Origin of the sequence: Pectobacterium brasiliense (genome assembly GCF_016950255.1) — a bacterium.
Taxonomy (GTDB): Bacteria; Pseudomonadota; Gammaproteobacteria; order Enterobacterales; family Enterobacteriaceae; genus Pectobacterium; species Pectobacterium brasiliense.
Window position 1 is genome coordinate 1325532 of record NZ_JACGFN010000001.1, and the last position, 57671, is coordinate 1383202.

Genomic DNA, 57671 nt, shown 5'->3' on the forward strand with positions numbered 1-57671 from the left:
CGGTTGCCGGTACGTTTACCAAATTCGACCTGGCTGGCGGGCCCTACAACATCGTGCAGTCCATCCGTGGCAAAGAAGGTCTGCTCAACGGATCTGTGAACTATGCCGTTGAAATTTATGATGCGACGACCAACAAACTGCTCAATGCCTATGTCGCGAAGCAGTATCCGAACGCCATGAACGTCAGCGCCAGCGTGGGCGCACTGAGTGCTGCGGAAGTCGGTATCGATAAAGCCGCTGAAGAACTGGCGGACATGCTGAAGTAAGCGAAAAACGAATAGACAACGGTGCGGAACAGCATGATGACAATCTATCCCCACTTAATTATCTGTCCGCACTGCGACAGCGTGCATCATTACCGGGCGTTAAATCCCGGTGAGGCGGCACGCTGTACGCGCTGTCAGGCCACTCTTTATCGTTCAGGCTGGATGAATATCGGGCATCGGCTGGCGCTGATACAAACGGCGGCCATCCTGTTTTTTATCGCGAATAGCTATCCGGTACTGAGCGTTAGTTTTCATGCGCTACAGAATACGGCCACGCTGTGGCAAGCGGCGCTCGCATTGGCTAACGGGGCGACCTTGCCGCTGGCGATAGGCTGTTTTTTTCTCCTGATTACTGCCCCATTTCTGCAAATCATGCTGACTGGCTGGATACTGATGTTCGCCAACCAAGGCCGCTGTGCGCCCGGTTTTATTCCCGTGATGAAGATACTGCTGTGGCTTCGTCCCTGGAGCATGCTGGAGATTGCGATGCTGGGCTTTCTGATCGCCGCCATCAAGCTCTCCGGCTTTATGCAGGTCATGCCGGGAACGGGTTGCTGGGCGCTGGCCGCACTGATGTTGCTACTCGTCGTCGTCAACAGTCTGGAGCTTCGCACGCTGTGGTCGCTGGTGCCCACGGACAGCAACCGCAGCGTGGTCAGCCATGAAAGATAATCCGTCCGCCCAGCCGTTGTCGTTGGTTGCCTGTCCGTTATGCGGCCTCGTCTGCCAGCATGATGCCGATACGCACGACGCGGCGCGCTGCCCACGCTGCCAGTCGCGTCTGACGTCTTCCCACAAAGACAGCACCACGTTCTCTTGCGCGTTACTGGTCGCCGCCCTGATTTTTTATATTCCCGCTAACGTGTTACCCGTGATGTATACCCGCCTGTTCGGACTGGAGAGCGAAAGCACCATCCTAAGCGGCGTGATGGATTTCTGGCACAGCGGCGATTACGGCATCGCCCTGCTGATCTTTACCGCCAGCATTGTCATCCCCTGTATGAAATTTCTGATTCTCGGCCTGCTACTCGTCATGTCTCGCCAAAAAAGCAGTAAAGCGATGGCCGAACGCGCGGCACTGTATCGGCTAACGGAATGGGTGGGTTACTGGTCCATGCTGGATGTCGTCGTCATTGCCGCCGTCTCTGCGCTCGTCAGATTTCCGCCGCTGAGCGAAGCGGAACCTCGCAGCGGCATTCTTTTTTTTGGGCTGGTGGTGATACTGACCATGCTATCTGCCATGAGCTATGACCCGCGTCTTATCTGGAAAGGTGACAAGACATGATCCACGAACAACCCGACGAGCCGGTGATTATCCGCCAACGCTGGCGAATCTCATTAATCTGGCTGGTACCGGCGCTCGCCATGCTAACGGGGCTCGCCATGCTGATTCACACCTGGTCGGACACCGGGCCGGAAATCGTGATTTCCTTTCAGAGCGCAAGCGGTCTTGAGGCGGGCCGCACCGTCGTCAAATATAAAGACGTCGTGGTAGGCAGTGTAAAAGACATCTCGCTGAGTCAGGACAGTCAGCAGGTTCTCGTCACGGTGCAGCTCAATAAAAATGCGGAAAGTCTGGCGCATGTCGACAGCCGTTTTTGGGTGGTTCGTCCACGCGTCGCCATCAACGGCGTGACGGGCATCGATACCTTGCTTTCCGGCGCTTATATCGGGGCCGATAAAGGCGAATCGACTCAGGGAGAAACTCAATTTATCGGTTTAGAGTCGCCACCCGCGGTGATTAACGGCATGCCGGGCAGCCGTTTTATCATTCAGGCGGACGATCTCGGATCGCTGGATAGCGGTTCGCCGGTTTACTACCGCCGCATCCCCGTCGGCCGCATCGCGTCTTACCAGTTGAATCGCGATGGTCGCAGCGTCCAGCTTCAGGTTTTCATTGATGCACCCTACGACCGTTTTGTTACGCCAAATACCCGCTTCTGGAATGCCAGCGGAGTAGACCTCTCGGTAGACGCCAACGGTTTTCGTCTCAGAACACAAACCCTCGCGACAGTCATGGCCGGCGGCATCGCATTTTCCACGCCCGATCTGGACAACACGATTGCCCGACCAGAACCGCTGACCACCTACAAGCTGGCGAGCGATCGAGAATCGGCCCTGTCACCACCGGATGGCCCGCCTACCCGCTTCAAACTCCGCTTTGACCGTTCGTTGCACGGTCTGGAGGTCGGTGCACCCGTTGAATTTTCCAGCGTCAAAATCGGCCACGTGACCGCCATTGAGCTGGATTACAACAAAACGGGCTATCGCTTTCCAACCGTCGTCAGCATTGACGTGTTTCCTAACCGTCTCGGCAACGTGCTGGATAAGTTACCTAAACAAGCGATGTCGCTCGAACAGCAAACGGCTGAGTTTACGCGCGATCTGGTTGAACACGGCCTGCGTGCACAGGTGGCACCGAGCAATTTGCTGACCGGACAGCTCTATATCTCACTTGATTTTGTGCCCGATGCGGCGAAGACACCGTTTGATCTCAACGCCCGCCCGTTAGTGCTGCCAACCGTCGATGGGGGATTTGACCGGTTACAAACGCAGATGGCGAGTATCATCGGCAAGATCGATAACCTGCCGCTGGATGCGATCGGCCGCAACATGAACACTACGCTGGTCGAAGCCAATAAAGCGCTGCGACAGGTTAACGGACAGACATTGCCGGAGGCCAATCGGTTGATGCAAAACATGCAGCAGGCCACACGCCGCGCACAGGATGTTCTGGAAGAGGATTCGCCGCTGCAACTAGGCATCACACAGTCACTACAGGAAATTCAGCGCACCTTGCGCGCCCTGCGCAGTCTGGCCGAGCAGATTGACCGTCACCCGGAGTCGCTGCTGCAAGGGCGACCAAGTGATGCCTCATCGGCGGCATTGAACCGCGATCCCCTTTCCCGAGAAGGATCTTCAAGATGAAACGAGTGGCACTACTCTTATCGATTACCGTTATTGCGTTGCTGAGCGCCTGTTCGTCGCCTCCGGTGCGTTACCACACGCTGCTGACGCCCGCCTCGCCCGTTGCAACCCTATCCTTTATGGCAAACACAACGCACGCAGCACCCTTTTTCATCGATGTGCTGCCTGTTGGCGTCCCGGCACAACTTGATACGTCGCAGATCGTTATTCGACAAGGTGATAGCGGTGCTGTCGTGCTGGATAACGAGCGTTGGCTCAGCCCGCTGAGTGAGGAAATCCGTACCGCGCTTTCCGCCGATCTGACGCAGCGTCTCAACACGCAGGACGTTTCAGGCTTGGTGCGTTCGGCAGACACGCCGGTGGTCAGAATTCACCTGCAGGTTCGGCGATTTGATAGCTGGCCCGGCCAATCGGTGATGTTTGAGGCCGACTGGAGCCTAAGCGCCGTTGGGGAAGAAGATGAGCGCGCACGATTGCTCTGTAGAAGCCAGTTTACCGAGCAGGCGGCGAACAGTGATACCGCCATGCTGCGCGCTCAGCAGCAGGTCATCACGCGGCTAGCGGAGCAGATCGCCGCAACGGCGACCCGCTGGATGCCGGATCGCCAAGGCACCTGCCCTACGCCGCCGCGCCGGCCATAAACATGCTGACCGCATCCCCGACGATCTCGCGGATGCGGTCGAGGCTTATTGGCTGTAAATGACGGTGGAAAATACGATCATCGATTTCTGCCGTCAGCAGCGCCAAAAACTGTAACGCCCGCAAACGTGGGTTTCCCGGCTTCAGTTCCTGCCGTGCTATCGCCGCCGCCATCAGATCAGAAAGTTTATCGACGTTCTCTTTTGGACCAGAATCATAAAACAGCGAACCAATATCAGAATGCCCAGCCTCTGCCACCACCATCCGATAAATTGCCATCGCACTGCTATCGTTGGTCAACACGTACAGAATGCGTTCGCCGAAGCGTGTCAGTTGCACGTCCAACGTTTCGGCTGCTAGCGTGTCCGTCATCAGCTCCGCCGTTGCCTCGGACAGATGCATGGTCGCATGTTCACGAACGACAGCCGTAAACAGTTCTTCTTTGGTTGAAAAATAGCCATACAGCGTCGCCTTGGAACCGCCGACCCGCTTCGCCAGCTCATTCATGGTAGCGCGTTCATAGCCCATTTCCTGAAAAAGCTGCGCCGCCGTTTTGACAATGGCCTCACGACGAGCCTTAGTGCGGACTTTCATCATCACTCCTGCCAGCCGATGCTGACGAGCAAAATAGGATTCGATATAGCAATATTATCAAAACATTAGCCTCGCCGCCGCCTCTTTACACAACGCAGCATTGCAGCCTGTAACGGCGGGAGAATAGGGAGAAAGGCATGACGATGAACAGCAAAGGACGACGGGGGTTGATAAGCGAAAACGGATTATTTACTATCCAGCTCCGAATGACGGAATACCCCTAAATAATTCAAATTGCAGGAAGGCGGCAACGCAGTGAATCCTCAGGAGCTTACTCCAGTAAGTGACTGGGGTGAACGAGAAAAGCCAACGCACATGCAATTTGAAGTATGACGGGAGAGCTGTTTTTAGGGCGTGTGGCTTGATACCACACACCCTAAATTCAGTAGACAGAACAGGAACAAAATTATGGGTAATTCCCTGGGTTGGCAAATCAATTTGTAACAATTTTTTTAAAATTTACTTTCTTAAATTTTTTATAAATTGTCCTGTTCATGAAAAAATTATAAGTGATATCATGGGGTAACAGTAGTTAGACTTAGGTATAGGTCAGCACTATACTTTTAGGATGCCATCTATATCATGGGTACTTTCTCGCTTTTATTGAGGCCGTTACATGTCTGTATTTTGCTCTGACAATGAAATTATCAATAACACGATAAAAAGCTATCTCGGCCGAAAATTAAAGCAGTATGGCGACCTGAAATACGCCTATATGATCATGAACAAGAAGAACCCCTCTCAGGTTGTGATCATCTCAAATTACCCGCAGGAATGGGTTAATACCTATAAAGAAAATAACTATCAGCATATTGATCCGGTTATTTTGACGGCGATAAATAAAGTCTCGCCGTTCTCCTGGGAAGACAACATCGTTATTAACTCTAAGCTGAAGTTCTCCAAGATTTTTAATCTGTCAAAAGAGTACGATATTGTTAATGGCTACACCTTTGTCTTGCATGACAACAATAATCATCTGGCGGCGTTATCGATTATGTTTGAAGAGCACGCGCCAACGGATATGGAAAATATTGTTGAGGAAAACAAAGACAAACTGCAAATGCTGCTTATTGCCGTCCATGAGAAAATCACCACGCTTTACAAAGAGATGACGCAAAGCACTCAAAGCAAAAAACAAGGTGAAAAAGAGATTTTCTCCCAGCGCGAAAACGAAATTCTGTACTGGGCCAGTATGGGAAAAACTTACCCGGAAATTGCGCTGATTCTGGATATCAAAATCAGCACCGTGAAATTCCATATTGGTAATGTGGTAAAAAAACTGGGCGTGCTGAATGCCAAACACGCCATCAGACTGGGCGTAGAATTACAGCTCATTAAACCTGAACCGTTATAGTCATTATCAAGTCTATTTCACCTTAGTGAGATAGACTGCTGCGCGTTCCACAGCGCGCGATAACGGCCTTCAACACGCAGTAATTCGCTATGCGTTCCCTGCTGGGAAATCCCCCCATTCTCGACAACCAGAATTCGATGTGCGCCCACAATTGTCGATAGCCGATGCGCGATGACAATGACCGTCTTGTCCTGAACCAGCCTGTCAATCGCCCGCTGTACGGCGAGCTCGCTTTCGGTATCCAACGCCGCCGTCGGTTCGTCCAGAATCACAATCGGCGCGTCCTTCAATAATGCCCGCGCAATCGAAATACGCTGCCGTTCGCCGCCAGATAATCTGCCGCCAATATCGCCCAGCCGTGTTTGCCATCCCTGCGGCAGCCGCTGAATAAAATCCAGACACTGGGCAGCCTCGGCAGCCCGCTCGACCTCTGTGTCGCTGGCATCCGGGCGGGCCATTCGAATATTTGCCAACACCGAATCATCAAACAGATAGACATCCTGAAACACCACGGAAATCAGCCGATTCACTTCACGCGTTGGAATGTGCCGAATATCCACACCGCCAATACACACGCGTCCACGTTGCGGATCCGCATGACGCATGAGCAGTCGCGTTATCGTCGTTTTCCCCGAGCCCGACGGCCCGACCAACGCCGTCATCCCCTTCTCCGGCAGCACAATGTCCACGCTATCGAGCACCGCCTCAGCCTCGTTGGCATAGCGAAAACTCACCTGCTCGAAAGTAACCGCATGCGTCATTGGCACATCGACAGGTCGATGTACGGGAAGCGGTTCAATCGCCAGCAGATCGTCAATGCGATGCAGCGCCGTATTAATCAATTCCAGCACGGCCGTATAACTGACAAACGTCGCCAGCGGTTCAGAGAAGCGCACCACAATCACCATCATCGCGGCGACGATGGCAACATCCCACGCGCCCATTACAACGCCGCTGATCCCCAGAATCAGTACGCCCTGAAGACCTAACTCCACGACGCTGGCAACCACCGCGCCGGGTTTGGCACCGCTGCGGTGAGCCGACGTTTGTATCTGCTGTAGATGCTGAAAACGCTGACGCAGCAAAGATGTACGTTCAGCCTGCTGACAGCTGGTTCTCAGAACGGCGAGCCCCTGCACATATTCCACAATGTCGGCGCTGGTTTGCTGATTCGCCTCCGCCAGCGCCTGCATCGTGTGCGCAAATGCCGGTCGCCGCCAGCGATAAAGCAGCGCGATGGCGGGAAAGATCAGCAGTAAACTCACGCCCAATCGCCACTCCACCATCAGCATGACGAGCGCTATCACAACGGGCGTCACGATAGCCAACAGCAGTTGGTTTATTATCGCCAGCATATAGTTCAGGTTCTCATCCACGCTGCCCAGCAGCAGCGCGTTGATATCCCCCGCCCGCGCGGACTGGAGCGTGGTTAGCGGCATACTGCGCAGCTGTTCTCCCAGACGCATACGCAGCTCATGAGTCGCCACCGCAAGCTGCCCGCGATATTCAAATCCTTGACCATACCAGCGCAGCGCCAGCGTCAACAGGCTAAGAAATGTCATGAGTACCAGCCAGATCGCTATCTCGCGGGAAGCCGCCGCGTGGGTGAACGCCGACAGTAGCGGAAACAGGCACGCCAGCGCCACCCCCTGCGCAACAGCCGCTGCCAGCAGGCTTACGCAACACCGACGGAACAGCCGAGATTGTGAACCCGTCACCCGCTCCAATTGACGATACGTGTGCCACCATGCGAATAACTGCGTCGTTATGACGGTATGGTTTTTGTTCATCACGCGCGATCTCCTGACTGTCCGCTGCTCGACGATGTGCTGCTCGGTGTGTTGCCTAACGCCCAGTTCTGTGCCTGCTCATAGTGTCGCCACAGTTCGCTATAGCGGCCTTGTGCCGCCAGCAGCTCGTCATGACGACCAGACTCGCTCAGCCGTCCACGGTCGAAGACCACGATCTGGTCAGCATCACGAATCGTCGACAGACGGTGCGCCACCATGATGACCGTCTTACCCCGCATCAGGATGCCAAGCGCCGCCAGCAGCGCAGCCTCGTTTTCCGGGTCGGCAAAGGCCGTCGGTTCGTCCAGCACCAGAATCGGCCGGTTGTGCAACAGTGCCCGAGCGATAGCGATACGCTGGCGCTGTCCGCCGGACAGGAACTGGCCGCGCTCACCCGCCAACGTGTCGTAACCCTGCGGCAACGCCATGATAAAATCGTGCGCCTGTGCCGCCTTCGCGGCGGCAATCACCTCTTCCATGCTTTTTTCAGGCAAGCCGAGCCGGATGTTATTAGCGATGCTATCCGCAAACAGGAAGGATTCCTGAAAAACAAACGACACCTGCTGCATGAGCGTGGCGGTTTTCATCTGCCGGATATCAACGCCGCCAATCAAAATGCGCCCAGCCGTCACATCCCAAAAGCGGGGAATGAGCCGCGCTACGGTGGTTTTCCCTGCACCAGACGCCCCGACCAGCGCCGTAACCGAGCCTGCCGGCACCTGAAAGCTGACCTCCTCCAGCACCCAGTCGTTCGCATGCTGGTCGTAGCGGAAACTCACCTGTTCAAAGCTCACGCTGGCATCGGCAGGCAGGGCATCGCTTTCCGCTTCCGGCAGCGGCGATAGCGCCAGCACGTCCTGAATCCGGCTGATACTCAATCGGGTTTTCGCTACCATATGGTTCAGCGCCATCATCGGCATAACCGCTTCTGCCATACCATTGCCGAGCAGCAGCACCGCGATCCACAGGCTGAAATCAAGCTCGCCGGCGTGATAGAAACCGTACGCCACCCAGCACAGCACCAACAGCGTGGGAAGCGGGTTAAGCACCGCGAAAGAGAAACGCGCCGAGAACCCCGCCTGCTGATACCAGCGCGTAAGCACGTCCAGATAATTTTCCAGCGCCTGCTGGTAGCGCCCAAACGTTGACGCACCCGTATCGAAGGTGCGCACCACCGGCATTGCCTGCACAAATTCAATCACGGCGGTACTGACTTCTTCCCGCGCGTGGTTATAGCGCTGGTTCATCTCACCGGCATTGCGCATCGCCAGCATCAGCACCACGGCACCGATGACCAGCACCAGCAAAGCAGCCAGTGCCAAACGCCAGTCCAGCCAGAACAGTAACGCCCCCGTGCACAGCGGTGCCACAAAGGCGCGGGCATAGAGCGGCGTGCTGTCCGCTACAAATAGGTGGAGCGCTTTGACATCATCCTGCACGATCTTCGCCAGCGAACCGGTGCCCAGACGCTGCACCTCGCCCAGCGGGATCCGCGCCAGCTGTTCCGCCAACGCGCTGCGAATCTGATTTTCCAGCCGAAATGCGGCGTAGTGAGACTGATTAAAAGCCAGCAGACGCAGCAGATAGCTGGCGCACAGGCACAGTACAGCCCCGACCATCGTCAACAGCGGCCATGACGCGGGTTGCACGATCAGCAGTTGGATACTCCACGCCAGAAAAAGCAGAAATGCGATGCCAGCCAGAACCGACAGCCCCGACAGACACATCGCCAAACGAATTTGCCCTCTTACGGGGTGCATAATGTGCCAGGCTCGGTTCTGTGGCATAGAAGACGGCATAGCAGCGGATGAACCGCCCTCAACAGCGGAATGTGGCATAGTTGTTCTCTTTTCTCCTTCCCGCACAGTCGCTTACCTGCAAGACAAGCAAATCAACTCGACGGCGGCAATAAAGTCAGGAATAATAACTATTCTCAATTGCGTATCTACCCGATTCGAGCCGATTTCTACCCGAATCGGTACGGGTTACCGTCATCAACTGCGGTGCGATGATCGTCCAATTACCGGATCGTCCGATGTTCGCAACCCGTCTCTTCAGGAGCCTGTCCATTGAATGCCTCCCCACTGAAAGCCACCAGCGAGCCTGAAGTCACCATTTCGAATTTGATCGCTGAACTGCACGTCATGCGGCCGGATACCGGTGCGGACTGTAGCCTTCTGCGCGCTACGCTTCAGGAAGGGTTGGATATTCTGGTGTGGCGCGGACAGTTCCGACAGCCCACCACCATGCATTTGCATGACGACTGGGGACGCATCAATTTTTCCTGTTCGTTGCAAGGAGATTCGCAATTTGCACTGAAAGGCGATCGGGGACGGGAACACGTACTGAAGCAAGGATCGGGTTGTATTAGCTATACCCCAGACTGTCAGGGTACGTCATCCTACGCCGGACAATTTGAAAGCGTCACGGTGTCGCTGAGCCCTGAGCTACTGGCTAACTGGGTGCCGGATCTCACCGGTAACCTGCAACAGCAGCTGGACTCTGGTCGGCTCTGCACCCACTGCGACTGCAATGCCGAAATGCGGGCAACCGCGCAGGTGTTAAGCCACGCGCTGTCCAGCCTGACGCACCCGCAGCAGACCGGTGAAAACCGCCATTCACCGCTGTGGCTACTGGGGCAAAGCATGATTCTGGTGAGTCTCGCCGTCGCCGGACATGCCGACGCGGTTCCCCAGCAGGACACGCTCAGCCTGGCCGATCGCCAAAAGCTGTTGCGGGCCAAAGACTTACTGCTGGCGGATCTGTCACAGGCTCCTACTATCGCCATGCTCTCCAGAGAAACCGGATTAAGCGTACTCAAGCTGAAACGCGGATTCCGTCAACTCTTCAATAACAGTATCTATGGGTTATTTCAGGCCGAACGTATGCACGAAGCGCGGCGTCGGCTGTTTGTCACGGGCGCGCCCGTCATGGTGGTCGCCACCGATCTGGGTTACGCCAACGCCAGCCACTTTAGCGCCGCCTTCCAAAAGCAGTTTGGCGTCACGCCTTCTGCTTTCAAGCGCCTAAACATTTAGTCGATCGCCAACGTCCCCGTTCATCCTGATACGGGTACAAATAGACTGGATTCGGGTAGCGCCGCAACAGCGAATGATTATCATTTTCTCCATAATAAGCCGGAGAAACCCCCATGCCCGATTCCATTGCAACGCCACATCCTTTCCTTGATACAGACGCCTGGCCGGTGGTCTTCTTACACATGCCGGAACAGGTGCCCGATGATAAATCTGCGGGTTATATGGCGCAGATCGCTCAGCTGTATGCTGCGCAAGAACGCTTTGTTCTCTGTATGACGGGTGCCGACCTGCCCCATCGCTCCCCTGATTTTATGAATGCTTATCTTCAGTGGACGCGCGATAACGTCAGCCTACAACAGCAATACTGTGCGGGTGCGATTCGCATCGAAAGCGACGAAACCAAAAGACAAAAGTACGTGGAATGGGCGGAGAACTGGGCGCAGTCTGGGCAGGCGCCGTATGCCTATTTTGTCGTCGCCACCTCGCTTGAAGCACAGGCGCTGGCGATAATGCTGCTGGATCGCGACAAACCATGACGCCCAATTCGATGACACGCTACCTGCCCTATTGGTGTTTCTACCTCCATCAGGGCATGATCACCGCACTCATTATGCAAGGCGTGGCAGGCTATTTTCGCCACGCGGGGTTGGATCTTGCGCAGCTAAGCTGGCTGTCGCTGACCTTTCTGCCATGGATTGCTAAATGCCTGTGGGCACCGTGGGGCGAGCGTCACGCGCTTCCTCTACGCGGTAATCCCTATTTAGGCAGTCTGGTGCTGCTCCAGATCGCGATGGCAGCAACGCTGGTTGTGATTGGCGTCATCTCCCCCGAGCACTCTGTCCTGACTATCATCATGGCGCTGATGCTGTTGGCATTGCTCTCCGCCAGCCACGATATCTATGCCGACGGCATCACGATCTGCACCACCAGCGCCGCCAGTCGCGCGCTGGCGAATACCGCACAGGTCGGCGGCAGCTATCTGGGTATTCTGTTCGGCTCTTATGCGTTCCTGAGTATTGCGGAACAGGCAGGATGGCAAGGCGGCTTCTTCGCACTGGCGGGGCTGTCGCTGCTGATGCTCATCTTGCCACTGCGCTATATCCAGCAGTCCCCTATTCAGCACAACCAGACTTTGGATCGTCAGAGTCCGGATCGTCAGAGTCAGAAATCCGCACGCCCAACGCTCAACTGTCTGACGTTTAAAGCGCTCTGGCCAGTATTAACCTTCACGGCCATTTTCTATCTGGCGATGCGCGGCATGATGGCGCTACAGACCGTCATGCTGATCGACAGACAACTCAGCCTGAGCCAGTTGGGCATCGTCATGACCGTGTACAGCACCGCCGTCAGCGGCGTAGGGATTATGCTCGCCAACGTCCTGATTCGCCGTATGGGCGCGCTGCGCTGTCTGTTGCCCGTCATGGTCGTGCACGCTCTGCTCGCCATTGTGCTAGCCGTCGGCTACCCGCTGTATTCATTGAACACCTGGATCGCGATCTTTGGCGTGGTCAATCTGGCTGCCGCAATCGGGTTTGTCACGCTATACAACGCCCTGATGGGCTTAGTCAGACCGCATCAGCCTGCTTCCGACTATGCGCTGTTTCAATCGACCGATGCGGCTGTCGCCATGATCGTGTCGATTGCTGCGCTCCAGTTAGCGCATCACACAAATTACCAGACCACGCTGGGCGTGCTGGCCTGCTTCGCCGTCGCCAGCCTGTGGCCTGCCAAACGGCTATCTGTACGGCTTTCCCGCGCGTTTTCTGACGGTGCTGCACCAGCGATCATAAGCCGGCAGGGACAGGATTAACAAAACGGAAAAACGGGCAGGAAGCCTACTGTATTCGGGTTGAAATAGACCCGATACGGGTAGCTCAAAAAACGCAAACGATTATCATTTAACTTTCATCGTTCTCTGTCTTACGCGCTTTTCGTACCGCAATAAAGCGTGACGTGATGAAAACCGTTGCCTTTGACATCGATTTTAGTCTTTTCAGGGATTTAATAATGAAAATAACGCGTCTTTATCCGCTTGCCTTAACCGGCATATTTCTCTCTTCCTGTGCCTTTGCCGCTCAGGACGATACGCTTGTTGTCACCGCCAGCAAACAGTCGCCCTATTCCGCCTCGGCCAATAATGTCTCCTCCACCGTCGTGACGGCACCGGAGCTGAAAGATGCTGGCGTTACCAGCACTGACAAGCTGACCCGTGTGATGCCCGGCCTCAACCTCGGCAATAACGGTAGCCTGCTGTTCCCCTCCATCTCACTGCGCGGCGTGTCTTCCGCCCAGGATTTCTACAGCCCGGCGGTGACGGTCTACGTGGACGGTGTGCCACAACTCGCCACTAACACCGTACAGGCACTCTCCGATGTGGAAAGCATCGAAATGCTGCGAGGTCCGCAGGGAACGCTGTACGGTAAAAGCGCACAGGGTGGCATTATCAACATCGTGACTCAGCAGCCGGACAGCACGCCGCGTGGCTATGTAGAAGGCGGTGTCGCCAGCCGCGACGGCTATCACGGTAAAATCAACCTCAGCGGCCCCATTCAGGATGGCCTCCTGTATGGCAGCGTTACGCTGCTGCGTCAGGTCGATTCAGGCGCGATGACCAACCCCGCCACGGGCAGCGACAATCTCGGCGGTACAAAATCCAGCGTCGGGAATCTTCGACTGCGGTTGGCCCCTGAGGGTCAGCCGTGGGAAACCAGTCTGGCACTAACGGAAGACTGCACGCGCGCCACGCAGGATACCTATCTGCCGTTTGGCGATGCCAAAAACCGGACGCTGGAGATCGCTGCGGGCGCACCCGACCCGACATTGCGCCGCTGCACGCACAGCCAGTCGCTAAGCGGAAAATACACCACCGATAACTGGATCTTCAGCCTGATCGGTGCATGGCAGCAGCAGAATTACGACCGCACCTTCCCGAACGGTACGCTGATTGCCGATATGCCGGAGCGCTGGAATCAGGACGTGCAGGAACTGCGAGCCGCCACGCACGGCGCAGGCCGCGCGGTGGATATGGTATTCGGCCTTTACCGGCAGAACACGCGTCAGAAACTCGATCTGACCTACATCCAGGCAGGTTCTCCGTTTATGAAAAGCAATGCCAACACATCGTCGGAGACCTTAGCCGCCTACAGCGATCTGACCTGGCATCTGACCGACCGCATCGATCTGGGCGGCGGGCTGCGCGTATCGCACGATAGAGCCGAAACCCGTTATCGCCAGCAGTTCTCCGGCATGAACGTGGGTGACCGCAATAGCGTCGATGACGATCAGGTACTGGGACAACTCTCCGCCAGCTATCTGCTGAACAATGACTGGCGTGTCTATACCCGCGTCGCGCAGGGCTACAAGCCAACGGGCTTTAACTATTCGCCTGCCGCTGGCACGCAGGCCATTCCGTATAGTGCAGAGAAATCGATTAACTATGAAATCGGCTCGCGCTATCAGAGTGGCGATGTGCAGCTTCAGGGCGCGGTGTTCCACACCCACACGCGTGATATGCAGCTATATTCCGGCCCGGTCGGTATGCAAACGCTCAGCAACGCAGGTAGCGCCGACGCCAGCGGCGTAGAAATGATGCTGAAGTGGCAGTTCGTTCCCAACTGGTCATGGGATATCAACGGCACCTATGTCCGCTCTGAATTCGCTGGCGACAGTGAGAGCTATCAGGATAAACGTGTACCTTTCGTCCCGCGCTACGGGGCTGGCACTAGCCTGAACGGACTGATCGACACCTCGTTCGGCGCGTTAATGCCGCGTCTGGCCTTCAACGTGGTAGGGCCGCACTACTTCGACGGCGATAACGCGTTGCGTCAGGGGACTTATACCACCACCGACCTGCGCCTCAGTTGGCAGGCCACCGCTCGGGTGAATATCGCCGGCTATGTGGATAACGTCTTCGACCGTCGCTACCGCACCTTTGGCTTTATGAGCGGTACATCGGGCTACGCACAGGTCAACGAAGGCCGAACCGTTGGCGTGGACGTACGGGTTGACTTGTTCTGATTCCTGTCGTTTTATCGCGGCCTTTTAATCACATTACTATGTAGGTTAAAAGGCCGCGTCATGTGCCATTCCACCACCATTCTCTCTTACAATCCGTTACCGATTAGCCTTTCTCCTTTCACCAAAGTCATATTAATGACATCGCCGCTGCCCCATACTGGCTTATCACTGATTTATCATGCCTTGTTTTTCCCCGCTACTTAGCGCTTTCTGCGCCTGCTGGAGACCCGTCATGAAACGTAACACGATCTTGATCTTCACTGTTTCTGCCATCATTTTACTCACGGCCGCGGCAATAGGCTGGAAAGTTAGCCGAGGGAACAGCAATGCACTGTGGGAGATCGTCAGCGAACAATGCGTGCCCAATCAGCAGCGCAATGGTAATCCGGCTCCTTGTCTGGAAGTTAATCTGGCAGAGGGCTACGTGCTCTTCGATGACAGAAACGGTCCCTATCACGACTTGTTGCTCCCAACGGATAAAATTAGCGGCATCGAAAGCCCTGAACTCTTGCAGCAAAACGTACCTAATTTCTTTATGCAGGCGTGGGATCGACGCGGCCATCTTTCACGTGAAGCGGGCAAACCGATCAAAGATGACTACCTCTCGCTGGCGATTAATTCACGCTATGGACGCACGCAAAACCAACTGCATATCCACATTGCCTGCCTGCGCCCGGAAATTTATCAAACGTTGAATCAGCAATTCCCGACGCTCTCTGCCGACTGGAAAACGCTGCCGGTCAAAATCAACGGGCATACCTATCTGGCAAAAACGCTCACGGCGAACGAACTGACCCAAAGCGATCCGTTCAAAACACTCGATCGCTACGCCCAACAGCGGGATGAATCTATCGGCAAATACGGACTCGCAATGGTCTCCACGCCAGCAGGCGAAAAGGTACTGCTCGCCAGCAGCCTTGACGTGTTCAATATGAGTCTCGGGTCCGTGGAAGAAATTCAGGATTTTTCCTGTGCGCTGGCAAAATAGCCGCTGACCGCGCCAGACGGCGGCCTGCGTGCGCTGAAGCTCTATAGCAATCAATTTGCTATAACTTATGACTTTTTGTTCATTGCGTTGCCGGCCGACCTCCGCCTAAAAAGTGGGGAAAATCGATATGTTAGGTAGCTGCAACATGCATCTGGATTTACGGCAATTACGCAATTTTCTTGCACTGGCCGAACATGGTAGTTTTGTACAAGCCGCAGAGGCCGTCTGCCTGTCGCAATCGGCATTCAGCCGCAGCATTCAGGCGCTGGAACAAACAATGGGGCATCCGCTTATCGACCGCCAGAGCCGCCGTTTTGCACTGACGTGGCAGGGTAATACGCTGCTGCCGTTTGCGCGGCGTATGCAGGAGCTGTCGTGGGAATTGATGACCGACATGCGGCAAATCAGCGAGGCACAAGAAGGCGAACTCACATTTGGCTGCGGCCCCGCACCGTCGACCACGCTGATCCCCAAAGCGGTCGCGCATTTCCATGCCCTTCGTCCGCGCGCCAGAGTCACCTACAGTGTGGATAACTGGCAGTCCCTGCGTGAGCGGCTGCTGGCCGATGAGTGGCCTTTTATCGTTGCCGACACCTGGCAGGCCGAAATGGAAACCAACCTCCACGTACAGCCATTAAGCCAGCAGCGCTGCTTCTTTATCTGCCACTCTTCACACCCGCTGGCGCAGCAGGCAAACGTGACGCCGGACGATCTCCTGCGCTTTCCGCTCGCTTCCCCCTTTATGCCCGTTGGTATGCGCAAGGTGCTGGCGGCGTTAACGCGCCAGCCCGATTATCGACCACAGATTCAGTGTGACCATATCTATTCCGTCTTCAGCATCCTGCGGCATACGCAGGCCATCAGCTTCGCCAGCGAGGATGGCTTTGCGCTGGGGCGATTAAGCCATCAGTTGGTAGAAATTCCGCTGACGGGCACGCCGCCGGAATGGGGAAATATGCAAACCCGCTTCGGTATCGTCACCTGTTTGCAAAGAACGCTGCCACCGCTGGCTGAGTTGATGATCGAAAGCATACTGGCGCAGGACAGGCTGCGCTCACCGGCTCCGGCACTGCCGACCCTGTGAGCGCATTCGTGATTATTTCGTGGGATTACCGCTAGCGTCATATACCGCCCAGTTCGATTCCAGCCCTTTGGCTTTCAGCGCCCTATCAACAAACTGGCCGGCAAACCAGTCGCTGGCCGAGAATGTGTTGCGAATCAGCCCGGCTGCTTTCGCCCGCTCGATACTGTCCTGCAAGCTGCTGAGCAGGAACGGATCGAGACGCGGCGAGCTTTGGAAAGGGAGATCTTCCGCTTTCAGCTCTTCCTGAAAAATCGCCTGCGGAATCTGACTCTGTTCGGCCATTAGCGCGGTGTATTCCGGCAGGTGCTGCGCATCGCCGATCCACTGCGCATTGTCCACCAGCACATTCACCAGTTGCTGCGTCGTGCCCGGATAACGGTCGATAAAGTCCTGCGTCGCCAGCACGGCAGCCTGTGTGGTGTTCGGCCAGCCCAGCGCCCGGCTGGTGGTCACAATATTAATGCCCTGTTTACGCAACGCCAGCAGAGAGACGCCGCCCCACACCGCATCCACGCGTCTGGCCGCCAGCGCCGCTTTGCCTGCCGTCCAGTCAAGATTGATCACCCGTACGTCCCGCTCGTTCAGCCCGACGCTTTTAATCGCGCGCTCAAACGACAGCTGATCGGCCGTTCCCTTGTAGACTGCAATCCGCTTACCGCGTAAATCTTCAATGCGTTGAATACCCGATTCCGGCGTCGCCGCCAGATAAGAATTAGAGCCGCGCGATCCCACCAGCACCCGCGTCGGCAATCCCCCCGCCCGACCAATAATGGCCGCCAGATCGCCCAAATACACCACATCCAACTGCTTGTTTGCCAGCGCCTCATTCACCGCCGGGCCCGCGCCTTTAAAGAACGACCACTGAATCTTGATGCCCTGCGGCTCAAATTCTTTCTCCAGTTGTTTTTGAATATGTGCCAACCCCAGCGGCCCGCGGATAAAAGGCTTGCTGCCTGCGCTCTGATCCGGCAAACCAATGCGAATCTCCGTCGGCTTTTGTGCATCCTGCGGTGCGTCGTCGTTTGCCTGAACGGTGGAAACGAGTGCCGCACCCATCAGCAAGGCAGTACTTAACACCTTCATCCCCCTGCGCCAGCGGGAAGATGCCGTTATCGGCGAGGCAGTGAACAACAGGGTGGTTTGTTGCATACGGTTTTCCTTAATAATCCATTTCATCTGCCATGAAACTAGCGAACCGTCGACATCAGGCTTAAATAACATTTACAGGTTTGCTCAGCGGAAAAAAGCATAAATCAGGGGTGACGGGCTCGAGCCACGCATATGCATTTCTTGCACGGCGACCATCGCTTTATTGCATTGGCGTTCAACGTCGAAACCTGTTTTTTATTCCCTATTCATCCAGCTGCGATGGTTTTCGGGAATAAAATGAATAAGCCGATACTGCTGAAAAAAAACGCGATCGTCTGGCCTGCACTGCCGATAGCACGAGCCTATTCTCTTGTCATGCCAATACTTGTGGTGCCACTCATCGTGCCGCTGGCGCTGCTGGCCCTGTGGTATATCAGCACCCACTACGGTTGGATGCCCGCTCAGATTCTCCCGGCTCCCGATGTCGTCGCTAACACCGCCGTCGAACTCTGGCACAACGATCTCCTGCCGCAGCTCTTTATCAGCCTGCAACGGTTGGCGAGCGGCCTGCTGGCAGGCGTTCTGGCGGGAACGCTGCTTGGTGCGCTGATGGGCGCCTCGCGCCGCGCCGAACATCTGCTGCACCCGACGGTATACGCGCTGGCACAAATTCCAACGCTGGGCTGGATCCCGCTGTTTATGGTGCTGTTCGGGATTGATGACGGTTTAAAACTCGCGGTCATCATCAAGGCCGTGATTATCCCTGTGACGCTGCATACGCAAACGGGCGTGCGTAACGTGCCGCATGCGCTACAGGAAGTCGCTCGCACTCTGCGCCTGCCGTGGCATCAGCGTCTCATCAAATTAACGCTGCCCGCCGCGCTCCCCACCTGGTTAACCGGCTTACGGCTGGCGCTCTCGCAGGCGTGGGTGTCGCTGATTGTGGTCGAACTGCTGGCGTCATCTCAGGGCATTGGTTACCTGCTGGTATGGGGACGTCAGCTGTTTCAGTTGGATATTGTATTTGTCTGCATCGCCGTGATTGGGCTGGCGGGGCTGGCTATGGAGTGGGCAATCAATCGGCTGGAACGCCGTCTGGTCTTCTGGCCACATCCACCGCTCAGTCGCTTAACTACCGCACCGTCTCGTCGTTTATCCGCTTTGGTTTTACCTTTTCTGCTTCTGCTGCTCTGGCAACAGGCCAGCCGTTTTGGCTGGATAGACCCGCTGTTGCTGCCACCGCCCGCTGATGTATGGCACATGCTGCTGCAAGGCATCCGTGACGGTTCGCTCACCGAGGCGATGCAGGCCAGCCTGACCCGAGCGCTTGCCGGTGCAGTATGCGGCATTATTGCGGGGCTCGTGTGCGGTGTGCTGCTGGGGCTGAATGCCACCAGCGATGCCCTCTTTACACCTACGGTCGCGACGCTGCGCCAGATCGCGCTGTTTGCCTGGCTGCCGCTGCTGACCGCTTGGGTCGGCAACGATGAAGTCGGGAAAATCACGTTTGTGGCGCTGGCCTCATTCTTTCCCATGCTGGTGGCCAGCCATCGCGGTATCCGCCAGCGTTCTCAGGCTTTACAGGAAGTCGCACAGGTGTTGCAACTCCGTCTCTGGACACGCCTGCGGGTGCTGATCCTGCCGGGTGCCGCTCCCGCAATCTTTGCCGGTTTACGTCTGTCGCTGATTTACGCCTGGCTTGGCACCATCGGTGCGGAATATTTCATGTCATCCGGCACCGGGATCGGCAGCCTGATGATCAACGCTCAGCAGCTACTGGATATGCCCTTGATTATCAGCGGCATGCTGTTGATTGGATTAACGGGCGCGGTGCTCGATCGCGTCGGATTAGGTCTGGAACAGCGGATGACACGCTGGCGTTCCGCAGGAGAAATCGCATGACATCCACAACTCTTGACGTATCACCGCCGGTGGTGCAGTTCGATCGACTTCGTAAACAGTTTCGCGTACAGGGCGAGGCGTTAACGGTGATTGATGATTTTTCCCTGTCGATCCACAGCGGTGAACTGGTGGCGATTGTTGGCAGCAGCGGCTGCGGTAAATCCACGCTCTTGCGTATGCTGGTCGGTCTGGACAACGACTATCAGGGACGCGTGCTGGTCGAAGGGAAAACCGTGCGCGGCATCGGACGTGAGCGCGGCATGGTGTTTCAGGAACCGCGCCTGTTTCCGTGGCTGACGGTGCGGCAAAACATCGCGCTCGGGCTGGCAAATGAAGCCATCGACGAAAAAGAGCGGAAGCGTCTGATCGACCACTTTATCCAGCTCGTGCATTTGCAGGATTTTGCCGATGCCCTGCCCGCCCAGCTTTCCGGCGGCATGGCGCAGCGAGTGGCTATCGCACGTGGGCTCGTCGCCAATCCACGCATCCTGATGCTGGACGAGCCTTTTGGCGCATTGGATGCGTTGACCCGTCAACAGATGCAACAGGAGCTGCGCCGCATCCATCAGGCGGAGGGCACCACTACGCTGCTGGTGACGCACGACGTCGAGGAAGCCGTCTATCTCGCCGATCGCGTCGTCGTGCTGGCACCGCGACCGGGACGTATCCGCCAGATTGCGACAATTTCGCTGCCGCATCCGCGCCAACGTGACAGTCAGGCCTTCCACCAACAGTGCAGCGATTTGCTCGCCTTGCTGACGCAGCCCGCCGATACGGCGGCTCTCTCTTCTCTGAACACGTAAATACTGGAGCACCATTATGGGACACCCTTCCGTCTACCCGACCGGCACAACGATTTACAACCCGGAAAAAGCCTGGGGCGGCTACACCGTCTTTCAGGCACTGGAACGTGGCGCGGTACTGGTGGATATGAACGGCACCGAACTGCGCCTGTGGGAAGGCCTGCACGGCTTCCCCAATAAAATCCTGCCCGGCGGTTATATCCTCGGACACAGCGGTGAACGCGATTCGCGCTACGGCATGCAGGACATGGTCGATCTGATTCAGATCGACTGGGACGGCAACGTCGTGTGGAAATTCAACGGCTATGAGCACATTACCGATCCCGATCTTCCGCCTGAATGGATGGCGCGCGTCCATCATGACTACCAGCGCAGCGGCAATCCGGTCGGCTATTATGCACCGGGACAAGAGCCGCAGTCGATTGGCGGCAACACGCTACTGCTGGCGCATACCAACCTACACAATGAACGCATTAGCGACAAACTGCTGCTCGACGACACCATCATCGAAGTGGACTGGGAGGGCAACATCTTGTGGGAATGGCGTTGCAGCGACCATTTCGACGAGCTGGGCTTTGACGACGATGCGAAAACCGCACTGTACAACAATCCTAACCTGCGCAAAAGCGGCGGCGGCATGGGCGACTGGATGCACATCAACTCCATGTCGGCACTCGGCCCCAATCCGTGGTTCGATCAGGGCGATACCCGTTTTCACCCGGATAACATCATCTGGGACGCCCGCGAATCCAACATAATCGCCATCATCGACAAGCAAAGCGGCAATATCGTCTGGCAGCTTGGCCCCAACTACAACACACCTGAACTCAAACACATCGGCTGGATTATCGGCCAGCATCACGCGCATATGATCCCCGCAGGCTTGCCGGGCGCGGGCAATATTCTGGTGTTTGATAACGGTGGCTGGGCAGGCTACGGCGCGCCCAATCCGGCATCAGCCGACGGTGTGAAAAACGCCTGGCGTGACTATTCCCGCGTGCTGGAAATCAACCCGATAACGCTGGATATTGTCTGGCGCTATTCGCCGTACGAAGCGGGCATCCCCCATCCAACCGACGCCTTCCGTTTTTACAGCCCGTACATCAGTAATATCCAGCGCCTGCCAAACGGCAATACGCTGATTAACGAAGGCGCCAACGGCAGACTCTTTGAAGTCACCGTCGATCACGAGATTGTCTGGGAGTTTATTTCCCCCTACTGGGGCAAAACGGTGAACACCAACATGCTGTATCGCGCCTACCGCGTGCCCTACGAGTGGGTACCACAGCTGTCGCGTCCACAGGAAACGCCGGTGATCGCCCCCGACAACACTCAGCTACGTCAACCGGGAGCCGCCGCCCCCGGCTTCGCCAGCGTCATTCGTATTGAGGGCACGCGCCCCTACAAAAAGAGCGGCGATGCCCTGTGCGTCGCGACTGACAGCGAAGACCTCAAGCGCAGCCCGAAACTCTTTGCCGTCAACCGTGAGCGTTTTGCTCCACTGACCGCCGACGACTGGCCTGAACTGGCAGCCCAACAAGGTCCACAGTTGCTGCTGGTCGGCGCAGAGCGCTGTGTCCACTGCAAGAGCCTCTACCGCCAGTTAGAAGCGATTCTGGATAACGAGGAATACCGCAACTTGCCGAGCCATTATCTGGATGCCGATCATCACATTGCCCTCGCGGAGCAATTGGCGGTCAGGACGCTACCGACCCTGCTATGGCTCGTCAGTGGTGAAGAACAGGCTCGCCTGAGCGGTGCACAGCAGCCCGAACGCCTGCGCCAGTGGCTCACCGAGCAACAGATTTAACTCTCACACCTTGAACGCGATCTCGCTCCCAGTGAGATCGCGTCGTTACTTTCATTTCTCACTTTTCTTGTGTACATCCTTCCATATCGACGCAGTCTTCCTCCGCACTTCTTCCCTGCCCGTATCCGCCTCTTTTACCATTGCCTACAGATTATTCAGGGACGGAAAAACAGCATGGCCGCGCATGATGCGATTTTTAAACAGTTTCTCAGCGATCCCGCTGTCGCAAAGGATTTCTTCGCCATTCATCTGCCAGAAGAAATCAGGAATATCTGCGATTTCAGCTCGCTACAACTGCAATCGGCCTCTTTTGTAGACGAGGAACTACGCGCAAGAATATCGGATATGCTGTATTCAATTCAGACCACCGCAGGGCAAGGCTATATCTATTGTGTGATTGAGCATCAGAGTCGCCCAGAAAAACTGATGCCATTTCGCCTGCTGCGCTACGCGCTGGCTGCTATGCAACAGCACCTCTCTCAAGGTCACGACACTTTGCCGCTCGTCGTTCCTTTACTGTTTTATCACGGCCAGCGTAGCCCTTATCCCTATACGCTGCGTTGGCTCGACGGTTTTACCGACGCTATTCAGGCAGAAAAACTCTACAATTCATCCTTTCCTTTGATTGACCTAACGGTAATCCAAGATGAGGAAATCAAGACGCATCGCCGCGTAGCGCTACTGGAGTTAGTACAAAAACACATTCGCACGCGAGATATGCTGGAACTGGCGCAGGATATCGGGCTATTATTTGAGCGCTGGCAGGTGCCACTACCGCAAAAAAGAGCGATTCTGTTTTACATCGCGCGGAGCGGCAATACATCAAGGCCGGCAGAGTTTATTGAGACGGTTGCGCAGTCTCTGTCAACGGATCGGGAGGCGATCATGACCATCGCACAGCAGCTTGAGAAAATCGGGTTTGAAAAAGGCATCAAACAAGGTATGAAAGCCAGTGCTCGACACATTGCTCGTCAGCTTCTGCTTAGCGGCATGGAACCTGCTCAGGTCAGCCAGATTACTCAGTTGAGCGCGACGGAACTGGCACAGCTTGTTGACTCATCGAACGAGTAGGCTCTAAAAATACACGCCACGAGATAGTCCGCACTTCCCTGCGATTATTCTCCCCCTCATTTTTTCATCATCGGCGCGGTCGACTATGACGGCGTCTCTGCGCCAATTTATTCGCGCTGGATCACATTTCCTTTGCATCACTTCGTTGTAATTTGTTATGTTATTACATATCGATTTACACTGCCCCTATACGTTATCTATGATTAACCGGAACAGACACACAGACGCCATTCTTCAGGTAGAAAACCTGAGCCTGTCCATGGGCGGTGAAACCAAAGTCAGCGATATCAGCTTTACGCTGTTCGCGGGTGAACGTGTCTGTTTACTCGGGGCGTCCGGTTCTGGTAAATCCCTCACCGCCAAAGCCGTAATCGGCACACCGCCGTCGGGCTGCCAGATTCGTGGCAGTATTCGGGTGAATGACGAAGAGGTTGGTCAGTTGAAAGCGCTGGCACGCCCATCGGTTAGCCGCGTTTCTGCCGTGTTCCAGGACTCGGCAACGGCGCTCAATCCCCTCATGCCGTTGGGAAAACAGCTGTCACTGGCGTTGAAAACCACCTCTTCCGCTGAACTTTCTGCGCTTCTGGCTGCGATGAAGCTGGATGATATCCCCAACCTACTGCAGCGTTATCCTGCCGAACTGTCCGGCGGTCAGCGTCAGCGCATTTGCATTACCCTTGCATTGCTCGGCAAGACGCGCCTACTGGTAGCAGACGAACCCACCACCGCGCTCGATGTCATGACCCAGCAGCAGGTATTGACGGTCTTACAGGAACGTAGCACGCAGCCGGATGCTCCGGCCCTACTGTTTATTACGCATGATATCGCCGTTGCCGCCCAGCTCTGCCAGCGTGGTCTGGTGATGGAAAACGGCCAGATCGTTGAATCCGGCAGCATGCAGCAACTACTGAATGCACCACAGCAGCCCTATACCCGTAGTCTGGTCGCTGCCGCGCGTCGCGCTGACACGCTTTTATCTGACACTCTATTATCCGACAGGATGTTACCTGCTGCCGGAGCACTCGCCGGATGAACCACCACCTGCATGCGGTTCCCTCACCGTTTTTAAGTCTTGAGCACGTTAGCCGCTATCGCCAGACGCCACGTTTGCCGTGGCAAAAGGCCGATCCCGCCAGTGCGATTTTTCACGACCTGTCGCTAAACCTGCAACAGTACGAACGCGTCGGGCTGGTTGGTGCGTCCGGCTGTGGTAAATCCACGCTGCTAAAAACCCTGCTCGCGCTTGAAGCGCCGGAGCGTGGCGCGGTGTACTGCGACGGCAACCTGATTACGCCCGGTTCGGTGCGTTCGCTGCTCTGGTATCGCCGCCGCGTTCAGTACATTCCGCAGGATCCGGCAGGCTCGCTCGCGCCGCGTCAGCGCGTCGCCGATCTCCTCATAGAGCCATTGAAGCGACTCCGCCCCGATGAAGTCCGCCACGCTAATGGAAATCATTCTGCCCGACTGGGCGATGTCATGGATCAGGTAGGACTGAGCGTCACGCTTCTGGATAAGGTCGCCGGACAGCTTTCCGGAGGACAGGCACAACGCGTTGCGCTGGCGCGAGCGCTGATCGTTAGACCCGAGTTTTTATTGGCAGACGAGCCCGTCAGCGGCCTGGACTTGCCGCTGCGCGAACAGATTAAAACCCTGCTTCAACAGATTACCGAACAAAACAAGATGGGCTTGCTGATGGTCTCGCACGACATTTCCATGCTCGCCGGGCTATGCGACAGAATGCTGGTCATGGACGGCGGACGCATTATTGAAGATCGCCCTACAACCGAGGTGCTGGCTTCGCCGCAGCAGGCGCACACCGCCCGTCTGTTGCAGGCCGTTCCCGCCCTATCGACGTCGGGCTATTAGCTCGCTGAAAACACGCTTTTTACCATAAAATATCGCATCAATAACACATTCCCCGTAACGGGCTTTTTATAACGGATCATGACATGTCAGACCTTACCGCCAACCGCGCCCCACGGCCTTATCCCCCGTTACTTCTGGGTAGCCAGCTGGTTTTCAACATTGGCTTTTATGCCGTCGTGCCGTTTCTGGCCATTTTCCTGCGTGACGATATGCTGCTTTCCGGCTGGGCCATCGGGCTGGTGATTGGCTTACGAACCTTTTCTCAGCAGGGCATGTTTTTAGTCGGCGGTGCGCTGGCCGATCGCTTTGGTGCGCGCGTGATCATCCTGTGCGGCTGCGTCGTGCGTATCAGCGGCTATCTCCTGCTGGCCTTAGGCGACTCACTGTGGCCGATCATCCTTGGTGCCTGTCTGACCGGTGTCGGCGGTGCTCTGTTCTCCCCCGCGATTGAAGCGCTGATGGCACAGGCCGGTACGCAAAGTGAAAAAGAGGGAAAACGCAGCCGCTCCGAGTGGTTCGCCCTGTTTGCCATTTGCGGCGAGTTAGGCGCGGTGCTGGGGCCGTTGCTCGGTTCGGTACTGGCGGGATACGGATTCCAGCGCGTGGCGCTAGCCGGTGCGGGCGTGTTTGTTATCGCACTCATCGTCCTGTTTTTCAGCCTGCCGCCAACGCAGCGTAATCGGGGAGAATTACAGATTGCCCCGTGGTGGGAAACGTTCCGCCAGCGCCGTTTTGTCGCGTTCATCATTGCCTACAGCGCTTACCTGTTCAGCTACAACCAGCTCTATCTGGCGCTGCCGGTTGAACTGCATCGCTCCGGCAGCAGCGAGAAAGATCTCGGTCCGCTATTTGTCCTCGCTTCACTGCTGGTGATCGGATTGCAGCTCCCGCTGGCGCGTTTTGCCCGCCGGGTTGGCGCGGCACGCATGCTGCCACTGGGCTTTGCGCTGCTAGCTGCATCGTTCTTTAGTGTCGCGCTGTTTGCTTCCAGCACGCCACCTGAAGGCTGGCAGCGTCTACTTCCCGCTATCTCGTTAATTACGCTGCTGACGCTGGGGCAGATGCTGATCGTTCCCGTCGGGATGGACCTTATCCCGCGCTTTGCCAACAACCAGAATTTGGGGGCGCACTACGGCGCGCTGGCGTCGATGGGTGGCATCGCCGTTCTGGTTGGCAACTTTATCCTCGGCAGCCAGCTTGACCGCGCGCTGACGCCGTCACCGCAGGCCGCCATTCCGTGGGTGCTGCTCGCCGCCGTGCCGTTGTGCAGTTCGCTGGCGATGATGGTCATCTGCCGCCCGTTTAAATCCGCTCCAACCGTGAATGAATAAGGACAGATTGATGAATATGCGTAATCGCCTGTGGCCCGTTTCTGGCTTGCTGTCAGCCACGCTGCTGCTTTCTGGTTGCTTCAACGAGCCGGAGGAAAACCATTCCTCGCATCATGACGGTCGAATCAAACTGGCGATGCTTCAGCCGCCGCGCTCCGGCCTGACACCGCTGAGCGATGATGCCTTTAAGCTGTCGCGTTGGAGCACCGCAGAAACGCTGGTGGTACTCGATAAACTCGGCGAAGCCCAGCCTGCGCTGGCGACAAAATGGCAGCAGATCGATGATAAATCCTGGCGTTTTGAACTACGCCCGAACGTCCATTTTCACGATAACACCGCCTTAAACGCTGCCACGGTAGTGAATGCGCTCACCGTGGCCTCCACCGCCGCCCCCAAACCGCGCATTCTGGACGGCGTGCAGTTAACGGTAAAAGCCGATGGCGATAACGCCGTCGTTGTCTCCACGGCTAAACCGGATCCGCTGCTGCCGCAGCGTTTATCCAGCCCGCAGTTGGCGATTCTCTCCAGCGCGGCATATGGTAAAAATGGCGTCGTCAATCCGATCAACACCGGAAGCGGCCCGTTCGTTCTGCGTACCGTCACCGGCACCAGCAGCGCGGTATTGGATCGATTCGACGGTTACTGGGGTGAGAAAGCACAGGCCAGCGGTATCGACGTGAGCTTTGTCTCCGACGGCGCAGCACGTGCTGCTGCATTACGTACCGGCACGGCGGACATTGTCGAAGCCATTCCCGTTTCACAGGCACCGCTGCTGGAGCAATCGCTGGTGCATGAAGTGCCAATGCCGCGCACCAATACGCTGTATCTGAATACACGTCATGGCGTGATGCAAGATCCTGCGATGCGTGCCGCCGTGCGCGATGCAATCAATCGCCAGCAGCTGGTAGACAACGTGTATGAGAAACGCGCCGATATCGCGCAGGGTCTGTTAGGCCCTGCACTGCCGTGGGCGGCAGGACTGCGTCAACCTGTAGTGAACCCAGTCAAAGCCGGTACGCCTGCGGGTGCCACCATTACGCTGGCAACCTTCAGCGATCGCGCTGAGCTACCTGAAGTGGCAGTCTATCTGGCACAGCAGCTCACTGCCGCTGGGTTTACGGTAAAACAGGTGGTGCGTGAATATGCACAGATCGAATCCGACGCGCTGGCAGGCAAGTTTGACGCCTTTATCTTATCGCGCGCGACGGTGCTGGATTCCGGCGATCCAGTTGCCTATCTATATAGCGACTTTGCCTGCGAAGGATCATTCAATATCGCTCAACTGTGCCGCCCGGAGATCGATCAGGCGCTGCAAAAAGCAGCGGCGATTCCTGCTGGCGAAGCTCGCCGTCAGGCCATCATGCAGGCAGAAAACCTGATCCTTGCCAGCGATGCCGCGATCCCAATGCTGCATGAGCGTGTGATTCAAGGTGAAAGTGCACAGGTAAAAGACGCACTGCGCGACCCGCGTGAACGCACGCTGATTAACGCCGCTACGCATATTGTTACCAGCGCCAAGTAACGGATAGCGCACCCGCAACCAGAAAGATGACGAGTTTATGAGCGAATCGCTGTATTGCCGCACTTGTGCGACCATCAACCAGACGCAACGCCCGCGATATGGCGTGCTGATCCCGCTGTTTTCGCGGCTGCTGACGCTGGCGGGGATTGTGGTGCTGATTGGCATGTTGCCGTGGCTATCCGGTCAGGATCCGGCGCTGGCGCTGCTGCGCGCCCGTTCCGGCGAGCAGGAAGCGACGGCGGAAACGCTAAACGCAATTCGTCACTCACTCGGGCTGGATCAAGGCCCGCTGCAATTGCTGTTGAACTGGCTGACCGGCCTGTTGCACGGCGATGCGGGCAATTCCTGGGTGTCTGGTCGGCCGGTTCTTCCAGGGATGCTGCAAGCAACGGGTGTCTCGATCACGCTAATGGCCTCCTCAGCGCTGGTGGCCTTCACGCTGGCTGCCGTGCTGTGCGCCCCGACCTTTCGGCAGGGATTGCGCGGTCAGGTTCATCGTTCAGGCGGTCTGTTTGCCGCCTTATTTACCGCGCTGCCCGAATTCCTGCTGGCATCATTTCTGCTGATTGTCGGTGCCGTCTGGCTACAGTGGTTTCCCCCTTATGGCTGGCTAGGCCTGCACTACGCGGTGCTGCCGTCGCTGGCGCTCGGTATTCCAGCAGGCGGCTACCTTGGCCGGATTATTGCCGACGCGCTATCTGCCACCTTCAGCGAAAACTGGCTCACCACCTGGAGTGTGGCAGGTGTGAGCCGCCGTCATATCGCGCTGGCCGTGCTGAAACGCACGTTGCCCAGCGTGATGCCGCTGGTCGGGCTGGTGCTGGTCTCGTTAACCGGCGGTGCCATTGCCGTCGAAAAAGTATTCGCGATTCCCGGTCTGGGACGCGCCACGCTGGGGGCGGCAGCGGCACAGGATCTGCCCGCTTTACAGGTCGGCGTGCTGATTCTCTTACTCATTGCCTCGCTGGCAGGCATCGCCGCCAGCGGCGTGCGGCTGCTGATTCTTGGACGCGCGCTGCGGAGCGGCGCGATGCCCGTGCCGGAAGAGCGTGGTAGCCCCGCGTCTCGCCATGCCATCTGGCTACCGATTATCTGCGTGCTGATCCTGGCGCTACTGTTGCTGGCTGGCCTGCCGCGCGATCCCTATAATTCGGCCTTTCTGCGTCTGCAACCGCCGTCGTTTCTGCTGCCTTTTGGCGCGGATGCGATGGGGCGTGATTTGCTGGCGCGCGTCGCACACGGTACGTTAAATACCTGTCTGCTGGCGTTGGCGGTATCGCTGGCCTGTCTGGCAATTGGCCTGTTGGTTGGGCTCTTTCCGCGTCTGTTCACCGGCCCGATTGAAGTGACTAACGCCCTGCCGCCAGTGATTGCCGGGCTGCTGGTTGCTGCGGTAAACGGCCCGACTGCAACGGGTGCGGCGATTGCCGTGATTGCCGTGAGTTGGGCACCGCTCGCAGCCCACACGGCGGCGTTGGTGGCTGAAATCAATGCGCGCCCTTATATTCGAATGCTGCCGATTCTCGGCGTCGGCCCGATACGGCGCAGCCTGTTCTATATTCTGCCCGCGCTGATTGGCCCGCTTTTCCGTCACGCCATGCTGAAACTGCCGGGCATCGCGCTGGCGCTCGCATCGCTCGGCTTTTTAGGTCTGGGCGCATCACCGCCGACGCCAGAATGGGGACGCGTGCTGGCTGAAGGGATGCCGTATATCGAACGTGCCTTCTGGGGCGTGCTGGCACCAGCAGCGGCACTCGGCGTGCTGTCGATACTGGCGGTAAGCGCAGCGAATCTTTCCGGTCGCCACAAGCACTAATCTATTGCAGGACATCACCTAAGCGCCCGCTTCTCTCCACGTTCACAGCTCTGCCAGATTTCACGATGGCGGGGCTGGGCATCTTCAGTTACGCTGTGAGCTAACCTCTGCCGAAGTACATATGAATATGTGTAGAGCGTGATTAAAGGAGAGAATATGCATAACAGCGGATCCCACGTCAGTCTTACCGTCACTCAGACTCTGGATAAACTGGAAGCGCTGTATGATGACGCCGTTTCGGCGCTGCGCGACGCCATCGGGGACTTCATCAATGATGGCACGCTGCCTGATGCTAACGCGCGTACGGCGGGGCTATTTGCCTACCCTGCTCTCCGCGTTAGCTGGAGTGGCAATTCGACCGGCCATCCTCGTCATCGCGCCTATGGGCGTTTTACCCATCCCGGCAGCTACTCCACTACCGTTACCCGTCCGGCATTTTTGCGCGCTTATCTGGCGGAACAGCTGGCGCTGTTGGAGGGGGATTATGACGTCACCATCGAGGTTAGCCCGTCACAGCAGGAAATCCCGTTCCCTTACGTGCTCGACGGTTCCGATCTGATTCTTGACCGTTCGATGAGTGCCGGTATCGCCAAGCATTTCCCCACGACAGAGCTGTCGCAGATTGGAGATGAAACGGCAGATGGGCTGTTTCACGCCACCACCACGTCGCCGCTGTCACACTTCGACGCGCTGCGTACCGATTTCTCGCTGGCGCGGCTTCGTCACTACACCGGCACGCCAGTAGAACATATTCAGCCGTTCATCCTCTTCACCAACTACACGCGCTATGTCGATGAGTTTGTGCGCTGGGCCTGTGCGCAGATTGCCGATCCCGATAGCCCGTATGAGGCGCTATCTTGTGCTGGCGGTATTTACATCACCGCCGAGACGCCAAACCCCGAGCAGACGGTGTCCGATCTGGCCTGGAAGAACCACCAAATGCCGGCCTATCATCTGATTCCTCGTCAGGGTAAAGGGATTACGATGGTCAACATTGGCGTCGGGCCATCCAACGCGAAAACCATCTGCGATCACCTCGCGGTGATGCGTCCGCATGCCTGGCTGATGATCGGCCACTGCGGTGGCCTGCGCGAAAGCCAGTCCATCGGTGATTATGTACTGGCGCACGCTTACCTGCGTGACGATCACGTACTGGACGCCGTGCTACCGCCGGACATCCCGATTCCCAGCATCGCCGAGGTACAGCGCGCGCTGTATGACGCCACCAAGATGGTCAGCGGTATGCCGGGGGAAGAAGTTAAACAGCGTCTGCGTACCGGCACGGTGGTTACCACCGATGACCGCAACTGGGAGCTACGCTATGCGGCTTCTGCCCTGCGGTTTAACCTCAGTCGCGCCGTCGCCGTGGATATGGAAAGTGCAACGATTGCCGCACAGGGGTATCGCTTCCGTGTCCCTTACGGCACGTTGTTGTGCGTCTCGGATAAGCCGTTGCACGGCGAAATCAAGCTGCCGGGACAGGCAAACCGTTTCTATGAAGGGGCGATTTCGGAGCATTTGCAGATTGGCATCTGCGCTATCGATCTGCTGCGGGCGGAAAGCGATAAGCTGCACTCGCGCAAACTGCGTACCTTTAACGAGCCACCGTTCCGTTAATCGAATGACGCAGTTAGACAGCCGACCCTATTCGGGCGGTCGGCTGCTCTGGCGTGACTAAATACGTTATGTTATAACAAACCAAATACCCTAGCGGATAAGCCCGATGAAAAAAGGTCTGTCAGTTCTGTTTCTTTCCCTGGTGGCGACACAAGCCTCAGCGTTTCAGGCAAAAATGGCTCAGTCTACGGAGAGTGGATTGAACAATAGCGATGAGCCTAAGCGCACCTTTTCAAGCTTTACGCCAATGGGGCTGGAAACCATTCATCCCGGCCAGTGCGATGCGACCTCCATTAACGGCTGCGGTTGCCCATTTTGCACCCAGCTGCGGCTCATTGGTCGCTAGCCCTACGTGACAGAGTCGTTGTTCGCGACATAGCAAAAGCGCCACATTCGTGGCGCTTTTTTACTATCGGTAAGCGGCGTCAATTAATCTCAGGATGCTGTTCGGTCAGCCGCTTTCTTTTCTTCTCCAGTTCGGTGATTTGCTCGTCAATTTCTTCTATTTTTTGCTCGATATTGTCGTACTGTTCCTGCAACAGCTCTTTGGCTTCCGTCCGATCCGATGCCGCTGGCGTTGCGCCTTTCAGGGGCTGGTTAGCGGTTTCACGCATCGACATCCCGGTAATCAGGCCGATCAGCCCAATTACCATTAGGTAGTACGCCGGCATATACAGGTTGCCAGTCGATTCCACCAGCCACGCCGCCGCTGTTGGCGTAAAGCCCGCAACCAGTACGGAAACGTTAAATGAGGTCGCCAACGCGCTATAACGAATATGCGTCGGGAACAGCGCGGGCAGCGTTGAAGCCATCACCCCCGTGAACGAATTCAGCAGTACAGCCAGCATCAGTAATCCGCAGAAAATTAGTCCAATCACATCGCTGTTGATCAAGATGAAGCTCGGCACCGACAGCAGCAGCAGCCCAATACTGCCGCAAATAATAAACGGCCTGCGCCCGTAGCGGTCGCTCATCAGCCCCATCACTGGCTGCACAAACAGCATCCCGATCATGACGGCAATAATAATCATCACCCCGTGATCTTCCGAGTAATTCAGGCTGTGTGAAAGGTAGCTCGGCATATAGGTCAGCAGCATGTAATAGGTGACATTGGTGCTAATCACCATCCCGATACAGATCAGCAGACCTTTCCATTGCTTGGTCACAATTTCACGCAAAGAAATCTTCGGCGGAGATTGGATGCTGTCTTTTGATTCTTTATCAATGTTGTCAACGTGCTGTTGGAATGTCGGCGTTTCTTCCAGCGCATGACGCAAATAAATCCCTATTAATCCGAGCGGCGCGGCAATAAAGAACGGAATACGCCATCCCCAATCCAGAAAGCTTTCTTCTCCCACGATGGAGGAAATGAGCACCACGACGCCCGCGCCCATCACGAACCCGGCAATAGAGCCGAAATCCAGCCAGCTTCCTAAAAAGCCGCGTCGTCTGTCTGGGGAATATTCAGCAACGAAAATCGCGGCGCCGGTATATTCGCCGCCAACGGAGAATCCCTGCGCCAGTTTCGCCAACAGCAGTAATATCGGTGCCCAAATACCAATCGATTCATAGGACGGAATCAAGCCGATACAGAATGTACTCACCGACATGATAATAATGGTGATCGACAGGACTTTCTGGCGACCAAATTTATCCCCCATCGCGCCAAAGAATATCCCACCGAGTGGTCGAACCAAAAAGGGAACCGAGAACGTTGCCAGCGCGGCGATCATTTGTACGCCGGGATCGGCTCCGGGGAAAAAGACCTGTCCGAGCGCATACGCTACAAAACCATATACACCGAAATCAAACCATTCCATCGCATTACCTAATGCGGCGGCGGTAATGGCTTTTTTAAGTCTGGCATTATCAATAATGGTAATGTCCTGAATTTTCATCGGTTCGACTTTTTTCTTTTTAAATCTCATCTTTTTTCCTTTGCTTAAAAAGCGACCATTTATTAAAAATAAAACACTCTCTTTCATGCACAGGGAACCACCCGACTGCACGCTGAAAGAAAAATGAACAGCTTTGGCCGCAATATCTATTACACGTTGATGCTGCTGGATGAAGTATAGAGGAATTTAGACAAAAGCTCGGCTTCTGGCACCGTATGCCTAAATAACGCACAGAGATATCGTAAAAGGAAAATAATGGTAAATAGTTATGACAAAATCATCACATTACTGTTAGAGGGGTATTTTTACTTACGCGAAGTAATCATTTTCGGGTTACGGTTAAAATAGCGCGTAAATGCCAGACTGAAATTAGCAGGGTGTCGATAGCCAACTTGCCATGCCGTCTGCGCCACCTGAAATCCCTGTTCCAGCAGCTGATGTGCCCGTTCCATCCGCATCTGCAATAGCATCTGACCCGGTGTGGTCGCAAAGCAGCGATGAAACCCCAGTTTGAGTCTGGATTCACTCATTCCAGCCTGAGCTGCAATAGAGGCCAGCGTCAGCGGTTCGGCCAGATGCTCACGCATCCAGCGACATACTTGATCCAATTGCTGCCGTTCCTGTGGGCGGATACCACCGCGCTTCTCTTCCGGTTGTAGGACGTGCCGATACTGTGCCAGCAGGCTTAAGGCATGGATATGTCGATTTAGCGGATCGCCATCACTGCACAGCGCATTGACGTGCACCTGACTAGCCGCAGAGACGGGCGTAAATGCGCGCAGCTGTACCCTATCATCGTTAAACAATTGCTCCGCACAGTCCGCGCCAAAATAGCGCGCTGCCGCCGTTTTCCCCACCAGCAGCCGTAGCTGATCGACCTGCTGCTGAGCCTGATAATGGCGCTCGCCCGCGCTGGCACCAAACGTCGTCATCGTGACATGCTGCTGGCGAAACCCGATCGATGAGCCGCCGCAATCGTAATAAGCAGACTCCCCTGCCAGCGCAAACGTCATGATCAGCATCGGCTGCGAATGCGGGTTCTGCGTTTCTTCCACCAAGGCACGATACGGGCGATATTGCGAACGCGCCAGCGACAGATCCGCATCAATACGGCTGAAATCCGACCAGCACTCACCGATGTTGCCTGGCAGTGTTCGACGCGAATCAGAACGATTCACCTCATTCATCCGGCACAGATCGCCCGATGATAATCCCTCTCGCACCCGTTGCTGTCTTTGCACCATCTTCTCCCCGCCGTTTCGCATATGAAAAACGCCGTCTCGCATAACAATGAACATAATAACGATTCTCATTTATAGATAGCATATTCCCTATCGACTGACCATCTATGGGGAAAAACCACTTATGAATCAATTAGAGACGTTATGGCAGCTTGCCGCCAGCAGCGTGAAGGCTGACGCCTTATATCTGGCGCTGGAACAGCAGATTTTCGACCGACTGGAAGAGATCACCACGCCGCAGCAACTGGCGAAAGCGCTGGGCTGGCAGCAGGAGAAAACCGGGTTTCTACTTGAGATCCTGTGGAGCATGCAGCTATTGACGCGCCATCACGACGGCTATCGCACCGCTCCAGCCTGCGCCGCCGTGCTCTGTCGCAGTAGTTCACGTTTTCTGGGCGACGCCTGGCGCTTTCGCCTGACCAGCCTGCGTCAGTTTGGTCAAGGGCTCGGCGACGGCATGTCTCAGCCGCTGCAAACGCAGTTGAGCGAATTACCGCGCGATGCGGCGTGGGCCAATGCCGCGGAACAGCAAATCGCTCAGGAACAGCGGGCAATAACGGCCGACCGTGCCGAGCAGTTGATCGCCAGCCTGCCGGATTTCCCGCAAATCAGACACGTTCTCGATCTGGGCGGCGGCCCCGGCTGGGTAGCGATTACGCTGGCGCTGCGTCATGCTCAGATCTCCGGCACGGTGTATGACCTGCCGCAGACTGCCGCCGTAGCGCAGCGCAATATCGATGCAGCCGGATTATCCGCACGCCTGTCGGAGCAAAGCGGCACGTTTCCCAGTGAAACATACGATCTGATCTGGAGCTCCTCATTCCTGCATTTTGTCGAAGACATTCCCACTATGCTGAGCACGCTCTACGATACGCTGGCATCGGAGGGCACGCTGGTTCTGGCACAGGCGGAGATTGCCGAAGCGCCGGAGGATGCCGCACCGGTTCTGCCGTTCTACCTGCCGATGCAAATGAGTGGACGCCACGTCACGCGGGAAGGTCAACTGACGCAGTGGCTGTTAGAAACGGGCTTTACCTCCGTCGAAACTCGTCGTCATCAGGCATTTCCCATGGCACCGCTGAATGTACTGATCGCCCGCAAACACCGATAACCGCAGATACTTCGTACCCGCTGACACCGGCAAGACTGACAACGCCGCTGCTGCATCATGTTGATGATTATCATATTTCTGCACACCTAAGGTTGTCAGTACGATGCAAAGCGCCTATAAATGACATTACAGGGCGTGACTGATTGAAAAAAGGCGAACCTGCCAGACGTGATAGACATATCACGTCTGGCAGGTTTTTTTGTTTTCATCCCTAAGGAAAAACGCATGGATAAAAAAATCACTGCCAGCCTGATATTACTACTGGCTGCCGTCAGCCAGCCAGCGCTGGCAAACGATCCGCAGGTAACGTTAGACAGCGGTCGCATCAGCGGGACCGAGACGCAAGGCGTCGATGCTTTTAAAGGCATCCCCTTTGCCGCCCCTCCCATCGGCGAACTGCGCTGGCAACCGCCGCAACCAGTGCAAAGTTGGAGTGATATTCGCTCAGCAACGGCATACGGCAAGGATTGCATGCAGAATCCTTTTCCCGGCGATGCCGCGCCGCTCGGTGTTGGATTCAGTGAAGATTGCCTGACCGTCAACGTGTGGCGGCCAGCTAACGTCACAGGCTCGCTGCCGGTGATGGTATGGATTTATGGCGGTGGTTTTGTCAACGGCGGTGCCTCGCCCGAGATTTATTCCGGGCAGGAATTTGCCCGCCAGGGCGTCGTCTTCGTCAGCTTCAACTATCGCGTCGGCCGCTTTGGCTTTTTTGCTCATCCGGCGCTGGCCGACCAGCCGCTGCGTGGCAACTACGGCCTGATGGATCAAATTGCAGCGCTGAAGTGGGTGCAGAAAAACATCGCCGCTTTCCATGGCGATCCGCAAAACGTCACCCTGTTTGGTGAATCCGCAGGCGGTTTTGCCGTCGGATCGCTGCTGACTAGCGAACTCTCGCAGGGATTATTCCAGAAAGCGATTATTCAATCCGGCTCCGGCAGACAAAATATCGTGCCTAACCAAAGCTGGCAAAAAGCAGAACAGGCCGGTCTCACCTTCGCCAGCGCAAATGGCATTAGTGGTCACGATGCGAAAGCCCTGACGGCGCTGCGGCAAATTCCCGCAGATAAAGTGGTGAACGGCCTGAATATGGCCTCCATGAATGCACCGGATTATTCCGGCCCGATGCTCGATGGCAAAGCGATCGCCGCAGAGCCGCAGGATAGCTACCGTCAGGGTAACTTCCAGCGTGTGCCGCTGATGATTGGCGCCACGGATGCCGATATCAGTTTCCCGCCGAAGGTCGCAACGTCAGACGACGCCGTTGCCGTTTTCCCTGCCAGCGATCGGCAGCAGGCTCTTCAGGCTTACCACGGTATGTCACCGCAGGAGATCGCCAAGGCCGTTTCGAGCGACCGTTTCATGGTGGAACCGGCGCGTTTTGTCGCACGTATTTGGGAAAAAGCCGCGCTGCCCGTCTGGCAGTTCCGTTTTGGCTACGTTGCCGACAGCATGCGCAAACAGTGGCCTGCTGCCGTTCACGCCAGTGAAATTCCGTATGTCTTTAACACGGTAACCGCACGCTATGGCGAGAAAACCACACTGCAGGATCGTGCCGTTGCCCAGCAGATGAATCAGTACTGGGTGAACTTTGCCCGCACCGGTAACCCTAACGCCAGCGGTTTGCCGACATGGAGCGCCTATAGCAGCCAGAAAGACAACATTCTGTTTATCCCTGCGGCGGGTGCAGAACAGACTCGCGATATCACCGATCCATGGAAAGCGCGTCTTGATCTGGTCGAAAAACTGGCGGAGAGCGGTACGCCATAGCGCACGTTATCCAGCGTGAAGCCGTTGCAAAGGCGTTTTCGAAGCGTAGAGCCAGCATAAAAAAAGCCAGTCAGTAAGGGCTGACTGGCTTTCGGAGTGAACCTAATAGGGTGCTGCGTGTTTCCGTCTCGTTTTTCACTCTACCGCATATTCCTTCATTTTATTTTCGTCAGGCATTGTGCCATTGAGCTTCTTGAGCACTTCCTTCGCTTCTTTCAATACTCGTGCACATTGCTCGCGCGTGATGGTAAGCGGTGGCTCAATCCTGACCGACTTGGCATTATTCAAGGTGCCCGCAACCAGAACATTGCGTTGGAACAGTTCCTTCGCGAAGGCATACCCGATCTCATTTTTCCTGAATTCGATAGCCTGCAACAGCCCCATTCCTCGCGCTTCGATAATCAATTGAGGATACTCGGCCGCCAGCTGTCGTAAGCCCTGTAACAAGAATTCCCCCTGTATCGCTGCCTGTTCTGGCAGATTCTTTGTCAGCAACTCATTGACGGTCGCCAGTGCCGCCGCGCAGGCCAGCGGATTACCGCCAAACGTAGTGGTATGCAGGAACGGATTTTCAAACAGCACGGAGAAGACCTCTTCCGTTGCCACCGTTGCGCCAATCGGCATCACACCGCCACCCAGCGCCTTCGCCAGACACAGAATGTCAGGCTGCACGCCATAATGCTCACAGGCGAACATCTTGCCCGTGCGGCCCATGCCAGTTTGCACCTCATCCAGAATCAGCAATGCCCCAACCTCATCGCATAACGCTCTGACCGCAGGCAAATAATGTTCCGGTGGCACAATCACGCCGCCTTCTCCCTGAATGGGTTCAAGGATGATGGCAGCCACGTCATCACCGGTCTTCTGGCATTGCTCAACCTGCTTGCGCATGGCGTTGATGTCACCAAAAGCAACATGATGGAAGCCGGGTAACAGCGGCATGAAGGGACGACGAAACGCGGGTTTAGCGGTGGCAGAAAGTGCACCCAGCGATTTCCCGTGGAATGCACCGGTCGCGGCGATAAAGGTATATTTACCGCGCGGCGACTGATAAGCCTTCGCCAGCTTTAACGCTGCTTCAACCGACTCCGTTCCGCTATTGCAGAAGAAGCTGTATTTCAGATCGCCCGGCGTCAGCGCAGCCAGCGTTTTTGCCAGTAATCCCCGCAGCGGGTCGAGCAGTTCCTGACTGTGCAGCGGTTGTCTGGCGAGCTGGCGCTCAACGGAGGCAATCACGTTAGGGTTGCGATGCCCGACGTTAAAAATGCCGTAACCGCCAAGGCAGTCCAGATATTCATTCCCTTGGGTATCAATCAGCGTATTTGGTCCGCTGGCGCGCCATTCAACTGCGCCGTAATCCCCGCCGGTGGTGACAGATTTTCGGTATTCCAGAAAACCCGGGTTAACGTATTCACGAAAACAACTCAAAACCTCTCGATTCAGTGCCGCCATGTCATCGTGGGATAGCGTGTCACTATGAATCCAATGCAGTGCCTGCTGAGTACACTCTAGCGGGTTAAGGTGGGCGTTTGATCTGGACAAAATGCGCTCCTTGAAAACGGACATCACGCGATGCCACTTTAATTAATGCACATAACACGCCAGTCGCCCGCCCCAAATTAGAATAAAATACAAAAACGCGATCTAATCCAAAAATTCAGTAGATGATTTGAACTAAATATGAATATACGGAATTAATAACCAATAAGAATGGCGCATGCCAGTATGAAGAAAATCAAAACAACACGTGATGCTCTGCTTTTGCCCAGCGCGCCCTTTTTTGGGGCACGCCGGGGCTGGACAAACGCGCTATATCAGTCAGTACCCGTTTCTCGTGCAGGACAAACAGAATCCCTAAGCAGGCAGAAGATCCTCAGTGCCGGATCATGATATGACGCACGATGGTGTAATCCTCCAGACCGTACATCGACATATCCTTGCCATAGCCGGACAGCTTCTGACCGCCGTGCGGCATTTCACTCACCAGCATGAAGTGGGTGTTCACCCAGGTACAGCCGTATTGAAGGCACGCGGCCAGACGGTGTGCCCGCCCGATATCGCGCGTCCAGACCGACGAGGCCAGCCCGTAATGCGAGGCATTCGCCCAGCCAATCACCTGCGCTTCATCGTCAAACGGCGTGATGGAGATAACAGGCCCAAACACCTCTTTCTGGACGATTTCGTCTTCCTGCTTTGCCCCCGCCAGCACCGTAGGTTGGAAGTAGAATCCCTGCCCTTTCACCCGCTCGCCGCCGGTCACTACCGTAATGTGCGGCAGCGCTTTGGCGCGTTCGACAAAGCCAATCACGCGTTCCAACTGCGGCTCGGTAATCAGTGGCCCCAGCTCGGTGGTTTCATCATGCGGATCGCCGATTTTCAGCGTCGCCACCGCTTTTCCTAATGCTTCCACAACCTTATCGTAGATCGCACGCTGTACATACAGTCGACAGGCCGCGGTACAGTCCTGCCCCGCATTGTAAAAACCGAAACTGCGGATCCCATCCACCACCTGTTCGATATCCGCATCATCGAAGACAATCACCGGCGCTTTGCCGCCCAGCTCCATGTGTGTGCGTTTTACGCTCGCGGCGGTATGCGACAAAATATGCGCGCCGGTGTCAATCGAACCGGTCAGCGACACCATGTTCACTTTCTCATGCCCCGTTAGCGCATCGCCGATATCCGCCCCGCGCCCGAACACGATATTCACCACACCCGCCGGCAGAATCTCCGCCAGCAGCTGTGCCAGATAGAATGTGGTCAGCGGGGTTTGCTCCGCCGGCTTCAGTACCACGCAGTTGCCCGCCGCCAGCGCCGGTGCCAGCTTCCACGATGCCATCATCAGCGGATAATTCCACGGGGCGATGGACGCCACCACACCAACCGGATCGCGTCGGATCATCGAAGTGTGCCCTTCGAGATACTCTCCCGCTGCCGAACCGCTCAGACAGCGCGCCGCACCAGCAAAAAAGCGAAACACATCAGCAACCGCAGGCACTTCATCATTCAACGCCGCATGGTAGGGCTTACCGCAGTTCAGCGATTCAAGCTCGGCAAACGTTTCGGCGTTTTCCTCGATGGCGTCGGCAATCTGTAGCAGCAGCATCGCACGCGTTTTCGGTGTGGTTTGTCCCCAGTGTGCAAAAGCAGACTCCGCGGCCAGCACGGCTGCATCAACCTGGTGCAAATCGGCCTGCGCAATGGCGGCAATTTGCTCTCCTGTGGCAGGATTAAATACCGCTAACGCCTCGCCTTTCCCCGCGACCAGCTTGCCTTCTATGAGTAATTTATCGTGCATACATTTTCCTTACAGAGAGAAAACCATCTTGTTTTTCATCACTATCTGCAAAATGTCTGTGCAAAAAACCTGCCACGTTGCGTTTACCTGTCGCTACGTTCTGCAACCTGCGGCATTACACTAGGGCGCGTTGCCCGACCCTTTCTGCGTCTGCGTGGCGGCCTGTCTGGCTTCCTCCGCCAGCGCTTCAATCTCTTCTTCCGTCAACTGATCTGATGCTTCATGCACCTTTGCCAGCCCTTCGCTAACCGTCACTTCTTTAGGATCCTGCTCTGAGTCCTTCGTGGTCATCTCGTCTCTCCTGATTAAATAATAAGCCAGCAAAGATAAGTGTAGTCGATGACGAGAATCCGCCAATCTGAAGAAGATTTAACTCTGCTTTTCGGTTCGGCATATGTGATAATAATTATCAATTACACATATTTATTATTCAGGGCCTTACCCGTCGGCGTCAACGGACAGTGCATTGTTATGGATAGTGCATTGTTATGGATAGTGCCGTGCATTGCTATGGATAGCGCTGTGACAAGGGAAAGGGGTTCTGTTGCCGCAGAGTCGGCGGGAAGGTCACCTGACGGGACGTTGGCATGTCAGAGTCTGAACTCAGAATGCTGTTCAACCACTATGCAGAACGGTTGGAACGCTATCTCAATCATAAACTGCGCGACCCTCAGGCAGCAGCCGATCTGGTGCAAGAGAGTTTTTTACGGTTGGCACAACGACTGGAACAGCAAGATGATGTAGACGACAAGAAGGCGTATCTTTATAAGACAGCAAATAATTTGCTGCTTGATCATGTTCGCCACCAGCAACGCTGGCAGATGGCGACGTCCGTTGACGACGCGGAGGCGACGCTGGAATACCTGCCGGATGCTGCGCCTCAGCTCGATCAAACGGCCATCGCCCAGCAGGAACTGGAGCGTCTGGCAAACGTACTGGCGACGCTGCCTGAACGCACGCAGCTGATATTTCATCTGCACCGGTTTGAACACATGACGCAGGCGCAAATTGCTCAACAGTTGGAGATTTCCCTCAGCACCGTTGAGAAGCATCTTGCCATGACGCTGCACGCGATGATGACGATCCGCGCCTCGTGAAATGCGTCGCCCATCGTGAAATAATCACAAATTATTTACGGGTTTATTGCCGTCAGACGTCTACCTATTTAGAGACCCTACACACTCCAGGCCTACAACATGAACGATTATCCCCCTGAAATCCAACAGCAGGCAGCACGCTGGGCCATACGTTTGGCCGAAGCGCCGCTGGACGATGAACAGGAACTGACATTCCAACACTGGCTGGAACAGGATCCGCGCCACCGCCACGCGTTGGAACAGGCAGGGATGCTCTGGCATGGGCTTGGGTCGCTCAGTGCCGAGCAACAGCAGGTGTTGCAGCCACAACCGCCAGCCACCTTTCTCATCAGGCGCGTTAACCGTGCAACACAGTGGAAAATCGCCGCCTTGCTGCTACTGGGTTTCAGTCTCGGCGCGACGTGGGTTTCCGACGGCATCCTCATGCTACGTTCGGATTATCATGCGGCACATCAGGTCAAACACGTTACGCTGCCGGACGGCAGTGAGGTCGATATGGATGCGGGCAGCGCCATTTCGCTCGCCTATACCCCACAAGAGCGGCGCATCACGCTGCTGCAAGGTTCCGCCTGGTTCACCGTCGCCCCAACAACCGCACAGGAAAAACGCCCTTTCCTGGTGGATGCCGCCTCAGGCACCACACAGGCGCTGGGCACGCAGTTCATCGTGCAGAATTCATCACAGACCACGACCGTCGGCGTGGTGGAACACAGCGTGCAGGTCACGGCAAACGGGCAAACGCTGCGGCTTGATGAACAACAGGCGGCACGTTATACCGAGCAAGGGATGACTCGCCTCCCCGGCTGGAATAGCCGCGAGCGCGGCGACTGGCGGCGCGGCCTGCTGATTTTCGATCAACAGCCGTTGGCAGTCGTCATCGCACGTATCAATCAGTATCGATCGGGTACGATCGTTATCCCTACATCAGCCCTGCGCCAGCGTCAGGTCAGCGGCATCTTTTCGCTGAACGAGCTGGATGGCGCATTGCAAACCATCACCACCGAGCTGGGTGCCAAAACCGTTTCATTCCCCGGCGTCACGGTTCTGTACTGATCCTTTCTCCCACCAGTCTTCCCCACTCCTGTCATGCTGCTCAGGAGTGGTCATCACACATGAATTCCCTTTACGTTCACAAGGCCGCAACACGCCGGAGAAAAAATTTAAATATTTTTTTACGGGTTCTGTCATCTCAGCCGTCTTCATATTTAGGTAATGATTTTTATTATCATTTTCATTAAGAAAAAGAGGGTTAATTATCCCTTTGTTTATTAATGCTTATTGATGATTTAACCGATGGCAGACCAGGCGAAAAATGTTTAAAAGAACACAACAGCAAGACAGCCGCTTGTTACAACGTAATCCACTTTCTCTTGCCGTCGGCATCGCACTGTCGTTGTCTGGCTCGCTCCAGTATGCGCAAGCAGAAACGCAGGCCGCCAGCGTTCAGGAAGCGGCTCGCCAGAGCTCCGCCTTTTCCATCGGCGCGCAGCCGTTGAGCAGCGCGTTGCTGCGTTTCGCCGAACAGGCGGGGCTACAGGTCTTTTTTGCCGACGTTAAACTGGAAAATATGCAGGCCGCTGCGCTTCAAGGGCGCTTCACGCCAGAACAGGGTCTGCGCAATCTGATCGGCACTAACCCAGTCGATTTCCAGATCGGCAGCAATGGCGTCATTACCTTGCGCCCTCGTTCAGTCAACGTCGATACGGCAAAAATAGACGACGTGATGACGGTTCGCGCTTTTACCGTCGCCAATCCCGGCGACTGGATCTACGAACAGCCGCGCGCGATTAGCGTTATTTCACGCGAGCAGATGGATAACCGCCCTTCCCGCCACGCCGCCGATCTGCTGGAGCAGTCCGCTGGCGTTTACTCCAGCGTCAGCCAGCAGGATCCTTCGCTGTCGGTCAACATTCGCGGCATACAGGACTATGGTCGCGTCAATATGAATATTGATGGTATGCGGCAGAACTTCCAGAAAAGTGGTCACGGGCAGCGTAACGGCCAGATGTATATTGATTCCGAGCTGCTCTCCGGTGCCACGATTGAGAAAGGTGCCACGAGCGGTATGGGGGGTTCTGGCGCATTTGGTGGTATTGCAACATTTAATACCGTTAGCGCTCACGACTTTCTGGTGCCGGGTAAAGAGCTGGGTGGAAAACTGCACGCCAGCACCGGTGACAACGGCACGCATTTTATCGGCAGCGGCGTGCTCGCACTGGGTAACGAAAGTGGCGATATTCTGGTCGGTGCCAGCGAACGCCATTTAGGTGATTATTGGCCGGGAAATAAAGGAAAAATCGGCGATATTCGCACTGCATCGGGAAGCGAAGAAAACACACTTCGCGCCAGTGACTCACTCAAACATGGCAAAGTGACTGACTCAGGCCACACGATGCACTCCCGGCTAGCTAAAGTAGGCTGGAATCTTCCCGCCAACCAACGTATCCAATTCAGCTATTTGCAGACTCAGACAGACACGCCCAATCCCAGTATGTTAACGAACACTACGTTTCCGGAATTGGGCTGGAAAAAAAGTGGGTTTAGTAAAATCATGTCACGTAGCAGTGCACTGGATTACCACCTGAATCCTGACGATCGCGATTGGCTCGATTTTAGCGCCAAGCTCTACTATGTCGACACCACAGATAAATCAGATACCTATAGTACCAGCAGCGTTATCAATAATAGTTATTGGACGCGCAGCCGGATGCGAACTTACGGCGTGCAGGCACAGAATACCTCGAGCTTCAGTTTACCAGCTCAGCATGCCCTAAGCGCCAACTATGGTATAGACGTTTTCTACGATAAGGCCAACAGTGAGTCCACTCGCGATTCTATGACGGGCGTCACGCCGGATGGCAACCGTTCCCTGGCCAGTCTGTTTGCTAATCTGACCTACGGCTATGATGATTTCCTGACATTAGAAGGTGGCATGCGTTATGACCGCTATCGCCTCCGTGGCACCACGGGAATGGAGATCTCCGAATTCCCATATACGGTGGATAGCCCCTGCACGGCAAATCGCCTAACCCTCTGCCCGAATGTTAGGAGCACTCACCTATGGAAAATAGATAGCGAAGCCGGAAAGCTTTCTCCCACCGCTGCAATTGCCATTAAACCGGGGATAGACTGGCTGGAGTTATTTAGCAATTATGGCAAATCATGGCGCCCACCCGCCATCACGGAAACCTTGACCAGCGGCAGTGCGCACTCCTCATCAACGCAATATCCCAATCCTTATCTGGCACCGGAACGGTCAACCGCGTGGGAAACCGGTTTCAACATTAAGGCCAGCGAGCTGTTTACAGAATCCGATCGTCTAGTTGCCAAAGTCGCGTATTTCGACACCAAGATAAGCAACTACATCAATATGGAAATCGGGCGAATTAAACCAGGTGTCTACACTGGCGTAGGCTCCGGTAATGCTGCCTATGTTAATAACCTGGCAAAAACCCGTTTTCGCGGCATTGAATATCAATTGAACTATGACATGGGTCGATTTTATGCCGACCTGACCTACACCCGGATGATTGGTAAAAATGACTTTTGCTCGAATCCGGCCTGGCTTGGTGGCGCCGTCATTCGTGAAGGGGGGCGAAATAATTACTACGCTACGCCCTATGATGAAGTGAACAATTACGAGCAGTGTAACTACGGCACCGTTTTTAGCTCATCGTCCTATATGCCGAGCGATCGGGGAAGCCTCACGATTGGCACCAGAGCGTTTGATCGTAAATTAGATGTTGGCACGGTGATTCGCTACAACCGAGGCTATCAGGATCGCTCGGCGGTAAATCGGGCAGGAGGCACTGGTAACTTCTACGTCGCTGACTGGCCTAAATATACCCTATTCGATCTCTACGCCAGTTATAAGCTCACAGATAATTTAAAAGTCAGCGGGGCAATAGAAAACGTCACAAATCGTGCGTACCTCGTTAGCTATGGCGATTCGATTTCATACACGCTTGGGAGAGGAAGAACCATTCAGGGCGGAATCGAATATCGCTTTTAAGCATTCTTCGCAGGAACTGCCTGCGTGTGAATCAACCGCACATCATCGTTATATGCGGTTTGTCAGAGGAGGTACAAAACGCCTCCGTTCATTAGATAGAGTATTAATGAGGAATAAAACATGAGTTTAAGTATTCAGTATGACACCGAGTTTTCTAGTTATTCTATCTCCCAGTATCTGACTGAGTGGTCCTCTTTATTCGGCGATGCGAACCACACCAATGGTAACGTCACCGATAGCAACTCCGGAGGTTTCTACGGCGGAACATCTTGGAATAACGGGACACAATATGCACTCACCAGCCCGAATAATGAGACCTCAGCTTTCGTTGCCGAAGGCGATCTGACATATCAATTCTCTAACCACGTTCTGTACGGGCAATTGGATTCACTGGCCTTTGGCGACGGTTTGAGCGGCGGAACTAGCACCGAATACGCTATTCAAGAACCTCAGGTTACCTTTAGCGGTCTGGATCTCTCCAGCATCGTGGATAGTGGCCGTGAGGGCGTGGTGCACGAGGTGATTTACGGCCTGATGAGTGGTCAGGTTCAGCCGCTGCTGACTGCACTGACGAATGCGGGTATCGATATTAACGCCAGCCTGGATAGCCTGAGCTTCGCCACGGCGACCTCCGATGCGGCACTCTCTGCCGATACCGTGGTTGACGTCGTTGGCGTCGCAGAAACGGCCGATCTGCTGGCGGCATAAGAAAACGGCTAAAAGATGACGCTTTTAGCCGTTTGAGTAAACACCGTCGCGGTACGGAGAGAGTATATACCCTAAATAATTCGAGTTGCATGCAGGCGGCAACCGCACGAATCCCCAGGAGCTTACATCAGTAAGTGACTGGGGTAAGTAAGGGAAGCCAACACACATGCGGCTTGAAGTATGACGGGTAAAGAACCGCGGCGGTCTAGTGAGTGTAATAACCGTTGGCAAACCGCGTCAATAGCGGTACGGCTAACCACTTTCCCTCTTCCACCTTGTGGGGATACCACGATGGAACGATGGCGACTTTATTGAAGAAGGAACATCCCATGCCCGCACCCCATCCGGCTTCATCAGGCCGGGAGATTATTGACGCGCTGGCCGCCTATCGTCAGGGGTTCTGGGGAATTGGCCTGTTCAGCGCCGTCATCAACCTGCTGATGCTGGCACCGGCGATTTATATGCTCCAGGTCTATGACCGCGTACTGCCTTCTAGTAGCACCATGACGCTGGCGATGCTGACGGTCATTATGCTGGGCCTGTTTTTACTGATGGGATTACTGGAGTGGATACGCAGCGCCGTGGTGATCCGCCTCGGTACGCAGATGGATATGCGACTGAATCAACGGATCTACAATGCGGCGTTTGAAAGCAACCTCAGGAACGGCACGGCGAGCGCCGGCCAAGCCTTAAACGATCTGACTGCCCTACGCCAGTTCGCCACCGGGAACGCGCTGTTTGCCTTCTTTGATGCGCCGTGGTTTCCGGTTTATCTTCTGGTGATTTTCTTACTTCATCCCTGGCTGGGCGTGATGGCGCTGGCGGGGGCGATCATCCTGATTGTGCTGGCCTGGCTGAATCAAAAACTCACGCGCGAACCTCTGGCCTTAGCCGCACAAAACACCGTTCAGGCAACGCAGCAGGCTAACGCTAACCTGCGTAACGCCGATGCTATCGAAGCGATGGGGATGCTGCCCGCCATGCGTGAACGCTGGCTGACGCAGCATAATGCGTTTCTCTATTATCAGAACGTTGCCAGCGAAAAAAGCGCCAACATTACCTCGCTGACGAAAAGCACCCGACTGGCGCTCCAGTCGCTGATGCTGGGGCTGGGCGCGCTGCTGGCCGTCAATGGCGATATCACGCCCGGTATGATGATTGCCGGTTCCATTCTGGTGAGCCGCGTACTCAGCCCGATCGATCAGATCATTGGCGTCTGGAAACAGTGGATGCAGGCGCGTCTCGCCTGGCAGCGTGTCAATATCTTGCTCGATAATCATCCGGCGCGCGCCGCTGGTATGGCGTTGCCTGCCCCGGAAGGTAAACTTCAGGTGGAACAGCTCAGCGCTAACGCCCCCAACACACGCACGCCCATACTCGCCAATATCACGTTTGAACTGGCTCCCGGCGATGTGCTCGGCGTCTTAGGCCCCTCGGGTTCGGGTAAATCCACCCTCGCCCGCCTGCTGGTTGCTGCCATGCCTGCCCTCGGCGGCAAAGTCAGGCTGGACGGCGCAGACATGCACCAGTGGGACAAAAGTGATTTAGGCCGCTTCGTGGGCTATTTGCCGCAGGACGTCCAACTTTTCAGCGGGACGATTGCCGAAAACATCGCTCGTTTCACTCAGCCAGATGCAGAAAAGATCGTCGCTGCTGCCGTCACGGCAGGCGTTCACGAGATGATTCTGCGGCTGCCGCAGGGCTACGATACGCAACTGGGCGAAGGGGGTGCCGGATTGTCCGGCGGTCAGAAGCAGCGCGTCGCCCTTGCCAGAGCCATTTACAACCAGCCACGCCTGATTGTGATGGATGAACCCAATGCCAGTCTGGATGACGACGGCGAGAAAGCCTTATTGGCCGCGATTGCCGCCCAGCAGGGAGCCAAAAGCACGCAGGTGCTGATCACACATAAGCCCGCTCTGCTGTCCTGTGCCAATAAGCTGTTAGTCCTGCGCGCCGGGCAGATCCAGTATTTCGGCGCAACCGAGCAGGTGCTGAAAGAGCTACAGCGCGCCAAACCCGCCAATGCCTCTACGACCAAACCGATGACGAAACCTGTCAGCACCAAACCTGCACCGGTTAAAACAGCCGACGCCGCCAATGCCTTTACCCCAAAAGAGCCCAGCTCCTCCGGGCTGAGCATGGTATACAGCGCGCCAACGCCGCGCCGAGCCGCACCGGATAAATGAGGCTCAGCACATTGATAACGCACACCTGCCATCAGAACAGCATCATGGAAAGAAGAGGATAACCATGTCCGCGTTACGCGAAGTCACATCACAGCCAACGGCTCCTCTCCCTCAGGTGGCGGATAACGTCGCGGCGATGCCGTTACACACCGACGCCGGACGCTATTTGAAGTACGGTCTCTGGCTGGTTCTGGCAGGTTTTGGTGGCCTGCTGCTGTGGGCTGGCATGGCACCGCTGGATAAAGGCGTCGCCGTCTCTGGTCGGGTTGTCGTTGCGGATAACCGTAAAGTGGTGCAGCCCGTCAGTAGCGGACGCATCGCCTCGCTCACCGTACGGGACGGCGATCGTGTGCAAGCTGGGCAAGTCCTTGCCACGCTGGACCAAACGCCCGCTCAGGCGCAGCGCGACAATCTCACCACCCAGCTTCAGGAAGCGTTCGCGGGCGAAGCGCGTCTGCTGGCGGAACGTGACGATCTGAACACGATCGCCTTCCCTGCCCCCACTGAGCAACACAGCACCGTCACGCAACAAATTCAGATTGCCCAGCAGCAGCTCTTCATCAGCCGTCGTGCAGCCCTGCAACAGGAACGCGCCGCGATACAAGCCGCTATCATCGGGGCAAAAGCGCAGTCTCAGGGTTCACAGGCGCTGCTGGCCAGTAGCCAAACGCAATATCAGATTATCAGCGAACAGTTGCGCGGGCTGCGTCCGCTGGCGCAGGAAGGCTACATCGCCCGTAATCGCCTGCTGGACGTCGAGAGGCAGGCCGCTCAACTGGCGGGCGCGATCGCGCAGGAACGGAATAATCAGGTACAGCTCCAGCAACAGGTTGTCGAACTGGAGCAAAAGATCCAGCAGCGCCAGAACGAGTACCAGAAAGAAGTGCGTGCCCAGCTCGCCGATACCCAGCGTTCCATTCAGGATCTCACCCAGCGGCTGAAAACAGCGGAGTATGAACTTCAGCACACGCACATTCGCGCCCCCGCCAGCGGCACGGTGGTCGGACTGGCGCTGCACACCGAAGGCGGCGTGGTGAATAGCGGGCAGATGCTGATGGAGATTGTTCCCGAGGGGCAGCCGTTATTGATTGACGCGCAGCTGCCTATCGAACTGGTGGACAGAGTCAGCAACGGGCTACCGGTCGAGCTGCTGTTTTCTGCGTTCAACCAAAGCACCACGCCGCATATTTCCGGCGTTGTCGCGCTGATCGGTGCCGACCAGCTCGTCGAGCAGCAGACCGGAAAACCCTATTACGCACTGCGTATTCACGTCGATGAACAAGGTAAGCAGCAGCTCGCCGGGCTGGACGTGCGTCCCGGCATGCCGGTGCAAGCCTTTATTCGTACCGGTGAGCGCTCCCTGCTCAACTACCTGTTTAAACCACTTTCCGATCGCCTGCATCTGGCGTTGATCGAGGAGTAATCATGCTGCGCCTTTCATTCGTTTATCGCGCGGCGATCCGCTCCTGCTATGCCGTCCCGCTTGTTCTCTCGCTGATCTACAGCGCACCGAGTCAGGCACTGGGGTTAATGGAAGCCTGGCAGCAGGCGCTGACGCACGATCCGGCCTTTCAGGCCGCCGTGCACGCGCGCAATGCCGACAGCGAAGAGAAGAACATCGGCCGCGCCGGACTCTTGCCGAAAGTCACCTATGACTACAGCCAGTCTCGTAACGACTCTACGGTGACGGCAGGGGGGCAACAGTCAGAGCGGGATTACACCAGCCGCGCTTCCAGCTTTTCCCTGCAACAGCCGCTGATCGACTACGCTGCATGGTCGCGCTATCAGCAGGGCGAAGCCAGCGCCGTGCTGGCCGACGAACAACTGCGCGATGCCAGCCAGCAGCTATTGGTGCGTCTGTTTCAGGCTTACACCAACGTGCTGTTTAGCCGCGAGCAGATTGCGCTGGTTCAGGCACAGCAGCGCGCTTATCGCGAGCAATATCAGTTGAATCAACGCCTCTTCCAGCAGGGAGAAGGCACCCGGACCGATATGCTGGAAACCGAAGCACGCGTCAACCTGACCGAGGCGCAGCTCATCGAAGCGCAGGACAATCTGGATATCAGCCTGCGTGAACTGGAAACGCTGTTGGGGATGCCCGTTGGCGTGGATCAGCTTGCAGCACTCACGCCACGCTTTACCCCACAGCCGCTTCAGCCTGCGGGCTATCAGCACTGGCAATCGCTGGCGCTGCGCCACAACGCACAGCTATTAGCGCTAAACCAGTCACTGGCCGTGGCGAAATACGGCATTGAGCGTAACCGGGCGGGTCACCTGCCGCAGGTCACGCTGGTTGCCAGCACGCGTAATACGCAGTCAGATACCGAAAACAGCTACAACCAGAAATACGATACGCGGTCGATTGGTATCCGCGTCAGCGTACCGATTTTTGCTGGCGGCGGCGTCTCTGCCGCGACGCGTCAGGCAAAGGAGCGCTATCAGCAAACCGCGCGGGAAAAGGACGAACAGACGGCGACAATCCAGACGGAACTGCGTCGCCAGTTTAATCTGGTCACCAGCAGCCAGGCGAAAATCCGCGCCTATGAGTTGACGGAAAAGTCGGCGCTGGCGCTGGTCACCGCCACACAGAAGAGCGTTCAGGGCGGAGAGCGCGTGAATCTTGACGTGCTGAATGCCGAACAGCAACTTTATGGCGCACGGCGCGATCTAACCGAAGCACGTTATACCTGGCTGACGGCCTGGCTACAGCTGCGTTACTACGCCGGTACGCTGGACGAACAGACGCTGCGGCAGTTAGCGACCTATTTCGTACACCTCTAACAACGTGAATTCAGAACACAACATAAGAGATAACGCGGATGTGCAGCCATACCCTATTTAGGAAGGAAAATAAGCCGCATCCAGATATTCTAAAATATTTATAAAAAAATTATATTAATAACCAATCACACTATAAAAGATATCTTCCTTCGCATCCGATGTGAAAATAGCAGAAACCCCGTCAGCTATATTCCTGATGTGAATAGCGGTGTCGCGACAGCCGTTTTTATTTTTCGGCTATTCTCCAGTGACCTGACGTTGACTTCATTATCAAAAAGGGATTCATTTTATCATTTTTAAAGTAATCATTTAAAAACAATACAATATGCAAAAATACCCCATTAGAGGTATCCGAAGTAACATTAAGGTTGGATTTTTTACGGCAATCATTAACGAAAATAAAAAATAGAAGAACACTGAACATAACAAAATAAGAACGAGAATTTAATTACTTTTAAAAAACCCCACCAAATCATTAACAACTTCACCAACTGACACTCCACCTTATTATTAATAAATTAAAATTACACTTAAATAACTAAATAAACCAAAAAAGCACAATTATTGCGACCGGGATCTTTTATTTTCCGGAAATAGTGCAAAGGTAAAAATTAATAGATTTAGATCAAGAAAATAAATAACAACCCGTCCATATAGTACCCACAGTAAAAACTCACTTATTTTAATTCTAACTAATCAGTTCATCTTAAAAGCAATGCAATGGGGCTACTATGGACTTCATCATTCAATTAGTCATCGTCCTGATCTGTCTTTTTTACGGGGCAAGAAAAGGCGGGATCGCGCTGGGTTTATTAGGCGGGATTGGACTTGTTATTCTGGTCTTTATTTTTAAACTACAACCGGGTAAACCGCCCGTTGACGTCATGCTGGTCATCATTGCCGTGGTGGCTGCGTCGGCAACGCTTCAGGCATCGGGCGGGCTGGATGTGATGCTGCAAATCGCAGAGCGTATGCTGCGGCGTAACCCGAAATACGTTTCGATTATCGCGCCGTTCGTCACCTGTATTCTGACTATCCTATGCGGTACCGGCCACGTGGTGTATACCATTCTGCCGATTATTTATGATGTCGCCATCAAGAATAATATCCGTCCTGAAAGGCCGATGGCCGCCAGTTCGATCGGTGCTCAGATGGGGATTATCGCCAGTCCGGTCTCTGTTGCGGTGGTATCGCTGGTTGCCATGTTGGCTAATTTCACGTTCCAGGGCAAACACCTGGGATTCCTCGACCTGCTGTCGATTACCATCCCTTCTACCCTGCTGGGTATTCTGGCGATTGGGATTTTCAGCTGGTTCCGCGGTAAAGATCTGGATAAGGATGAGGATTTCCAGAAATTTATCGCCGATCCAGAAAACAAACAGTACGTATATGGTGATACCGCCACGCTGCTCGACAGAAAACTGCCGCGCAGTAACTGGATCGCCATGTGGATCTTTCTGGCAACCATCGCAGCGGTAGCGATTCTGGGTGCCGTTGAAGAGCTACGTCCGGTCTTTGCCGGTAAGCCGCTGTCGATGGTGCTGGTTATTCAGATGTTTATGCTGCTGTCTGGTGCCATCATCATTATTGCGACCAAAACCAATCCGTCGTCGATCTCGAAGAATGAAGTGTTCCGTTCTGGGATGATTGCCATCGTCGCGGTATACGGCATCGCCTGGATGGCGGAAACCATGTTCGGCGCGCATCTGGAAGAGATCAAAAGCACGCTAGGCTCATTGGTGAAAGTCTATCCCTGGGCTTACGCGATTATCCTGCTGATTGTGTCGAAGTTCGTGAACTCGCAGGCGGCGGCGCTGGCGGCTATTGTCCCCGTTGCGCTGGCTATCGGGGTGGATCCGGCATATATCGTGGCGTCTGCACCAGCCTGTTATGGTTACTACATTCTGCCGACCTACCCAAGCGATCTGGCGGCTATCCAGTTTGACCGCTCCGGTACTACCAAAATCGGCCGTTTCGTTATCAACCACAGTTTTATTCTGCCAGGCCTAATCGGCGTAACCACCTCCTGCGTCTTTGGCTGGGTGTTTGCCGCGATGTACGGCTTCCTGTAATTCAGTTCTCTGTACCTAGAAGCCGTCCAGCAATGGGCGGCTTTTTTATGACGAGCCCTCCAGCACGCCACCCTCACGGGCCGTCGCAAGCGACGTTGAAAAACGCACTATGCGTTTTTTATCTTTGCAGCCAAATACGAACGCAGGCCTGTGCCAGCGCTCGTGTCGGATCGATGCTGATACCTCGCCAGCGTGATGATACCGTCTCCAGTGCAGGAGGAACTTCCGTGCAGGCCAGCACCAGACGTTCCGCACCTCGTGCTACCAGTTGCGCAGCAAGCTGATCCAGCAAGCGTCCGCCATGCTGTAATTCTCCGCGTTTTACCGCATAGCATCCCGGCACGAAGAGTGTCGTCATTTCCTGCTCGTCCGGCACCACGGTTTCAGCACCTAATTGCGCGGCAAAACGCTGCTGATACCACCCGGCATTAAGCGTTCCATGAGTCGCGATCAGCCCGATTTTTTGCGGGGCTTTCTTTGCCTCCGCAGGCGGTTTGATGGCATACAGCGTGGCATCGGCAATGTGTACCAGCGGCGCGTGACTTTCCTCCGCCAGCGCATCAAACCAGTGGTGTGCCGTATTGCACGGCACCACGATATGGCTGACCGACAAGCGATTAAGCTGCCGAACGGCATGCAAAAGCATCGGCAACGGCGATTCACCCGTTCCTGCCAGTGCCTGTTGGCGGTCTGGAATCTGCGGCACATTCCAGGCAACCACTGGCACATGATCCTGATCGCGGCTGGCCGGTGTTTCTTCAATGATTTTATGCAGCAGATCGACCGTCGCCAGCGGCCCCATGCCACCCAGCACACCAATCAGCGGCGAACTCATTGTGCGGCCGTTTGTTCGAACAGTTGACGGTAACCAAACAGCCCGGCTGACCCGCCGGTATGGATGAAGACAATATTTTCATCGGCGCGAAAATGTCCCTGACGAATCAGGTCGATCAGCCCCGCCATGCCTTTGCCGGAATAGACCGGATCGAGCAGAATCCCTTCCAGTTGCGCCAGCAGCCTGAGCGCCTCCAGCGTTCCTTCGGTTGGAATGCCGTAACCTTTGCCGACGTAGTCACTGTTCACCTGCACAGCACTGCGCGGCAGTTCACCCGAAATACCGAGCAGTTGCCAGGTGCGCTGCGCTAGTGCGTAAACATTCTCTTCCTGCTTCGCTTTCGACGCTCTGACGCTGATACCTAACAGGGGAATCTGGCTATGCGTCGCCGCCAGCCCGGTAACCAATCCCGCCTGCGTACCCGTGCTCCCCGTCGCATGCACAATATGATCGATGCGCAGGCGCTGCTGGCTGGACTGAAACAACAACTCTTCCGCACAGGCGACATAGCCCAGTGCGCCGACCGGACTGGAGCCGCCGCCGGGAATGACATAAGGTTTCAGTCCTTCTTTGCGCAGCGATTCTGCCAGCGTTTCCATCGCCTGCTGCATGTCCGTTCCTGCGGGCAGATGATCGATAATTTCACCGCCAAGCAGATGATCCAGCAGCACGTTGCCGGAACGCTGGTAGTCTTCGCCATAGTCCTCCACACGCTTTTCCAGCAGTACTTTGGTTTTCAGCCCCAGCTTTGTCGCCGCCGCAATGGTTTGCCGTACATGGTTAGACTGCGTCGCGCCCTGCGTGATAATGATATCCGCGCCCTGCTGTTGCGCATCGGCTAACAGGAATTCCAGTTTGCGGGTTTTATTTCCGCCCGTTGCCAGTCCGGTAGCATCATCGCGTTTGATATAAATCGTCGGTCCGCCCAGATAGGCAGACAGATTCGGCAATGCCTCCAGCGGCGTAGGGAAATGGCCCAGTGACAAGCGGGGGAATCGGGCAAGGTGCATAATATTCTCCTGAAATTCGGATTACAGATTGAGGTGACGACGCGCTTCTTCACGAACGCGATGTAAAATACGCTGCTTCAATGCGGCGTAGTCAGGATGCTGTGCCAGCGTTTCAATGTCTCTTTCGCGGCCAAACGGCAGCGAGATCGCTTCTGCAATACGACCGGGACGCGCGGACATCACCAATACTCGGTCAGCCAAGAACAGCGCTTCGTCCACGTCATGCGTGACAAATAACAACGTGGTGCCGGTTTTTTGCCAGGCAGATAGCAGCAGTTCCTGCATCATCAAACGGGTTTGTGCGTCCAGCGCACCAAACGGCTCATCCATCAGCAACACCTCGGGGTTCGGCAGCCAGGCTCGCGCCAGCGCAACCCGCTGTTTCATTCCACCAGAGAGTTGCCAGGGGTAGTGCTGCTGGAATCCTTCCAGCCCGACCAGTGCCAGATAATTTTCTGCTTCACGCTGGAGCTGGGCTTTATTTGCACCCTGCATCCGTGGTCCAAACGTCACGTTTTCCAGCACGGTGAGCCAGGGAAATAAGTTGGCCTGCTGAAATACCATGCCGCGCGAGGGGCCCGGACGACGAACAGGTTCATCACCGCACAGCACGCGTCCCTTATCCGCAGCTTCAAAACCGGCGATCATGTTGAGAATGGTTGATTTGCCGCAGCCGGAAGGGCCCAGCAGCACCACGAATTCACCTTTAGCTATCTGGAGGGAAACGTCATCCAGCACCGTTAGCGGGCCGCGTTGTGACGGAAATGTGAGGCTAACGTGCTCCACAACAATGTGTGGCGCAACGGGCTGAGAAGGTTCTGTCATGATGATTTCCCCGCCCACGGCACGAAGACGCGCTGTGCACCAACCAATAACAGATCGAGCACATAGCCAATGCCGCCTAATAATAAAATGCCCAACATCACGATATCGGTACGCAGATAAGCGCTGGCGTTCATGACCATCCAGCCAATGCCCGAGGTGGCAGCAACCATTTCCGCCGCAATCAGGGACGTCCAACCGATACCGATAGCCAGTCGCACCGTGGTAAATAATTCCGGCAGCGTATCGGGCAAAACAACGTGGAAAAAGATCTGTCGTCGACTGGCACCGAGCGTTTGTGCGACGCGGATACGGGAACGTTCCACGCGCTCAACAGCGGCACAAGCCCCCACCACGACGCTGAGAAACGTCGCGATAAAGATCAGGAAAAATTTGGATGCCTCACCGATTCCCAACCAGACTACCGCCAGCGGGATCAGTGCGATTTTAGGCAATGGCCGGAGAAACTGCACAAAAGGATTAAAGATGGCTGCAATCGGAGGCGATAGTCCCATCAACAGGCCAAGCGGGACGCCAAGAATAATCGCAACGCTGAAAGCGCCTAGCGCCCTAGCGACACTGACAGCAATATGCTCCCACAGCGACACCTGCCGATAGCCATCCTGCGCCAGTTCCCCAGCGGTCAGGATGATGTCTGACAGTGGCGGGAGCAGCAGCGGATCGACCCACTGCTTCGCGCCCGCCACTTGCCACAACGCGAGCACCACCGCCACGGACGTAATACTCAATAATGCATAAGACGTTCTTTTCACGACCCGTTAATTCCCTTTCGCAGCCTGCTTCAAATAGGAGGAATTAATGGAGTCGGCGAACGATGCAGGAATATCGCGTTGGCGAACTTCGCCGATACTCTCCAGAAAATGCGCCGTTTTTGCGACTGCCTGACCGATACCGCTGCGATCGGTGTGGCTACCGTCACCCAACCATTGCGCCGTCGCCTGCTGTTCCAGCGTCGGGTATTCCAGCCCTGACAGCGTATTGGTTGCCGTGGTGACTGGCGCACCGACTTCTTTTGCCACAATCGCCGCCGCTTTTTCCGGGTCCTGACGGAACTCATCCACTTTCAGCTGGTGTACCCGCAGGAAGCGCGCCACCGTTTCCGGGTACTGCTGGGCAAAAGCCTTTCTGACCACATAGTTGTTGTAAATGAGATAGCCATCTTTTTGCAGATCTTTAGTCGCAAAAATCGCATGCCCGGCGGAGGCTTCCAGCTCCTGTGCGAACGGAGCCCAGACATAGCCTGCATCAATGTCGCCACGCTTCCATGCCGCTACCATCTCA

General features: G+C 55.6%; 47 protein-coding genes (2 of these 47 cut by a window edge). 33 read left to right on the plus strand and 14 right to left on the minus strand.

Annotated features, from left to right (window positions below; translation table 11 throughout):
• The 5 genes in view from H4F65_RS06065 to H4F65_RS06085 are tightly spaced (at most 36 nt apart) and all read left to right on the plus strand, a layout consistent with a single transcriptional unit that may run on beyond the window.
• Window positions 1-266, plus strand: partial view of a DUF3313 domain-containing protein gene (locus H4F65_RS06065; RefSeq protein WP_039320383.1) — the 3' end only. 397 nt of this gene lie to the left of the window's left edge; 266 of the gene's 663 nt are visible here — the last part of the coding sequence; its start codon lies off the left edge, out of view; its stop codon occupies window positions 264-266.
• A 36-nt stretch (window positions 267-302) separates the two neighbouring features.
• Window positions 303-938, plus strand: coding sequence for a paraquat-inducible protein A (locus tag H4F65_RS06070; protein ID WP_010287706.1), 636 nt, complete (start codon window positions 303-305; stop codon window positions 936-938).
• Window positions 928-1551: a paraquat-inducible protein A gene (locus H4F65_RS06075; RefSeq protein WP_039320378.1), complete on the plus strand. Its 624-nt coding sequence runs from the start codon at window positions 928-930 to the stop codon at window positions 1549-1551. The genes H4F65_RS06070 and H4F65_RS06075 overlap by 11 nt, the downstream gene beginning before the upstream one ends.
• On the plus strand, window positions 1548-3194 hold the full coding sequence (locus tag H4F65_RS06080; protein ID WP_010286642.1) for a PqiB family protein: 1647 nt from the start codon (window positions 1548-1550) through the stop codon (window positions 3192-3194). Before H4F65_RS06075 ends, H4F65_RS06080 begins: the two co-directional genes overlap by 4 nt.
• Entirely contained in the window at window positions 3191-3835 is a 645-nt protein-coding gene (locus tag H4F65_RS06085; RefSeq protein WP_010286638.1) for a PqiC family protein, read from the plus strand. The genes H4F65_RS06080 and H4F65_RS06085 overlap by 4 nt, the downstream gene beginning before the upstream one ends.
• Here H4F65_RS06085 and H4F65_RS06090 read toward each other — a convergent pair.
• A complete protein-coding gene (locus H4F65_RS06090) occupies window positions 3813-4427 on the minus strand; it encodes a TetR/AcrR family transcriptional regulator (RefSeq protein ID WP_010286635.1) in 615 nt (204 codons plus the stop codon). The two genes, H4F65_RS06085 and H4F65_RS06090, sit on opposite strands and share 23 nt — an antisense overlap.
• Window positions 4428-5043: 616 nt before the next feature.
• Between H4F65_RS06090 and H4F65_RS06095 the strand changes: the two genes are divergently transcribed.
• Window positions 5044-5781: a helix-turn-helix transcriptional regulator gene (locus H4F65_RS06095; protein ID WP_010286603.1), complete on the plus strand. Its 738-nt coding sequence runs from the start codon at window positions 5044-5046 to the stop codon at window positions 5779-5781.
• Between the two features lie 17 nt (window positions 5782-5798).
• Here the strand turns inward: H4F65_RS06095 and H4F65_RS06100 are convergent, their stop codons facing one another.
• Both H4F65_RS06100 and H4F65_RS06105 read right to left on the minus strand, forming a co-directional pair.
• The gene (locus H4F65_RS06100) at window positions 5799-7571 is read right to left on the minus strand and encodes an ABC transporter ATP-binding protein (RefSeq protein WP_010286600.1); all 1773 of its coding nucleotides are present in this window, start codon (window positions 7569-7571) and stop codon (window positions 5799-5801) included.
• The gene (locus H4F65_RS06105; RefSeq protein WP_010286597.1) at window positions 7571-9409 is read right to left on the minus strand and encodes an ABC transporter ATP-binding protein; all 1839 of its coding nucleotides are present in this window, start codon (window positions 9407-9409) and stop codon (window positions 7571-7573) included. The genes H4F65_RS06100 and H4F65_RS06105 overlap by 1 nt, the downstream gene beginning before the upstream one ends.
• 231 nt (window positions 9410-9640) lie before the next feature.
• On the opposite strand from H4F65_RS06105, the gene H4F65_RS06110 reads away from it, so the two are divergent.
• From H4F65_RS06110 to H4F65_RS06135, 6 genes are all read left to right on the plus strand, one after another.
• Window positions 9641-10609, plus strand: a complete 969-nt coding sequence (locus H4F65_RS06110) for a helix-turn-helix transcriptional regulator (protein WP_010286595.1) — start codon at window positions 9641-9643, stop codon at window positions 10607-10609.
• A 113-nt stretch (window positions 10610-10722) separates the two neighbouring features.
• On the plus strand, window positions 10723-11145 hold the full coding sequence (locus H4F65_RS06115; protein WP_010286593.1) for a hypothetical protein: 423 nt from the start codon (window positions 10723-10725) through the stop codon (window positions 11143-11145).
• Window positions 11142-12419: an MFS transporter gene (locus H4F65_RS06120; RefSeq protein ID WP_010286591.1), complete on the plus strand. Its 1278-nt coding sequence runs from the start codon at window positions 11142-11144 to the stop codon at window positions 12417-12419. Before H4F65_RS06115 ends, H4F65_RS06120 begins: the two co-directional genes overlap by 4 nt.
• 197 nt (window positions 12420-12616) lie before the next feature.
• Window positions 12617-14626, plus strand: a complete 2010-nt coding sequence (locus H4F65_RS06125) for a TonB-dependent siderophore receptor (RefSeq protein WP_039320373.1) — start codon at window positions 12617-12619, stop codon at window positions 14624-14626.
• A gap of 232 nt (window positions 14627-14858) precedes the next feature.
• Entirely contained in the window at window positions 14859-15614 is a 756-nt protein-coding gene (locus tag H4F65_RS06130) for a CDP-diacylglycerol diphosphatase (protein WP_010285590.1), read from the plus strand.
• Window positions 15615-15759: 145 nt separating this feature from the next.
• A complete protein-coding gene (locus H4F65_RS06135) occupies window positions 15760-16698 on the plus strand; it encodes a LysR family transcriptional regulator (RefSeq protein ID WP_039320420.1) in 939 nt (312 codons plus the stop codon).
• A 12-nt stretch (window positions 16699-16710) separates the two neighbouring features.
• On the opposite strand, the gene H4F65_RS06140 is transcribed toward H4F65_RS06135, so the two are convergent.
• The gene (locus tag H4F65_RS06140; RefSeq protein ID WP_039320417.1) at window positions 16711-17847 is read right to left on the minus strand and encodes an ABC transporter substrate-binding protein; all 1137 of its coding nucleotides are present in this window, start codon (window positions 17845-17847) and stop codon (window positions 16711-16713) included.
• Window positions 17848-18084: 237 nt separating this feature from the next.
• On the opposite strand from H4F65_RS06140, the gene H4F65_RS06145 reads away from it, so the two are divergent.
• The 11 genes from H4F65_RS06145 (at window position 18085) to H4F65_RS06195 (ending at window position 31871) form a co-directional block, all read left to right on the plus strand.
• Window positions 18085-19689 (plus strand): ABC transporter permease, encoded by a 1605-nt coding sequence (locus tag H4F65_RS06145; protein WP_039320415.1) that lies wholly within the window; start codon window positions 18085-18087, stop codon window positions 19687-19689.
• Window positions 19686-20492: an ABC transporter ATP-binding protein gene (locus H4F65_RS06150; RefSeq protein ID WP_010285582.1), complete on the plus strand. Its 807-nt coding sequence runs from the start codon at window positions 19686-19688 to the stop codon at window positions 20490-20492. Before H4F65_RS06145 ends, H4F65_RS06150 begins: the two co-directional genes overlap by 4 nt.
• 16 nt (window positions 20493-20508) lie before the next feature.
• Entirely contained in the window at window positions 20509-22302 is a 1794-nt protein-coding gene (locus H4F65_RS06155; protein ID WP_010285579.1) for an aryl-sulfate sulfotransferase, read from the plus strand.
• A 174-nt stretch (window positions 22303-22476) separates the two neighbouring features.
• Window positions 22477-23373: an Rpn family recombination-promoting nuclease/putative transposase gene (locus tag H4F65_RS06160; RefSeq protein WP_010285576.1), complete on the plus strand. Its 897-nt coding sequence runs from the start codon at window positions 22477-22479 to the stop codon at window positions 23371-23373.
• Window positions 23374-23572: 199 nt separating this feature from the next.
• Window positions 23573-24406 (plus strand): ATP-binding cassette domain-containing protein, encoded by an 834-nt coding sequence (locus H4F65_RS06165; protein WP_172645015.1) that lies wholly within the window; start codon window positions 23573-23575, stop codon window positions 24404-24406.
• A complete protein-coding gene (locus H4F65_RS06170; protein WP_010285571.1) occupies window positions 24403-25239 on the plus strand; it encodes an ABC transporter ATP-binding protein in 837 nt (278 codons plus the stop codon). Before H4F65_RS06165 ends, H4F65_RS06170 begins: the two co-directional genes overlap by 4 nt.
• Window positions 25240-25322: 83 nt before the next feature.
• On the plus strand, window positions 25323-26570 hold the full coding sequence (locus H4F65_RS06175; RefSeq protein ID WP_010285570.1) for an MDR family MFS transporter: 1248 nt from the start codon (window positions 25323-25325) through the stop codon (window positions 26568-26570).
• A gap of 10 nt (window positions 26571-26580) precedes the next feature.
• Window positions 26581-28092, plus strand: coding sequence for an ABC transporter substrate-binding protein (locus tag H4F65_RS06180; RefSeq protein WP_010285569.1), 1512 nt, complete (start codon window positions 26581-26583; stop codon window positions 28090-28092).
• 37 nt (window positions 28093-28129) lie between these two features.
• Window positions 28130-29908, plus strand: coding sequence for an ABC transporter permease subunit (locus H4F65_RS06185; RefSeq protein ID WP_010285568.1), 1779 nt, complete (start codon window positions 28130-28132; stop codon window positions 29906-29908).
• A gap of 156 nt (window positions 29909-30064) precedes the next feature.
• On the plus strand, window positions 30065-31525 hold the full coding sequence (locus tag H4F65_RS06190) for an AMP nucleosidase (protein WP_010285567.1): 1461 nt from the start codon (window positions 30065-30067) through the stop codon (window positions 31523-31525).
• Window positions 31526-31631: 106 nt separating this feature from the next.
• Window positions 31632-31871 (plus strand): hypothetical protein, encoded by a 240-nt coding sequence (locus H4F65_RS06195; protein WP_010285565.1) that lies wholly within the window; start codon window positions 31632-31634, stop codon window positions 31869-31871.
• A gap of 79 nt (window positions 31872-31950) precedes the next feature.
• Here H4F65_RS06195 and proP read toward each other — a convergent pair whose 3' ends face one another.
• On the minus strand, window positions 31951-33453 hold the full coding sequence (gene proP, locus H4F65_RS06200) for a glycine betaine/L-proline transporter ProP (protein WP_010285563.1): 1503 nt from the start codon (window positions 33451-33453) through the stop codon (window positions 31951-31953).
• A gap of 275 nt (window positions 33454-33728) precedes the next feature.
• The gene (locus tag H4F65_RS06205) at window positions 33729-34736 is read right to left on the minus strand and encodes an AraC family transcriptional regulator (protein WP_010285558.1); all 1008 of its coding nucleotides are present in this window, start codon (window positions 34734-34736) and stop codon (window positions 33729-33731) included.
• A gap of 52 nt (window positions 34737-34788) precedes the next feature.
• Between H4F65_RS06205 and H4F65_RS06210 the strand changes: the two genes are divergently transcribed.
• Window positions 34789-35775: a class I SAM-dependent methyltransferase gene (locus tag H4F65_RS06210; protein ID WP_010285557.1), complete on the plus strand. Its 987-nt coding sequence runs from the start codon at window positions 34789-34791 to the stop codon at window positions 35773-35775.
• A 225-nt stretch (window positions 35776-36000) separates the two neighbouring features.
• Window positions 36001-37545 (plus strand): carboxylesterase/lipase family protein, encoded by a 1545-nt coding sequence (locus H4F65_RS06215; protein ID WP_010285554.1) that lies wholly within the window; start codon window positions 36001-36003, stop codon window positions 37543-37545.
• A 135-nt stretch (window positions 37546-37680) separates the two neighbouring features.
• On the opposite strand, the gene ygjG is transcribed toward H4F65_RS06215, so the two are convergent.
• From ygjG to H4F65_RS06230, 3 genes are all read right to left on the minus strand, one after another.
• Entirely contained in the window at window positions 37681-39087 is a 1407-nt protein-coding gene (gene ygjG, locus H4F65_RS06220) for a putrescine aminotransferase (protein ID WP_199559762.1), read from the minus strand.
• A gap of 331 nt (window positions 39088-39418) precedes the next feature.
• Entirely contained in the window at window positions 39419-40843 is a 1425-nt protein-coding gene (gene patD / locus H4F65_RS06225; RefSeq protein WP_010285547.1) for an aminobutyraldehyde dehydrogenase, read from the minus strand.
• A 120-nt stretch (window positions 40844-40963) separates the two neighbouring features.
• Window positions 40964-41134, minus strand: a complete 171-nt coding sequence (locus H4F65_RS06230) for a hypothetical protein (protein ID WP_010285545.1) — start codon at window positions 41132-41134, stop codon at window positions 40964-40966.
• 296 nt (window positions 41135-41430) lie between these two features.
• Between H4F65_RS06230 and H4F65_RS06235 the strand changes: the two genes are divergently transcribed.
• The 8 genes from H4F65_RS06235 to H4F65_RS06270 all read left to right on the plus strand — a co-directional run bounded on the left by H4F65_RS06235 (window position 41431) and on the right by H4F65_RS06270 (window position 53702).
• Window positions 41431-41940: an RNA polymerase sigma factor gene (locus H4F65_RS06235; protein WP_010285541.1), complete on the plus strand. Its 510-nt coding sequence runs from the start codon at window positions 41431-41433 to the stop codon at window positions 41938-41940.
• Between the two features lie 99 nt (window positions 41941-42039).
• Window positions 42040-42993 (plus strand): FecR family protein, encoded by a 954-nt coding sequence (locus tag H4F65_RS06240; RefSeq protein ID WP_010285539.1) that lies wholly within the window; start codon window positions 42040-42042, stop codon window positions 42991-42993.
• 259 nt (window positions 42994-43252) lie between these two features.
• Entirely contained in the window at window positions 43253-45952 is a 2700-nt protein-coding gene (locus H4F65_RS06245; protein ID WP_039320366.1) for a TonB-dependent receptor, read from the plus strand.
• A gap of 120 nt (window positions 45953-46072) precedes the next feature.
• A complete protein-coding gene (locus tag H4F65_RS06250) occupies window positions 46073-46660 on the plus strand; it encodes a heme acquisition protein HasA (RefSeq protein ID WP_010285235.1) in 588 nt (195 codons plus the stop codon).
• A 329-nt stretch (window positions 46661-46989) separates the two neighbouring features.
• Window positions 46990-48849 carry a type I secretion system permease/ATPase gene (locus H4F65_RS06255; RefSeq protein ID WP_010285234.1) on the plus strand — a complete coding sequence of 620 codons (1860 nt, stop codon included), beginning with the start codon at window positions 46990-46992 and terminating at the stop codon, window positions 48847-48849.
• Between the two features lie 64 nt (window positions 48850-48913).
• Window positions 48914-50272, plus strand: a complete 1359-nt coding sequence (locus H4F65_RS06260; protein WP_010285233.1) for an HlyD family type I secretion periplasmic adaptor subunit — start codon at window positions 48914-48916, stop codon at window positions 50270-50272.
• Window positions 50273-50274: 2 nt separating this feature from the next.
• Window positions 50275-51630, plus strand: coding sequence for a TolC family outer membrane protein (locus tag H4F65_RS06265; protein ID WP_010285231.1), 1356 nt, complete (start codon window positions 50275-50277; stop codon window positions 51628-51630).
• A gap of 731 nt (window positions 51631-52361) precedes the next feature.
• Complete coding sequence (locus H4F65_RS06270; RefSeq protein ID WP_010285229.1) at window positions 52362-53702, plus strand: anaerobic C4-dicarboxylate transporter; 1341 nt, start codon at window positions 52362-52364, stop codon at window positions 53700-53702.
• Between the two features lie 118 nt (window positions 53703-53820).
• On the opposite strand, the gene cuyB is transcribed toward H4F65_RS06270, so the two are convergent.
• The 5 genes in view from cuyB to H4F65_RS06295 are tightly spaced (at most 21 nt apart) and all read right to left on the minus strand, a layout consistent with a single transcriptional unit that may run on beyond the window.
• Window positions 53821-54537 carry a cysteate racemase gene (cuyB, locus tag H4F65_RS06275; RefSeq protein WP_010285228.1) on the minus strand — a complete coding sequence of 239 codons (717 nt, stop codon included), beginning with the start codon at window positions 54535-54537 and terminating at the stop codon, window positions 53821-53823.
• Window positions 54534-55547, minus strand: coding sequence for a D-cysteate sulfo-lyase (gene cuyA / locus H4F65_RS06280; RefSeq protein WP_010285227.1), 1014 nt, complete (start codon window positions 55545-55547; stop codon window positions 54534-54536). Before cuyA ends, cuyB begins: the two co-directional genes overlap by 4 nt.
• 21 nt (window positions 55548-55568) lie before the next feature.
• Window positions 55569-56372, minus strand: coding sequence for an ABC transporter ATP-binding protein (locus H4F65_RS06285; protein ID WP_010285226.1), 804 nt, complete (start codon window positions 56370-56372; stop codon window positions 55569-55571).
• Complete coding sequence (locus tag H4F65_RS06290) at window positions 56369-57142, minus strand: ABC transporter permease (RefSeq protein WP_010285225.1); 774 nt, start codon at window positions 57140-57142, stop codon at window positions 56369-56371. Before H4F65_RS06290 ends, H4F65_RS06285 begins: the two co-directional genes overlap by 4 nt.
• A gap of 6 nt (window positions 57143-57148) precedes the next feature.
• On the minus strand, window positions 57149-57671 hold the 3' portion of the coding sequence (locus H4F65_RS06295) for a taurine ABC transporter substrate-binding protein (protein ID WP_010285224.1). The gene runs 491 nt beyond the window's last position; 523 of the gene's 1014 nt are visible here — the last part of the coding sequence; the start codon falls outside the window, past its right edge — the gene reads right to left on this strand; it ends in the stop codon at window positions 57149-57151.

Excerpts from the sequence above, each read along its gene's own strand:
- H4F65_RS06070 (WP_010287706.1), top strand. The coding sequence starts at position 303 with ATGACAATCTATCCCCACTTAATTATCTGTCCGCACTGCGACAGCGTG.
- H4F65_RS06075 (WP_039320378.1), top strand. The coding sequence starts at position 928 with ATGAAAGATAATCCGTCCGCCCAGCCGTTGTCGTTGGTTGCCTGTCCG.
- H4F65_RS06080 (WP_010286642.1), top strand. The coding sequence starts at position 1,548 with ATGATCCACGAACAACCCGACGAGCCGGTGATTATCCGCCAACGCTGG.
- H4F65_RS06085 (WP_010286638.1), top strand. The coding sequence starts at position 3,191 with ATGAAACGAGTGGCACTACTCTTATCGATTACCGTTATTGCGTTGCTG.
- H4F65_RS06090 (WP_010286635.1), bottom strand. The coding sequence starts at position 4,427 with ATGAAAGTCCGCACTAAGGCTCGTCGTGAGGCCATTGTCAAAACGGCG.
- H4F65_RS06095 (WP_010286603.1), top strand. The coding sequence starts at position 5,044 with ATGTCTGTATTTTGCTCTGACAATGAAATTATCAATAACACGATAAAA.
- H4F65_RS06100 (WP_010286600.1), bottom strand. The coding sequence starts at position 7,571 with ATGAACAAAAACCATACCGTCATAACGACGCAGTTATTCGCATGGTGG.
- H4F65_RS06105 (WP_010286597.1), bottom strand. The coding sequence starts at position 9,409 with ATGCCACATTCCGCTGTTGAGGGCGGTTCATCCGCTGCTATGCCGTCT.
- H4F65_RS06115 (WP_010286593.1), top strand. The coding sequence starts at position 10,723 with ATGCCCGATTCCATTGCAACGCCACATCCTTTCCTTGATACAGACGCC.
- H4F65_RS06120 (WP_010286591.1), top strand. The coding sequence starts at position 11,142 with ATGACGCCCAATTCGATGACACGCTACCTGCCCTATTGGTGTTTCTAC.
- H4F65_RS06125 (WP_039320373.1), top strand. The coding sequence starts at position 12,617 with ATGAAAATAACGCGTCTTTATCCGCTTGCCTTAACCGGCATATTTCTC.
- H4F65_RS06130 (WP_010285590.1), top strand. The coding sequence starts at position 14,859 with ATGAAACGTAACACGATCTTGATCTTCACTGTTTCTGCCATCATTTTA.
- H4F65_RS06135 (WP_039320420.1), top strand. The coding sequence starts at position 15,760 with ATGCATCTGGATTTACGGCAATTACGCAATTTTCTTGCACTGGCCGAA.
- H4F65_RS06140 (WP_039320417.1), bottom strand. The coding sequence starts at position 17,847 with ATGCAACAAACCACCCTGTTGTTCACTGCCTCGCCGATAACGGCATCT.
- H4F65_RS06145 (WP_039320415.1), top strand. The coding sequence starts at position 18,085 with ATGAATAAGCCGATACTGCTGAAAAAAAACGCGATCGTCTGGCCTGCA.
- H4F65_RS06150 (WP_010285582.1), top strand. The coding sequence starts at position 19,686 with ATGACATCCACAACTCTTGACGTATCACCGCCGGTGGTGCAGTTCGAT.
- H4F65_RS06155 (WP_010285579.1), top strand. The coding sequence starts at position 20,509 with ATGGGACACCCTTCCGTCTACCCGACCGGCACAACGATTTACAACCCG.
- H4F65_RS06160 (WP_010285576.1), top strand. The coding sequence starts at position 22,477 with ATGGCCGCGCATGATGCGATTTTTAAACAGTTTCTCAGCGATCCCGCT.
- H4F65_RS06165 (WP_172645015.1), top strand. The coding sequence starts at position 23,573 with ATGATTAACCGGAACAGACACACAGACGCCATTCTTCAGGTAGAAAAC.
- H4F65_RS06170 (WP_010285571.1), top strand. The coding sequence starts at position 24,403 with ATGAACCACCACCTGCATGCGGTTCCCTCACCGTTTTTAAGTCTTGAG.
- H4F65_RS06175 (WP_010285570.1), top strand. The coding sequence starts at position 25,323 with ATGTCAGACCTTACCGCCAACCGCGCCCCACGGCCTTATCCCCCGTTA.
- H4F65_RS06180 (WP_010285569.1), top strand. The coding sequence starts at position 26,581 with ATGAATATGCGTAATCGCCTGTGGCCCGTTTCTGGCTTGCTGTCAGCC.
- H4F65_RS06185 (WP_010285568.1), top strand. The coding sequence starts at position 28,130 with ATGAGCGAATCGCTGTATTGCCGCACTTGTGCGACCATCAACCAGACG.
- H4F65_RS06190 (WP_010285567.1), top strand. The coding sequence starts at position 30,065 with ATGCATAACAGCGGATCCCACGTCAGTCTTACCGTCACTCAGACTCTG.
- H4F65_RS06195 (WP_010285565.1), top strand. The coding sequence starts at position 31,632 with ATGAAAAAAGGTCTGTCAGTTCTGTTTCTTTCCCTGGTGGCGACACAA.
- proP (WP_010285563.1), bottom strand. The coding sequence starts at position 33,453 with ATGAGATTTAAAAAGAAAAAAGTCGAACCGATGAAAATTCAGGACATT.
- H4F65_RS06205 (WP_010285558.1), bottom strand. The coding sequence starts at position 34,736 with ATGAGAATCGTTATTATGTTCATTGTTATGCGAGACGGCGTTTTTCAT.
- H4F65_RS06210 (WP_010285557.1), top strand. The coding sequence starts at position 34,789 with ATGAATCAATTAGAGACGTTATGGCAGCTTGCCGCCAGCAGCGTGAAG.
- H4F65_RS06215 (WP_010285554.1), top strand. The coding sequence starts at position 36,001 with ATGGATAAAAAAATCACTGCCAGCCTGATATTACTACTGGCTGCCGTC.
- patD (WP_010285547.1), bottom strand. The coding sequence starts at position 40,843 with ATGCACGATAAATTACTCATAGAAGGCAAGCTGGTCGCGGGGAAAGGC.
- H4F65_RS06230 (WP_010285545.1), bottom strand. The coding sequence starts at position 41,134 with ATGACCACGAAGGACTCAGAGCAGGATCCTAAAGAAGTGACGGTTAGC.
- H4F65_RS06235 (WP_010285541.1), top strand. The coding sequence starts at position 41,431 with ATGTCAGAGTCTGAACTCAGAATGCTGTTCAACCACTATGCAGAACGG.
- H4F65_RS06240 (WP_010285539.1), top strand. The coding sequence starts at position 42,040 with ATGAACGATTATCCCCCTGAAATCCAACAGCAGGCAGCACGCTGGGCC.
- H4F65_RS06245 (WP_039320366.1), top strand. The coding sequence starts at position 43,253 with ATGTTTAAAAGAACACAACAGCAAGACAGCCGCTTGTTACAACGTAAT.
- H4F65_RS06250 (WP_010285235.1), top strand. The coding sequence starts at position 46,073 with ATGAGTTTAAGTATTCAGTATGACACCGAGTTTTCTAGTTATTCTATC.
- H4F65_RS06255 (WP_010285234.1), top strand. The coding sequence starts at position 46,990 with ATGCCCGCACCCCATCCGGCTTCATCAGGCCGGGAGATTATTGACGCG.
- H4F65_RS06260 (WP_010285233.1), top strand. The coding sequence starts at position 48,914 with ATGTCCGCGTTACGCGAAGTCACATCACAGCCAACGGCTCCTCTCCCT.
- H4F65_RS06265 (WP_010285231.1), top strand. The coding sequence starts at position 50,275 with ATGCTGCGCCTTTCATTCGTTTATCGCGCGGCGATCCGCTCCTGCTAT.
- H4F65_RS06270 (WP_010285229.1), top strand. The coding sequence starts at position 52,362 with ATGGACTTCATCATTCAATTAGTCATCGTCCTGATCTGTCTTTTTTAC.
- cuyB (WP_010285228.1), bottom strand. The coding sequence starts at position 54,537 with ATGAGTTCGCCGCTGATTGGTGTGCTGGGTGGCATGGGGCCGCTGGCG.
- cuyA (WP_010285227.1), bottom strand. The coding sequence starts at position 55,547 with ATGCACCTTGCCCGATTCCCCCGCTTGTCACTGGGCCATTTCCCTACG.
- H4F65_RS06285 (WP_010285226.1), bottom strand. The coding sequence starts at position 56,372 with ATGACAGAACCTTCTCAGCCCGTTGCGCCACACATTGTTGTGGAGCAC.